The following is a 56,440-nucleotide window of genomic DNA, read 5'->3' as shown; positions in this document are numbered from 1 at the left end:
AAATCACCTTACGCGGCGAGGTTACGGCCATCGGCGGTTTGAAAGAAAAGCTGCTGGCTGCACATCGTGGCGGAATCAAGACGGTGATGATCCCCGAGGACAATGTCAAGGACCTGCAAGACATCCCCGAGAACGTCAAGAACCAGCTTGAGATCGTGCCGGTTCGTTGGATTGACCGCGTTTTGGAGGTGGCCTTGGAGTCCATGCCTGTGCCCTTGCCGGACGAAGATCCGGTGGTGGCAGCCAAGACAGAACCCGTCCCCGCGGCGCAGCCGGCCACGCATTGACTGAGTAGTTCGATTGCTTTGTGATTCAAATGTGCAAGCAAGGGGCTTGCAAAGCATCGGAAATTTGGTATAGAATTTGACTTTCGGCGCAAACGGCATGCACTGCGTAATGTTCAAAACTTCGGTTTTAGACTTTACGAGCCGGATGTGAGAAATATGCGGGAATAGCTCAGTTGGTAGAGCGCGACCTTGCCAAGGTCGAGGTCGAGAGTTCGAGCCTCTTTTCCCGCTCCAAATTGAAAGGGAAGCCCCCGGGCTTCCCTTTTCCGTCAATGCTGCGATTTGGGCGTTGGCGGGCGGAATACGGCGCGATAGCAAATCGGTTATGCCCCGGATTGCAAATCCGGTTAGCCCAGTTCGACTCTGGGTCGCGCCTCCAGCTTGGGTAGTTTGATTGGGCCAGTGCACACCGGCACGATCTGATTGCAGAAGACTGGTTTGTTTGAATATGCGTTCTTCGCAATAGCGAAAAATATTCGAAACATCTTGCATGTCAGAATAATTTCGGTATAGAATGACGCTCTTCGCTGAAAGGCAGGTCGCGATATCGGGTGGCACCGGTTAACAAGTGATCAGCTGATTTAACCTGCAAAGGTTAAAACGGTGGAAAAAAGGTAAGTGGATATGGCTTTTTCTTGGTAACAGGAATGTTGGCTGTTGAAACAGATACTGGTGGTTTGCCGGGTTGTTGCAGAAGTTTGCAGCAATCGTTAAAGCAGATCATTAGTATCGAAGACATATGCGGGAATAGCTCAGTTGGTAGAGCGCGACCTTGCCAAGGTCGAGGTCGAGAGTTCGAGCCTCTTTTCCCGCTCCAATATGTCAGGTATCTTTACAAAGCTTGGTTTGAATGAATAGTTCATTGCCAATGCAATGCGGGAATAGCTCAGTTGGTAGAGCGCGACCTTGCCAAGGTCGAGGTCGAGAGTTCGAGCCTCTTTTCCCGCTCCAAATTAAATAGAAGGGAAGCCAATCGGCTTCCCTTTCTTGTTTGTGATGTCGATGAGTCGACGTCATGAGCGGTAGATAATGCGCTCGCGATGAGTTGCCGCCCGGGTGGTGGAATTGGTAGACGCAGCGGACTTAAAATCCGCCGACTTAAACGTCGTACGGGTTCAAGTCCCGTCCTGGGCACCAACGGCAAATCAACATCGCCGCTCTATGTGAATGCGGCCAGCATGCGCTCCAGCACCACCATGAATGGGGTCTGCATCAGGGGTAGGGTCGCGACCATTCCGATCAGGCCAATGCTGATGGTGAGCGGGAAGCCCACCGAGAACACATTGATTTGCGATGCTACGCGCGAGATCACGCCCATCACCAGGTTGACGAACATCAGCATCGTGATCAGCGGTAAGGCAATCCACAAGCCCATTTTGAATATCTCCGCGCCCCAGCTTTGAGGCTTGGCGACGCGTAGAAAGTGGAAGGGTTCATCTCCGACGGGGAAGACATGGAAGCTCTGAATCAAGGCATTGATCAGCAGCAGATGGCCATTGATCGCAATGAACAAGAAAGCCACCATGCTGCCAAAGAATCTGGCCGTTGCGGTCCCTTGGCTGCCGGTTGCGGGATCAAAGAAACCGGCAAAATTCAAGCCCATCTGAAGCCCGATCAGCTCGCCGGCAAACTCCAGCGAGGCAAACACCAGACGCACGGCGAATCCCATCGACAGCCCGATCAATAGCTGTTGCGCGAGCAAAAGCAAGAGCATGGGCAGTGAGTCCAGCGGCGCCAAAGGCATTGCCGGCAAGCTGGCTTGGGCAGCCATCGAAATAAAGAACGCCAGGCCCACTCGCACGCGCATGGGTACATTGCGTTGGCTGAAGATGGGCATGCCGGCGAACAAAGCCAGCATGCGAATAAACGGCCACAGCAGCGGATTCAGCCAGGTCAGCAGTTGCGTTTCGGTGACCGCAAACATCTATCAACCCACGACTTGCGGGATGGCCATCAAGGTGCGGCGTATGTAGTCGACCAAGGTGCTCACCATCCATGGGCCGGTGATGGACAGCACCAACACCGCCGCAACGACCTTGGGCACAAAACTCAAGGTGGCCTCATTGATCTGGGTGGCGGCTTGAAACACGCTGACCAGCACGCCGACCACCAGCACGGTGATCAGCGTTGGTGCCGCCACCAGCATCAGGATGTAGAGGCCCTGCTGGCCGAAGGTGAAGACTTGTTGTGCGTCCATTCGATACGTCCTTAGGTCACAAAGCTCGCCGCCAGCGAACCCAACAAGAGGTTCCAGCCGTCGGCCAGCACGAACAGCATCAGCTTGAAGGGCAGTGCTACCAGCACAGGCGAAAGCATCATCATGCCTAAGCTCATCAGCACGCTGCTCACGATCATGTCGATGACCAAAAACGGGATGAAGATCAAGAAAGCAATTTGGAACGCACTTTTCAACTCGCTGGTCACAAAAGAGGGCACCAAGACCTTGAAAGGCACATCCTCAGGCTTGACGCTGGCATCCAACTTGGCCAAGCGAGAGAACAGGGCGACGTCTGCCTGCCGGGTTTGCTTCAGCATAAAGCTGCGCATCGGTGGTTCGGCGCGTTTCAGGGCTTCTTCGAAGGCGATTTGCCCGCTGCTGTACGGCATCCAGGCGTCGGCATAGACCTTGTCCAAAGTTGGACTCATCACGAAGAAGGTCAAAAACAGAGAGAGCCCCACAATAACCTGGTTGGGTGGGGCAGCCTGTGTGCCCAAGGCTTGGCGCATCAAGGACAGCACGATGACGATGCGCGTGAAGCCGGTCATCATCAAGAGAACCGCGGGCAGGAAACCCAGCGCGGTGAAGAACAACAGCGTCTGAATCGGCACCGAAAAGCTGTTGCCTGCCGGCCCTTGCCCAAGCAGCAACGGCAGGCTGGCGGGTGGGGCATTCTGAGCTAAAGCACTGGCAGAAAATGCCGAAACAAACGACAAGGCAAGAATCAGTTTTGCCTTGGGCTTGAGCTGCGAAAACAGGACCTTCAGGCCCACCAAGACGGTGCCGGCCGCAGCTTTGGCCGATAGGCATGCCACCCTGAACTCAGTTCGCACCGTGATCTCCGGTTTTGCTTTGCGGCGACGCGGACTCTACGCTTTTACCGCTCATCCGAGCGCTGAGCATTTGAGCAAAGGCCGGGGCGTTTTTGTGGGGCTGCGCTTCAGGCTGCGGCGGCATGACATGTAAGGTGGTGATTTGTTGCCCCGTGACGCCCAACACCAGCCAGCGCTTGTCGTCCCCTTGGCCGACCTCCACGGTCAAGATCCGTTGATTGGGTGCGAGGGCCATCTGCGCTACGAGCCGCATCACGCCGGATCCACTCGAGGCGCCCAGCGGCGTGCGCTTGATTAGCCACAGCACCAGCGGGATCAGGCAGAGGATGGCCAGAAACCAAAGCAGGGGCAAAAGTGACGATGTTGGGGCGGAACTGAGGGGCGTGTTCATGGATTGATTGTCGCCCGAGCCGAAGCCGGTGTCAGGTCTTGCTGCGCTGAGTTTTGGTGTCAGCCTTTAGAGAGGCGGCGCATGCGCTCCGACGGCGTGACGATGTCGGTGAGTCGTATACCGAACTTGTCATTCACCACGACCACTTCTCCCTGTGCGATCAGGTAGCCGTTGACCAGCACGTCCATCGGTTCACCTGCCAAAGCATCCAACTCCACCACCGAGCCCTGAGCCAACTGCAAGATGTTCTTGATCGGGATGCGGGTGCGACCTAATTCAACAGTCAGCTGGACGGGAATGTCCAGAATCATATTGATGTCGCCGCCCGGCATATTGTTGGGTGTGGGCGAGAAATTGGCGAAGCTGGCGGGCGCCACCTGCTCGGAGACTGTTTGTACTTCTTCGGCAACCGAGCTGGGTTGACTTTCGGCCAAGGCGGCGGCCCATTCGGCCGCCATTGCGTCTTGTTCGTCGGAGGAGGGGGTATCAGGTGACATTGCGGGCTCCCAGCCAACCCTGGTCGGGGCTGGTCAGCATTTGTTCAACTTTGATGGCGTATTTGCCATTGGAGGTGCCGTAGTGGCAGTCGTACACGGGCACGCCGTCGATCTTGGCCTTGATCATGGCTTCCAGGTCCAGTTCAATGAAGTCCCCCGGCTTGAAGGCCAGCAGTTGTTCGACTGTGGCCGGTGCGGTGCCCAATTCGGCCACCAGTTCGACCTTGGCGTCCTGGATCTGGTGTTTCAGCAAATTCACCCAACGCCTGTCCGGTTCGGTCGAATCGCCGACGGTGGTCGAATAGAGCACGTCACGAATCGGCTCCAAGGTGGCATAGGGGATGCAAAAGTAGACCGTGCCGCTGGTCTCGCCGATTTCCAGCGTGAATGAGGTCGAAACGACGATCTCGCTAGGTGTTGCAATATTGGCGAACTGCGGCTGCATCTCCGAGCGCTGAAACTCCAGCTCCAGCGGGTAGATGCCTTTCCAGGCCTTGTGGTACTCGGCCGTGATCACCTCGACCAGCCGAAGAATCACGCGCTGTTCGGTGGCTGAGAAATCTCGTCCTTCGATGCGGGCGTGGAACTTGCCGATGCCGCCGAACAAGGAATCAATCACCGCGAAAACCAGTGTCGGGTCACAGACGATCAGCCCCGACCCGCGCAGCGGTTTGACTGAAACGATGTTGAAGTTGGTAGGAACGACGATTTCACGCAAGAAAGCGCTGTACTTCTGCACCTTGATGCCGCCGATGGCGACTTCCGGGCTCTTGCGAATGAAGTTGAAGAGGCCAACACGAATGTTGCGGGCAAAACGTTCGTTGATGATTTCCATCGTGGGCATGCGCCCACGAACAATCCGTTCCTGGCTGGCCAGGTTGTAGTCGCGTATGCCGCCAACCTGTTCCTCTTCGGCATCGAGCTTCTGGCTTTCGCCGGTGATGCCTTGCAGAAGGGCGTCGACTTCGTCTTGCGAAAGGATTTGCTGATTCATGCTGACTTAACCGGCCGAGGCTGCGGGCTCACTGGACGATAAAGGTCGAAAACAAGACTTTGGTGACGGGGCTCTCCACATGCACCTTCTTTTTCTTTTTCTTCTTCTTCGGCGTGTCAGCGGGCGGCTCTTCTTCGTCCTCGTCATCAAGCTCGATACCCATGGGACGGACTGACTCGCGCTGCACTTCCCGTGCGAGTTTTTCTTTGCCCTCCCGTGTCAGCAACTCGCCCGAGGTTTTGTGCGACAACACCATCAGCACATTGCTGCGGATGGCCGGCAAATAGGCCTTGATCTGGTCGGCGGTGTGCGTATCCATCACCTCCAGGGTGATGCCGATTTGAGCAAAACGATCGACGTCCTTGTCGGACAGATTGACGGTGAATGGATCCAGAGGCACGAATACCGGGGGGGTGCCTGGTTTGGGTGGTTTATGCGCAGGCGCTGGCTCATGTGTAGCCTCTGCCCCGTCTTCCTCGCCGTCGACCGGAGCTTTCTTCTTCATCAGCATGAGGGCCGCGCCACCGCCGCCCAGGACCAAAACCAGGACAGCTGCAATGATGATGATGAGTTTCTTTTTGCCGCCGCCTTTTGGGGCTTCGGCCGCGGCAGCGGGTGCTGGTGCAGACATTTGAACTCCTGTATTACTCGGCTCGCGTCGACGCGGCGCTAGAGCGCCACAGCCGTCAACCCTGAAGAGCCAACCTGGGTTCGATTATTGACTCGGCACTCGCCGCTCAAGCCATGAAAAGCAGGGCAGGGGCTTGGCTATTCGAAGTTGAGGTCAGGCGTATAAATCCACCACGCCGCGGGCTTGCCTGATCTGTACCGGCACGGCTTGGCTGCTGGCGCTCAGGCTTAGGCTTTTCTCCAGACCTGAGCTTCGCTGGGCTTCTGCCTCGGGGCCTTGTTGCGCCTGGCGACTTTGCTCTCCGGGCTGCTGAAACACCCCGCCGCCACTCAAAGTCAGACCGGAGTCCCGTAAGGCTGCGGCCAAGTCCGGGAGGCTTTGCTCCAGCACGGCGCGAGTTTGTTCATGTTCGGCGTGAAAGGAAACTTGTGCCTGTTGGCCCTCGACAATGATCTGCACCGAGACCGGCCCCATTTCGGCCGGGTTGAGGTGCAGCCTGGCCTCTTGCACGCCGTCCGCAGCCAGCACGCTGAGTCGAGCCGCCATCTCTGGCGCAAAACTCGGTTCCGTCAAGGGTTGGCTGATGGTGAGTTGAGTTGCCGCCGCGTCTTCGCGGCGCGCTTCAAAAGAGGCGGGCGCCGCGATGCCGGCCGCGCTCATCATTCCCTCGAGCGCAAAGCCTTCGGACTTGGAGGTGCTCGTGCGGGCTGACAAGTTGCCCTGCGCGCTCTGCAGTTCCCGGCTGAAATTGCTGGCGACGCCTTGGTCCAACTCGGCCGCCGAGCCGCTGGCAGCTTGTTTGGTTTGCAGGGTCGCCGAAGTGAGGCCCTGTTGCGCATGAAGCATTGCCTTTGACGGGCCAGCGGGCGTTGCCGTGGCTCCTGCCTGAGCGCCGGTTCGATCTATGTCGGCTTCGCCCTCGGATGAAGCCTGCAGTGCGATGCTCTGAATGCCATTTTTGGCTGAGCCTTGAGCATTTTCAATACGACCTGCGGCAGCATCCGGAATGGTTGAAATGTCGGCAGCGACGAGTGCCGCGCCCGACAAAGCTTGCTGGGCCGCGGCTGCAGCGGCAGTGGTTTCCGCCGCGACCGACTGGTCATTCGAATCGCGGTTCTTGGTCTTGGCGTTGGCAGCCTGTTCGGCGCCCTCTGAATACGCCGTAGCCGAACCAGATCCGGCATTTGGCGCTTGACGCTTTTCGGTCTCATCCTGGGGTGCCTTGGGGGCCACGCCCTTTTGGGCTTGACCTGACGATGGCGGCCGCGGCCTGCTGTCGTTGCTTTGCGTGATTTTCTTCTGGGCGAGTTTTTCTTCTTGGCGCTGCAGCTCTGTTTTGCCTTCCGGGGCTTGACGCACCGGGCTTGGGGCCGACGGCTTTGCAACTGCGTCCGCTTGCGTGGCCGGCATGCTGGTCTGCGGCTTGGGCGGCGTGGCTTGAGCCCCGCCATAGCTCTTCATCAGCTGAGCAAATTGCTCATGGCCTGGCGCTCCAGGCTTGTTGGCACGCGCGAGGCCCGGTAGGGCGCCTTCAACGCGAGTTGTCTGCGCAAAGCTGCTGCTAAGGAGTGAATTGGAGGAGGGCGTACTCATGATGATTCTGGGCTGGACGGGCTGACGCAGCGCTTCAGGCCGACAAGCGCATCAAGGGGTTGAACGCGCTCAGCGAGGCGCGAGCGGCCTGCTCATCGGTGGCCTTTTGTTCTTGGCGCTGGCCGGCGCGGTTGATCTCCAAGCGGCGGCGCTCCATCAGCTTGGCAATCGAGGCCACGCGCATCTCCAACTCTTGCAGACGGGCCCGCGCTTGCTCCAGCCTTTGCTCCGCATAGTCGGCCACTTGGGTTTGGCTGGTGATGGCCTGATCAAGCCGCCCACCGAAGGTCTGGTAGCAAACCACGATGTCCATCGTGCCGCGCTCGGCAAACTGCTGGCCCCAGCGCTGCTGGTAATCATTGCGGTATTGCGCCAAGTCACCATATTGAGCGCGGGCTTGAGCGGCGCGCGCTTGGGCCTCTTGCATCTGCTTGCGGCCTTCATCGCGCTCGCTCTCGGCGCGCTCCAGCAGGATGCTCAGAACCTGTAAATTGTTAGCGTTCATACAGCGCACTCCGTCTCAGAATCTGAAGGGTCAGCGCAAATTCGGAGCGCTGACCTTGGGTGTATCGGCAGCTTTCAGGCGTCCTTGATGACGCTTGAGAGTTGTTTGAGGCTTTCTTCCAGCACAGCCGGGCTGTGCATGTCTTGTTGCAGCAAGCGGTTGATGTCCGGATGCAGACGCACGGCCAAGTCCAGTTCGGCGTCATGGCCCGGTGCATAGGCGCCAAGCTGGATCAAATCGCGTGCTTTGTTGTATTTAGCGAGCAGTTGGCGGCAGCGCCGCGCTGCGTCGATATGCGGCTGTTTGGCAACGTTGGTCATCACGCGGCTGATCGAACGCTCGATATCGATCGCGGGGTAATGGCCGGCCTCGGCCAGTTCGCGGCTGAGGACGATGTGACCGTCCAAAATGCCGCGCGCCGCATCGGCGATCGGGTCTTGCTGGTCATCGCCTTCGCTCAGCACGGTATAAAAAGCTGTGATGGAGCCTTCGCCCGGCAGGCCGTTGCCGCTGCGCTCTACCAATTGCGGCAGTTTGGCAAAGCAGCTCGGCGGATAGCCCTTGGTGGCCGGGGGTTCGCCGATCGCCAAGGCGATCTCGCGCTGCGCCATCGCATAGCGGGTCAGCGAGTCCATCAGCAGCAAGACATGTTGGCCGCGGTCGCGGAAATTCTCGGCAATCGCGGTCGCGTAATGCGCGCCTTGCATGCGCACCAGTGGTGGTGCATCGGCCGGGGCCGCCACGACGACCGAGCGCTGCAGGCCATCCTCGCCGAGGATGTCTTCGATGAATTCCTTGACTTCGCGGCCGCGCTCGCCGATCAGGCCAACCACGATCACATCGGCTTGGGTGTAGCGCGCCATCATGCCCAGCAGCACCGATTTGCCGACGCCGGTGCCGGCAAACAGGCCCAGGCGTTGGCCGCGTCCTACCGTCAGCATGGCGTTGATGGCTCTAACGCCGGTGTCCAGCGGCGTGCGAACCGGGTCACGGTCCATCGCGTTGATAGGGCGGCGCACCATCGGCTCCGCATTCGTCATTTGCAGCGGGCCACGGCGATCAAGCGGGTTGCCATGCGAATCGACGACTCGGCCCAACAAGCCGTCGCCCATGGGCAGGTGCAGCCCGCGGTCTTCGTCGCGGCGCCAGCGCTGCATCGCCTTGCCCAAGACTGGCGCCATCAAGGGCAGGGCACGTGGGATCACCATCGCGCCACTTGACAGCCCTTGAATCTCATCGGTCGGCATCAGGTAAGCGCGGTCGCCCGAGAAACCCACCACTTCGGCGTTGACGGGCCGCACGCCACGCTGAGGATTGGAGTTAGAGCTGGGCATGTGAATCTCACAGACCGAACCGACCGGTACCTTGACGCCGGTGGCTTCAAGCACCAGGCCGGCCACCCGCACCAGCTTGCCTTGCGATTCCAGCGGCACGGCCGCACTGGCAAAAGCTTGCAAGTCTTCTAGGTATTGCTGCCAACGGCCTTGCCGCGTGTTGGCGCGAGCCTCTTGCTCCATGGCGGAGGCGCCAATGTCCATCATGATTGCTCACCTTGGACCAGGGTCGATGCGCTTGCAGCGGCGTTGGCTTCGGCCGCATTGCTGCGACGGTCTTCCCACAAGGAGGCTTGGCCCATTGAGGCAACCGCTTGCTGCCAACGAGTGGCCAGGCTGGCGTCGACGCTGCTGATGTCGGAGTCGACCTTGCAGCCGCCGCGTGGCACCTCAGGGTCGGGCAAGACTTGCGCTTCACGTGCGCGCATTTCCTCGCCAGCACCTTCGATCACCAGCGGATAGTCACTGGGGTTGACGCGCACGCGCACATGGCGGGCCGATAGCTGCAAGGCCTCGACGGCGTCATGCGCGACCTTGGCAATATGTTCGGGCCGCTGCCGGATTTCGCTGCGCACCACTTGGCGTGCCAACTCCACCGCGCTGCGTGCCAGCGCTTGCGCCATTTCGTCTTCCAATGCACGGAACTCGGCGTCAAAACTACGCACCAGGGTGCCGATTTGTGCCGTCATTTGTTGTGCAAAGCTGTGCTTGAAGGCATCCAAGGCAGACAGGCCGTCGCGGTAGCCGTCTTGGTAACCGGCTTGGCGAGCCGCGTGAAGTTGCTCTTGCAAGCTTGGTTCGGGTTCGGGCGCGGGCGCCGGCGCGTTTTGCTTGGCTTGCGCAGCTGCGGCGGCCGCAGTGGCGGGCGAGGGCGCGCTGATCGGCGGCTGCCGCGCATTCATGGCGCCCTGCAGTGAGTCGGGGTTCCAGGCCGCAAAGCCTTGCAACTCCTCGCGGGGGATGAATCGTGCATAGCTGCCGCGACGCTCGTCGCCTTCGCGGCGTTCCGGCGCGGGCACTTGACGGGGGGGTTTTTGAACCATGTTCATTCAGCCTCAGACGAACTGGTCGTCGCCGCCGCCGGCCATCACGATGGTGCCTTCGTCGACCAGACGACGCACGATCTTGAGCATTTCCTTTTGCTCGCCCTCGACCTCGGAAAGCCGCACCGGGCCGCGTGATTCCAGGTCTTCGCGCAGCGTTTCGGCAGCGCGGGTGGACATATTGCGCAGGATCTTTTCGCGCAGCTCGGCGCTGGCACCCTTCAAGGCCACCACCAAAGACTCGGACTGGACTTCCTTGAGTACGGCCTGTATGCCCTTGTCGTCGATCTTGTCCAGATCGTCGAAGGTGAACATGTTGTCCATGATCTTCTGGGCCAGATCGGCGTCGGCTTCGCGGATGTAGTCCAAGACCGAGGCCTCGACGCTGGAGCCCAGCATATTGATGATTTCGGCCGCCGTCTTGACGCCGCCGAGGCTGCTCTTGCGCATGCGTTCGCCGCCGGCCAAGACCTGGCTCATCACTTCGTTGAGATCCTTCAAGGCCATAGGCTGAATGCCGTCCAGCGTGGCAATACGCACCAGTACTTCGTTGCGCTGACGCTCGGTGAAGACGCGCAGCACCGAGCTGGTCTGGTCAAAATCCAGATGAGCCAAGATGGCGGCAATGATTTGCGGGTGTTCGTTGCGCAGCAACTCGGCCACCGAGGCCGCGTCCATCCATTTCAGGCTTTCGATGCTGGAGACATCGCTGCCTTGCAAGATCCGGTCAAGCAAGAGGTTAGCCTTGTCTTCACCGAGCGCCTTGCGCAGCACCTGGCGTACATACTCGTCGGTGTCCGACACCAAGGTGCTTTGCGTTTCGGCGACGGCATCAAAGCGGGTCAATACCTGCTCGACCTTGTCGCGCCCGACCACCTTCAGCTTGGCGATCGTTTCGCCGAGTTTTTGCACTTCCTTGGGTGCCAGATGCTTGAAGACCTCGGACGCCTCTTCTTCGCCCAGGGACATCAGCAAGATGGCAGCGTCTTCAACACCTTTGTCGTCCATGATTTTTGTATCTCTTGTTGAGCTTGTTGGACTTGGGCGTCAGGCGACTTCGCCGGCGATCCAGCCACGCATGATGTTGGCGACCGCGATCGGGTTTTCGCGAGCCAAGAGCCGCGCACGTTCCAGCTTCTCGTTCACCAGCGGACCGGCCAGGGCGGGCAGGCCGCCGGGGCCAAGCACCAAGGGCAAGTCGTTCTCTTCATCGACGACGGCGTTCAGCTGTGATGCTGGCTCGGGCTCAGCCGGTGGCAGTGGGCGGGCGGCCAAGATGGCCGGGCGCACCATGCCAAACACGGCAATCAAGGCAATGGCGACCAAGGCCAAAGGCAGGGCGGCGGCGCGCACCATGTCAATCACCCAAGGCTGTTGCCACAGCGGCAGATCGACCGTGCTTTGCTTGTCCACCATAAAGGGTGCGCTGATGATCTTCAGCGAGTCGCCGCGCTCTTGGTTGAAGCCCATGGTCTCTTTGACCAGACCCGTCAATTTGTCCAATTCTTCTTGTGAGACCGGCAGCGACGATGTCTTGCCTTTGGCGTCGGTGCTGCTGCGGTGATTGATCACGACGGCTGCGTTCAAGCGACGGACGGCACCGGTGGCGTTGCGGGTGACGCGTACGGTTTTGTCCAGTTCGAAGTTGGTGACGGCCTCGCGACGGCTGCTGCTATTGGGTGTGCCACCTGCGGCTTGCAATGGTGCGGCTTGGCCGTTGATGGGCGCTGTCGCGGGGACAGGCGGCTGGTTGGTTGCGGCACCGGGGACGCCGGTGGCCGGAGCCGGCGTGCTGTTGATCGATTCGTTGGTCTGCGAGCTGCGCACCGAGGCGTTGGCGTTCTGGCCTTGGTTGGGCTTGAACTCTTCGGCGGTGCTTTCTACTTGCGAGAAGTCGACGTCCGCTGTCACCGTGGCGCGCAGGTTCTCGCGGCCAACCACCGGCTCCAGCAATTCGTAAATGCGTTTGTTGAAGTTGGCCTCGATCTGCTGCTTGTATTGCAGTTGCTGGCTGTCCAGTCCGCTGCCGCCGAGGCCGTCGTTGGACGAGTTGGACAACAGAGCGCCGGTTTGATCCAAGACGCTGACCGCTTTGGGTGACAACTCCGGTACGCTGGCGGAGACCAGGTGCACGATGCCGGCAATCTGCGCACGGTCCAGCGAGCGGCCGCCGCGCAGCGTCAGCATCACGGAGGCGCTGGGCTTTTGCTGCTCACGGAAAAAACCGTTTTGCTGTGGGATGGCGAGGTGAATGCGCGCATCGGCTACATCGGCCAGCGCGGTGATGGTGCGGGTCAGCTCGCCTTCCAGGCCGCGCTGAAAGCTCAGGCGCTCATTGAACTGGGTCTGGCCGATGGAGCTTTTGTCCATCAGCTCATAGCCGACCGTGCTGCCCTTGGGCAGGCCGGCCGAGGCCAGCTTCATACGCACATCGTAGACCTGGGCTGCCGGGACCAAGATGGTGCCGCCGGCTTCATGGCGGTAGGGCACGTTCAAGGTGGTCAATTGACTGATGACGGCGCCGCCGTCTTTGTCGGACAGCCCGGTGAATACAGGGCGGAAATCACCCTGGTTACTCCACAAGGTGATCGCCAACACGGTGCCGGCCAAGATGGCCAGTCCACCGCCCAGCATGAACTTGTTTCGCACGGGCATGGCGGCCAGACGGCTGCCAAAACCTGCGTTGGCGCTATTGACTGCGACCGGCAGGGTGGTGATGGCGGGGCTGATTGCGTTATCCATGGGAGAGAAGGCCAGGTAGGCTGTGAGCTAAATCACGGAAGCAGCAATGGATGCACCACAGGCCTTCCGATGCATTGAATTATTCTGTTTTGAGCCCTCAAGAAAGCGGTGAACAGGCCGAGTAAGGGGCCGCAGTTCCTGCCTTCACTTGGCGGGCCGCCGCCGTAGGATTCATCCCGTCGCAGCCCCATGCTGCGGTGATGGAGTTGTGATGGACCTGAGACTTAAACCGTTTGATTTCGCCCAGGCTGCGGCGCGTGCCGGTTTGGGTGTCAATGGTCAGCCGCTGGGCAAGACCCGCGCAGTGGAAGGCGCCAGCTTTGGCGACGCGATGGCGCAGGCGATGAAGGGTGTCAGCGCTTCTCAAATGGAGGCGAGTCGTCTGCAGCGCGAGGTGCAGCTCGACAACCCCAACGTCAGCCTCGAAGAGACCATGGTGGCGATGCAAAAAGCGCAAATCGGCTTTCAGGCTACCTTGCAGGTGCGCAATCGCTTGGTCTCGGCCTACTCAGAAATCATGAATATGCAGGTCTGAGCCGGGGCTTGATGCCTCGTTCGGCTCGATGCGCCTCAGACAGTCGGCCGTTTGCGCAGGCTGCGGCTCAGGATCTGGGTTTGATCGATATAGCGCTGCAAAAACAGCGTCGCCTCGGCATCAAGCTGGGTAAACGTCCAGCCCAGTTGAATACTGCCCTTGTCATCGATGGTCCGCGCGTTTTGCAGCCGCAAACTGGTCTTGAACCGCACGTCTCTTGCCAGAATCACCTGCACCGATGCCAACTCGCAGCCCAGCGGAAAGGCCTCGACCTCGGCCGGCAGGAGCAGGGCCACGCCGCCGAGGCTCAAATCCAGGATACGCAAACTCAGGGCCAAATCCGGTCGCAAGGGGTGGTTCATGCGAACCTGCGGTGTACTCAGATTAGACTGAACTCGAAAAGTCTGGCGGCGCTGAAACCGATACATGAGGCTCGGGATCTGGCAGCGCAGGCTGGCGTTGATCAAGACCGGGTCGATCAGCTCGAACTGCAGACGGATCTGATCCAAGTAGGCCACGGCGCTGACTTCATCCGCACTCATCAAGGCTTGGAGCTGCTCTTGGGCGCTGGCCAGGTCGAAACTCAGCGCGCCGCGCTCTGGGTCAACCATGTTGATGCTGCCACTCAAGCTGGCGCCATTGGGCGCACTCAGGCTGATGCGGGTGTTTTGCTGCTGCAGCGTGCGCAGCAAACTCAAAATCTCGCTGCTGGCCTGCACGCGAAAGTTGCCGGGCTCAATGGAATCTCTTTGCTCCATGGCGCTTGCTTGAGGCTCGGAGTTTGCTTGTGCGTTGCTGGGCATGGGGGGCAAGACGCTGGGGCAGGGTAATGGCGATGAGGCTTAACGTGGCACCGGCCGGTCGCTGCGTGCAGCGGCCGGCCGGTTGGTTTCAATGCAGAGTCTTACTCTTGCCGGTCAGCACCTGATCCAGGTCATCCAGCCAAGGCTCGGCCAAGTGGCGGATCTCGGCATCGTTGACCAAGATGCGTTGCATGATGCGGGTCTTCAGCTTGTTCTCATCCGGCGCCAGTTGCTCGTTGGACGCGGCATGCTTGAGTTGCGAGATCAGCAGCACACAAGCGCCCTCAAGCTTGACGACTTCGTCCCAGTTGCCCGTTCGGGCGGCGCACAACATGTCGGCGCTGGCTTGTTCAATGGCTTCGTAATAGCTCAGGAGATGGGTGTTCATAGCGAGTTCCGCCGGAGACTGATGGGTGGATGGGCTTTTAGTTGACTTGGGGCTGCTGCGTGGTTTCATGCCGCGCGCAAAACTTCGGGTGCTTGCGCGATGGCCGTCCAGGCTTCCCGCACGGGCGTCAGGATGCGCTGACATTCCTCGATGGCAGCGATGTCGCCGTGCAGATTGGCCTTGGTCAGGCGCATGCACAAATAGGCATAGAGGTCGTTCAAGTCGTTGGCCAGTGGGCCGGCTTGCAGATTCAAGCTGGCCTTCAGGCCTTCGTCCAAGATCCGCACGGCGCGGCTCAAGGAGCGATTCTTTAATTCGGTATTGCCGTTTTCAATCCCGGCACGAGCTTGGCTCATGGCATCGAAAACGCCATCAAACAACATCGTGACCAGCCGGTGAGGGGAGGCGCCTTGCACATCGGTCTCCAAGCCAACCTTGCGGTACATGGAGGCGCGCTGGGTTCGCGTGGCAAAAGGTGATGAGGCGTTGCCGTACATATGATTCTTTCCGAATGTGCCGTGTTGATTTGTTTTCGACCCTTGGACGGCTAACTTAAGTGCTCGCAGAAGGCGAGTAACCCTGGAAAGAAATTTAGACGCAGATCTAGGCTGCGGCCGTGAATTTGTTCCATCTGGCTGAATGAAAAATGGCGAACTCCTTGAAGTTCGCCATTTGTTGCTCGGCAGCTCATCCTTGCCGGCACAGCCGCGTTGAACCTATTGCCGCAACTATTTCACCAAATTATTCATTTGCTGGGTGACGTAAGTCGACAAGCTGCTGAGCTTACTCATCTGCGTATCCAGGGCGGTGTACCTTGCACGCAAGCGGGTTTCGGTCAGGCTGACTTTGGTCTCTAGTCGCTCGGTGCTCTTCGCGTCGTTGTCAATGGCTTTTTGCAGGCCGCTTTGCCGGTTGGTCACTCGGCCGTCGAAGCCCAGGGCCTTGTCGGCAAAACTCTGCAATTGCTTGGCCAAACCGACATTGCTCGAATTGTTGCTGTCCGTCCCCATGAACAGCGTCTTCAAGCTGGCCAAGTCTCCGAGTGCCGCGTCAAGCTTGCCGGCGTCGGTTTTGAACACACCGCCGGTACTGGGGTTCAGGCCAATTTCGGCGAACCGCGAGTATTTGCCGCCAACCGTGCTGGTGGCTCCGACTAGGCCGCGCATCTCGAACTGAAGCCCGACGACCGCAGAGTCGCCCTGCAAGGCGGCGCCTTTTTTGGTCGCAGCGTCATACTTGGTCTGCTCGCCCATCAAGGTTGCAACAGCGTTGTAGGCGGTGGCGAAGTCGTTGATGGCTTTCTTGATGGAATCCTTGTCCGGTCCTATCGTCAGATTGACCTCGGCAGTGCTCGCCTTGAGCAAATTGATCGTCATGCCTTCGATGGAATCCTTCAGCGTGTTCGATTCCGAATCGACCGAAAGGCCGTTGAGCAAGACACTGGCGTTGCCTGCCGCTTGGTTGCGCGTCATGGGGGTAAGCGATGTGCCGGGGTCATAGGACAGAGCCGACAAGCCTTCGCCGTCCGGCTGCCCATCTGAATTCGCGACCTTGATACGAAAGCCATTGGTGGCGCCGGTTTCACTGGAACGAATGACCAAGCGTGGGCCGCTGCTGTCGGTCACGATCGAGGCCACCACGCCAGCGTTACTCTTGTTGATCTCGTCGCGTACTTGGGCCAGTTGGTAAGGTCCCGCTGGCAAGTTGATGTTGATAGGGCTGCCACCTGCTTTGGGGTCGAAGGTCGGTGGCGGCACGGGATCGTTGGGGTCGGCAGGGGGCGGCGCTTCGGTCCATTTGCCCAGTTCGATTGTCATCGTGCCTTGTCCTACCGCTTGGCCGACGGGGATCACCTTGCTGGACACCGATTGCGCCGATGCCAGCCGATTGACCATCACAGCGACATTGCCAGTGGGTGCCGACGCACTCGGACTGACCGAGACTGCTGTCGCATCGCTGGAATTGCCCATGCTGGCCGCCCAGGTGTCGGGTTTGGTCAACTTTCCCGCTGCATCCCGCATTGCGGCGAGCGCGCTTTGGATCTTGCCGTAGGCCGACAACTGCGTCTTCAGACCATCGGTATGGGTCTTCAGTTGGTTGATCGGGGTTCGTTCAACGGCGACCAGCTTGCCGATCAGGGACTCAATGTCGAGCCCGCTGCCGATGCCGGCTGAGGTGATGCTGGGCATGATGATGCTCCACTAAGCGCCACGTGGTGGACGCTTAAAAAATGACGAATGGTCGATAGGCAAGTGCACTATCGACCATTTCGGGTTTTTCTTGAGGGTCAATGAGACCCTGATTGAGGCCTTAGTTCAAGCGTCAACCGCCGCGCAGCAGGCTCAAGACTTGCTGTGGCAGTTGATTCGCCTGTGCCACCATCGCATTGCCGGCCTGTTGAAGAATCTGCGTACGACTCAAATTCGAGGTTTCCGATGCATAGTCGGCATCCATGATGCGGCTGCGCGCCGCGCTCTGGTTCTCCACCGAGACCTGCAAATTGGAAATCACCGCCTCAAAACGGTTCTGCGACGCACCCAAGGTGGCGCGTTGGCTACTGACTGTGTTGAGGGCGATATCCAGGTTGTCGATGACGACCTTCAGGTCGGCCGTCGTCGAGGCATTGCCGATAACGGAGGTCGTCACCGCGAGGATGGTGGCGTCGGCCGTGAGATCCGAGGTCGCAACCGTGATGGTGTCTTCTGCGCCGGTGTTCGGGCCGACCTGGAACTCTTGCGGCAGCGTCGCGTCGACGCCGAGGATCTTTTTGCCGTTGAAGGTCGTACCGGCCAACACTCGGCTGATTTCCTGGGCCAACTCGCCGAATTCCGCGCCGATGGAGTCCAAGTCGGTGGTGGTGTTGGTCGCATTGCGCGACTGTACCGAGAGCTCTCGCATCCGTTGCAGCGTGTCGCCGACCTTGGACAACGCGCCTTCAGCCGTTTGCGCCAGCGAAATACCGTCGTTGGCGTTTCGAATCGCCACATTCATGCCGCGCACCTGGGCGTTCATTCGTTCGGCAATCGCCAGGCCGGCTGCGTCGTCCTTGGCGGAGTTGACACGCATACCCGAGGACAGACGCTGCATGGACACCGCCAGCGATCCCTGCGACATATTGAGATTGCGCTGCGCGTTGAGCGAGGCAATATTGGTGTTAATGGTCTGGGGCATTTGAGCACTCCTGCAAAATTCGCTAACTTCCGGTCAAGCCGGCGTCTTGTGGTGGCGGCGAACCCAAGGTTCCTCCGTCGCCATCTCCGCCCGGCCATTTCAAGCATTGCCTTCGCAAGGTCGCCGCTTGTTCCGAACGCCGGGTTTGCAAAAATTCCAAACCCGATGAGCGAATTTTCTAAGTGCTCGGCTGTTTCAAAGCTCCGAAAAAGGGGTGAAACATCGCCCATAAAAAAGCTCCCCGCCCGACGCTGGGTCGGGGAGGGGAGCGCTTGAGTTGGGCTACTTGATGAGTGCGGTGTCAGTAATTGCTTAGCCGCCGCGCAGCAGAGACAAGACTTGCTGCGGCATCTGGTTGGCCTGGGAGATCATTGCCGAACCAGCTTGCTGCAGGATCTGTGAGCGACTCAAGTTGGCGGTCTCAGAAGCGTAGTCGGCATCCATGATGCGGCTGCGTGCCGCACTCTGGTTCTCCACCGACACCATCAAGTTGGAGATCACGGCTTCGAAGCGATTTTGCGCGGCGCCTAAAGTGGCCCGGCTGGAACTGACGGTGTTGATGGCTGCATCGATTTGTTCGATCGTGGCCTTCAATGTGGTCGCGTCGGAGGTGTCGTCAATCTTGTCGTCGGTCACGGCCTTGATCTCGGCATTGGCCGTCATGTTCTCTGTCGTCACCGTGACAATATCGTTGGCGGTTGTGTTGGCTCCAATCTGGAAGATCTGGGCGCCAAAATCACCACCCAGAATAGCCTTGCCGTTGAATGTGGTGCCTGCCAGTACGCGTTGAATCTCACTGCCCAACTCGGTGAACTCCTTGCCGATGGAGGCAAGGTCGGTGGTCGTGTTTGTCGCGTTGCGGGCTTGAACGCCCAGTTCACGCATGCGCTGTAGCGAGTCGCCCACTTTAGACAAAGCACCTTCAGCCGTTTGCGCCAAAGAGATGCCGTCATTGGCGTTGCGAACGGCCACATTCATGCCGCGAACTTGGGAGCTCATGCGCTCCGCAATGGCGAGTCCTGCGGCGTCGTCCTTGGCTGAGTTGACGCGCATGCCGGACGACAGACGCTGCATCGACGTGGCCAGAGAAAGCTGTGTGCTTGACGCGTTACGTTGTGCGTTCAGCGAAGCAATATTGGTATTGATGATGGAGGGCATTTTCAATCCTTTCGGTGTCTATGACTTGCCGGAAAACCGGGCTCACGGTTCGATAACTAGGCTGCATGAGGAGGCAGCTTTGCCAGCAAAACACGCAGAAAACTCTGCCGCTTTGCACCGTCCGCTCCTGTCCTGTGGGCCCCAATTGCTTGGCGCTTCACAGGGCCGGTTGACCGGACCACGTAGTCCATTCACTTCCTCGGACCCGTTGATTTGTTATCGGTGACACCTTGGATTGACTTAAACAGTTTCTTTCAAAAAAACGCCACCCATTGCTGGGGTACTGCTCAAATTAGAAATTATGAGCGGCCGAATGGGTGACATTAAGGGGCTTGTGCTGGAGGGGTGAGGCTATCCGTTCCTGCGCCGACGGGTGTACTCAGGGCCAGCTGGGCTGGCCCGGGGTCATCGAAGCAATGACAGAACCTGTTGCGGCATCTGATTGGCTTGCGCAATCATCGCCGTACCGGCCTGCTGCAGGATCTGCGAGCGGCTCAAGTTTGCCGTTTCCGTCGCGTAGTCGGTGTCCAGAATCCGGCTTCGTGATGCAGTCTGGTTCTCCACCGACACCATCAGGTTGGAGATCACCGCATCAAAGCGATTCTGTGAAGCACCCAAGGCGGCGCGTTCGGAGCTGACCGTGCTGATGGCGGTGTCGATTTGATCGATCGTCGTCTTCAGGGTTGTTGCGTCCGATGCGTTGTCGATCTTGTCATCCGTGACCGCCTTGATGTCGGCGTCGGTGGCCATATTCTTGGTTGTGACGGTGACCGAGTCGTTGGCCGTGGTGTTCGCGCCAATTTGAAACAGTTGAGCGCCGGATCCGCCGCCCAGAATGGCTTTACCGTTGAAGGTAGTACCCGAGGCAACGCGTTGAATTTCCGCGCCCAACTCGGCGAATTCCTTGCCGATCGAGTCCAAGTCGGTGGTGGTGTTCGTGGCATTGCGAGCTTGCACTCCCAGCTCACGCATACGCTGCAGCGAGTCGCCGATTTTTCCCAAAGCGCCTTCAGCGGTTTGCGCCAGTGAGATGCCGTCGTTGGCATTTCGAACCGCCACATTCATACCGCGCACTTGAGCGGTCATGCGTTCGGCGATCGACAAGCCGGCGGCATCGTCTTTGGCGGAGTTGACTCGCAGTCCAGAGGACAAGCGCTGCATGGATACAGCCAGCGAGTTTTGTGAAGTCGCAACATTGCGTTGCGCATTCAGGGAAGGGACATTTGAATTGATGATTGCGGGCATGATGTGCTCCTGTTTCAGCTACGAAGATTCCCGGCTAAGCGCCGACGTGATTCGGAGAATCAAACGAAACTCCGAGATTCGGGCCATCGGCCTTGCGACCTTGACCCGCCTCGCCCGGCGCTAGGTAACCGTTGCTGCTTTGTGCCCCATCAAATGAAGTACTCAACTTGGCGGCTTTCCTACCGGACCACGCATCTGTTTCCAGACCCGTTGAATTGGTATCGGCCAGCGCAAAGACGAACTTAAGCGCTTTTGTCAAGAGGCTTGATCTGTTGATAAGCGCCGGGGTTCTTGCTCTGTTCTTGGATTCGCGGCCACCGTCCTGGTTTGGATGGGGCGCAAAGCTGCTGAAGTGGCAGGTCGGCGCTGGAGCATTGGGCTTTGCGGTTCTTCGGGTTCCTTGGAATCTTGCGTTAGGGAGTAGCTGAAACAGGGGCAGTGCTGGAGGAGCGTCCAGTATTGCGAGCCCTGATTTGTTTTCGACCGTAGCGGGAGTGGGGAGGGTTTGATAAGCGCCATCTAGCCCTGCCTATTCAATGAATTGAAGCTAAAGGGGCGAGGCATTCCCATCCCGGGCCGTCGATCGACGCGCGCAGCAAGCGGGGTATGAAGCCCTGGAGCGAGGGCTTGGGCAAAGAGGGAGCGATGCTTGTCGCTTTGGCCGGCTTGATCCGTGGTGATCAGGCATTGCTTGCTGGGGAAGCGAGCTCCCGGATGGGTGTGTAGGAGCCAAGCGTGCAGGCGGGCGCATGTGCCGAGGGCACAGTAGCGGTCTGAAATAGCCGCCTGAAAACGCCGTTATCTTCTTGCCATTCAATGGGTGAAGAAGCGAAAAGAGCCAGAAAAAAAAGGGGGCGGCGCCTTGGGCTGAGCTGAAGTGCATTCAGTCAAAAAGACGCCGCCCATCTGCGGGCTGCTGCTCAAGGGCAGCATGAGGGGCGGCGTCAAGGGGCTTGTGCTGGAGGGGTGAGGCTATCCGTTCCTTGTCCGACGGGTGTACTCAGGGCCAGCGAGGCTGGCCCGGGGTCATCGAAGCAAAGAAAGTACTTGCTGTGGCGCTTGATTGGCCTGCGCAATCATCGCCGTGCCTGCTTGTTGCAGGATCTGCGCTCGGCTCAGATTGGCCGTCTCCGTCGCATAGTCGGTATCCAGAATCCGGCTGCGCGATGCGGTTTGGTTTTCCACCGACACCATCAAGTTGGAAATCACCGCATCAAAGCGGTTTTGTGAAGCACCGAGTGACGCGCGCTCGGAACTGACCGTGCTGATGGCGGTGTCGATCTGGTCGATGGTGGTCTTCAGCGTTGCTGAAGTCGAGTTCAGGTCGATCTTGTCATCGGTCACGGCCTTGATATCGGTGTCGGTGGCCATGTTTTTGGTCGTCACCGTGACCGCATCATTGGCCGAAGTGTTGGCGCCAATTTGGAACAGTTGAGCGCCTGCGCCGCCGCCCAAAACAGCTTTGCCGTTGAAGGTGGTGCCTGAGGCAACCCGCTGAATTTCGGCGCCCAGTTCCGCGAATTCCTTGCCGATAGAGTCCAAGTCGGTGGTGGTGTTGGTCGCGTTACGCGCCTGCACACCTAGCTCACGCATTCGCTGCAGTGAGTCACCGATCTTGCCGAGTGCGCCCTCCGCCGTTTGCGCCAGCGAGATGCCGTCGTTGGCATTTCGAACCGCCACATTCATGCCGCGCACTTGAGCGGTCATGCGTTCGGCGATCGACAAGCCGGCGGCATCGTCTTTGGCAGAGTTGACACGTAAACCCGACGAGAGCCGCTGCATGGATATGGCCAGCGAGTTCTGCGAAGTTGCAACATTGCGTTGCGCATTCAGCGAGGGGACGTTTGAGTTGATGATTGCGGGCATTGTTGTGCTCCTGGTTCAGCTACGAAGATTCCCGGCCAAGCCGCCGACATGATTCGATAAGCTCCAAAGAACTTTCGAGAGTCGGGTCTTTGGTCTTGTGACCTTGACCCGACTCGTCCCGCGCTGTGAACGCATTGAAGCGTTGTGCTCAAGCAAAAGAAGAGCACGACTTCGCAGCAGACCAACCGGACCACGCATCAGTTTTACAACCGGTGTATTCCTTTCGGCCAGAGACAGGCGAACTTGAGCACTATTCTCAAGAAGCTTGATCTGTAGATAAGCGCCGGGTTTGTGCTGCTGTTCTTGAATTTGCTGCCGCTTTACCTGTGAGGTGCGGGGCGTGAAGCTGCAAGAGGAGCAAGTCGGCGCTGGCTGGAAGGGCTTTTCGGTTCTTGCGGGGTCCTTGGAATCTTGTGTGAGATGTAGCTGAAAAAGGGGCCTGACCGGAGGAGCGTCCTGTCTTGCATGCCCTGACTTGTTTTCGGCCGGGGCAGTTGCACCGAGGTTTTGATAAGCGCGCTCTAGCCGGCGCTTTTCTGCCGAATAGCCTTGCCGAGCGGCCCTAAAGTTCGCTCCATTGCCGTCGAGACGCGTGCGCAGGCGCGCATTTCTATCAGCAAGCTGTTTGACCCTAACGTGCTACTGCATGGACCGGGGTGAACTGATCGGATCGTGAATGGAACGCCGGGCTCTGCCCTTTCAATTTGGCAAACCGTTTGGTTTGTTGCTTGAATAGGCGAGCGGCGCAGGCGATGACTGGACTTAACCTCTCGGAGAATCACATGCATGCAATCACGCAAGCGATGACGAAAGCCCCCCAGCAGGCCATGGCGCTCAAGCCGGAAGCTCGGGAAATCAGTGAAGAAGCGGCTTGGCTCTTGGCGCAAGCCCGCAATGCGGCTTATGCCGAGGCTGCCCATGGGCGAGTCGGGCAAGGCCTGATGGTGCTGATGGATGCGCTGGAGCAAGAGCCGATGGCGCATGACTTGCTCAGCGATATGGCCGCTTTGCTGCTGAGCGCGGGCGAGTTGAAGCATGCCGAGTCCTATGCCAAACAGGCCTTGGCCATATCGGCCAACCATGGGGCGAGTCTTTATTCCTTGGCTTTTGCTCAGAGCGGTCAGGGCAACGCGCTGCAGGCCAGGCAAACGCTGCGACAGCTGCTGCAGGGTGAGGCCTTGCTGAGCTTGATGAGTGAGGCCCCCGATCTTTATCCGGTGGCGCAGACCGAATTGGCGCGGCTCGATAAGCTCTTGGGCTGATGCCACTTAGGCTCCCAGCGCTGACAGTCATGGCGCTGGGGCAGCTTGAATGTTGGCAGGCAAGCCTGTAGGAGTTTGCCTGACAAGGCTCTGGGAAGAAGCCAGACTCAAGGGCTGGATTTAGGCTGATGTTGCGACCCTGTTTGTGTCTTCACAATCCGTATCAAGTTGTTACGAGTTGTGTAGCCAAATAAACCGGAGTCCCAGCATGAACGCAGACCAAATCCTCGCCGAAATTCGTGAAGCCAATCTGNTCAAGTTGTTACGAGTTGTGTAGCCAAATAAACCGGAGTCCCAGCATGAACGCAGACCAAATCCTCGCCGAAATTCGTGAAGCCAATCTGTCCTACCTGATGTTGGCGCAGAACCTGATTCGCGCCGACCGCGAGCAGGCGCTCTACCGCTTGGGCGTGTCCGATGACACGGCGACGCTGATCGCTACGCTGAGCCCCGCTCAACTGATGAAGATCGCCTCCGGCAACACCTTGCTGTGCCGCTTCCGCATGGACGACGATCTGGTCTGGGGCTTGTTGACCAGCCATAGTAAGACCACCACCAACGACGGCGTCTCCCGCCTTCACGCCAGCATCCTGATGGCCGGCCGCCATCAAGAAGCCGCCTGATTCCATTAGCCCCAGTTCACAAGAAAACCGAGACTCCACCATGCGCGCCAAAAGCATCGTTACCGAAGCAATCCAGATCAACCGTGCCGTTACTTTGATCAATCTGGGCGCACGCCTGCAGGTGTTGGAGTCCGAAACCGATATGTCCTACGAGCGCTTGCTGCGCTTGTACAAGGAAGTCTCAGGCAAGAGCCCATCCAAAGGCCAACTGCCCTTTTCTACCGATTGGTTCATGACCTGGCAGCCCAATATCCATGCCTCCTTGTTCCTCAACGTGCATGAGTATCTGAATAAGGTGTCGGAACTGGATGAGATTGATGCGGTCATCAAGGCCTATCAGCTCTATCAGGAACAAACGCAGGCGCAGGGCCTGGAAGCGATGCTGTCGGTGACGCGTGCTTGGCGCTTGGTGAAGTTCATCGATAACGGCATGTTGACGATGACCAAATGCTCGGAATGCGGTGGCCATTTCGTCACCCATCCCCATGAGATCGCCCGCCACTATGTTTGCGGCATGTGCAAGCCACCGGCCCGTGCCGGCAAGGGCCGCTCGCAAGGCTCGATCCAGATGCACTGATTAAGCGAGGCTGAGATGGCCGGTGCAGCGGTGGCGATGCGAACTTGCTTGGTGGTGATTGCGCGCGACGAGGCCGCACGCATCGAGCGGCTGCTGAACTCGCTGCGGCCTTGGGTCGACGAGATGCTGGTGCTGGATACCGGCTCGGTCGATGCGACGCCGAGCTTGGCTGCGGCCTGTGGTGCACGCGTTGAAAGTTTTTCCTGGTGCGATGACTTTGCGGCAGCCCGCAATGCGGCGCTGAACGCGGCCGCGGCCGATTGGCATCTGCTGCTCGATGCCGACGAATGGCTGATCAGTGGCGGCGAGGCTCTGCTCGCCCTGCGTCAAACGCGGCCCGACTTTGTCGGCACGATCGCTTTGCAGGATCATTTTTTCGATGGCGAGTTGCGCCATGCGCACTCCAGGCTCTCACGGGTGTTGCCGGGTGCGGTGCGTTACACCGGCCGCATCCATGAGCAGCCGCAACATGCGCTGCCGGTCAAGCCTTTGAGCATTGTCGTGGGGCATGACGGCTATTTGCCGGAACGCCTGCAGGCCAAACGCGGCCGCAACCAAGGGCTTTTGCAGCAAGAATTGCAAGCTCATCCCGAACAAGCCTATCTTTGGTATCAGCTCGGCAAGGACTGTGCGGTTTATGACGAGCATGAGCGCGCCGAGCAGTGTTTCGAGAAAGCGGCTGCTCTGCCGCACCCGGAACAAGGCTGGTGGTTTGACTTGGTGACGCGCAGGCTCTTCGCGCTTAAACAGCTCAAGCGGCATGAGCAGGCCGTCCAGTTCGCGCAGACGCAGTTAGGGGTTTGTGCCGCGTCGCCGGACTTCTTCTTTGCGCTCGGTGATTTGCTGCTGGACTTTGCCGCCGATGCGCCTGATCAAGCGCCGCATCTGCTGCCCATGATTGAAGATGCTTGGCGGCGCTGTTTGGAGTTGGGCGAGCGGCCCGATCTGAGCGGTGCGGTGGCGGGAAGGGGCAGTTATTTGGCGGCCCACAACCTGGCCTTGGTGCTGGATGGCACCGGGCGTGCTCAGGAAGCCGCAGATTTGCGGCGTGCATTTGCTGGCTGAGTTCGCGCGCCGCCGCGTTAAGGCGTTACGCTCGCAGGCAATTCTTGGACTTGGGGTTGATGAAGATGGGTAAATTCAGTCCGGTCGCACAAGCGCCACGCTATTTACAACAGTTTCAATGCGTGGGTTCAGCCTGTGTGGAGAACTGCTGCACGGGCTGGCAGGTCAGCATCGACAAGCCGACCTACCAAAAGTACCAGGCGATCAAGATCGAGCCTTTGGCAAGTTTGCTGCGCCAGCATGTGCAAAAGAATTCCGGTCCGGTGTCGGTGAGCGGCAGCTATGCCTCGATTGCCCTGAAGACCGAGGAGGCTTGTCCGTTCTTGGATGAGGCAAGGCTTTGCCAAATCCATTCAGGCTTGGGCGCGCAGGCCTTGTCCAATACCTGTAGCGAATATCCTCGCATCTACACCTTGGAGGGTGTGCAGGCTGGGGTGGCGGCCAGTTTGAGTTGCCCAGAGGCGGCGCGCTTGGCTTTGGCCTCGGCTGATGCGGTCGAGTTGGACAGCTTCACCCTGCCTTTTGCCAACCTCAGTTTGGTGCCATTCAACCGCCGCGTTGGCCCGGTTGCGGAGGCCGAGCCCGATCTCGTGCGCCGGCACGCCCGACTGCTGCGTGAGGCCTTGATCATGGTCATCAAGCATCCCGACCTGACTGCGGCTCAAGCCTTGGTGGTGTGCGGTCTTTTGCTGCGCCAAGTTGCCAAGGTGGCCGCCGATGTGCAAGCGCAGGGTGGGGATGCGCTGGCCGCTGATCAGGGTATGTCAGACGCTTTCGAGCAGTATCTGAACCCGAACTTTTTAGAGCATGCGGCCGCCCATGTTGAGAGCCTGAACATTCCGAAAGAGTTGCAGGCATCGCTACTGATGGGGGCAACGCAGAAGTTCTTGGCTGACAACGGCGGGCGCCCTTCGTTTCGCGCCTTGATCGCGGAGGTCCAGGCCGGCCTGCAAGTCCAGAGCTCGCAAGGTGCTGAAAGGCTCAAAGAGTTTGGTGCGGCGCATCCGCATGTGCTGAAGAACTATCTTGTCAACAGCATGGTGGTCTCCTTGTTCCCGCGCAACGGCAGCGCTGAGCTGGAAGCTGACTTCATGGCCCTGGCGGTGCGCTTCGCCCTGATCAAGTTCTATTTGCAGGCCCTCGCGGCTCGCGCCGATCAGCCCTTTGGCATCGATGAGTGCGTGCGCGTGACCTATGTTGTGGTCCGCAATATCGAACACAACCGTCGCTTTATGCCCATGGTTTTGCAGTCATTGCGGGATAACGACGCCTTGCGCATGGAAGTGTTGGCCACCCTGGTTGGCTGACAGTTTTTGTCCTACACCGACAAGATCTTCATGGGGCGACCGGCAAAACATGCTGTCCCGTGTAAGAAGTTGCCTTACAGAGGTGAGGGAAGAAAAGGGACTCAAGCGCTGGAGATAGCCTGATGTTGCCGCCCAGTTCATGTCTTCACAATCCGTATCAAGTTGTTACGAATCACGAAGTCAAAACCCCGGAGCTCAACATGAACGCAGACCAAATCCTCGCCGAAATTCGTGAAGCCAATCTGTCCTACCTGATGTTGGCGCAGAACCTGATTCGCGCCGACCGGGAGCAAGCGCTGTACCGCTTGGGTGTCTCCGAAGACACGGCGACCTTGATCGCCACCTTGAGCCCCGCCCAGCTGATGAAGATCGCTTCCGGCAACACCTTGCTGTGCCGCTTCCGTATGGATGACGATTTGGTCTGGGGTCTGCTGACCAGCCACGGCAAGACGGCCGCCAACGACGGCGTCTCCCGCCTTCACGCCAGCATCCTGATGGCCGGCCGCCATCAAGAAGCCGCCTAGCTTGTTGACCCCGCTTGCGCGGGTACGCGCAAGCACCCCCGAGGGGTCTGACATGAAACGGGCCGTGCCCGCCTCATGTCAGTCCGGCGGGCCCGCTTGGGAGCGGCCCGGCGCTGGCCCCGCAAAGACTTAACAGATCCAAGAACCGAGGCTCCATCATGCGCAACAAAAGCATCCTCACCGAAGCCCTGCAGATCAGCCGTGCCGTCACCTTGATCAATCTGGGTGCGCGTTTGCAAGTGTTGGAGTCGGAGACCGATCTGTCTTACGAGCGCCTGCTGCGCCTGTACAAGGAAGTTTCGGGCAAGAGCCCGTCCAAGGGTCAACTGCCGTTCTCGACCGACTGGTTCATGACTTGGCAGCCCAATATCCACGCGTCCTTGTTCTTGAATGTGCACGAGTACCTGAACAAGGTCTCGGAGCTGGACGAAATTGACGCCGTCATCAAGGCCTATCAGCTCTACCAAGAGCAGACACAGGCGCAGGGACTGGAAGCGATGCTGTCCATCACCCGCGCATGGCGTTTGGTCAAGTTCATCGACAACGGCATGTTGACGATGACCAAATGCTCGGACTGCGGCGGCCACTTCGTCACCCATCCGCATGAAATCGCCCGCCACTATGTCTGCGGCATGTGCAACCCGCCGGCCCGCGCCGGCAAGGGCAGGGCGCAGGGCTCCATCCAGATGCATTGAGCTTGCCCGGCTTGCGAATCGACCGCGCGCTGTGCTGAGCTCTATGCACCTGCTGCGTTGGCCGCTGCCCGCTCTGCTGAGCTGGGCTGCAGCTTGGGCCAGCTTCACGGGCCTGATGGCGGCCGGCTTGACGATTGGCCCGGCCATGTCCGCCAGCGCGCTCCTAGGTGCTGGCCTGGCGCTGCTGCACCAAGCGAGATGGCGCCGCCTGATCGTGGCACTGGGCTTCCCGCTCTCGATGTTGGTGGTGCTGCGTTCTGCGGCCCTGCCTGCGTGGACCTGGCTCTTGCCGCTGGCTCTGCTGGCGCTGGCTTATCCGCGCCGTACCTGGAGCGATGCACCCTGGTTCCCTACACCGCAAGGCGCTTTGACGGCGCTGCGCAAACTGGCTCCGCTGCCTGCAAATTCAGCCATCCTCGACGCCGGTTGTGGCTTGGGCCATGGTTTGCGGGAGCTACACCGAGCCTACCCAGAAGCCCGCATCGAGGGCATCGAATGGAGTGGCTTGCTGGCGAGCTTGGCGGCGCTGCGCTGCCGCTGGGCCAAGATTCACCGGGGCGATATGTGGGCGCAGGACTGGGCGCCGTTTGCGCTGGTTTATGTCTTCCAGCGCCCAGAGACCATGGGCCGGGTTTGGAGTAAGGCCTGCCGTGAACTGCCGCCCACGGCCTATCTGGTCAGCCTCGACTTTGAAATCTCCGGGCAAGCTCCATTGGCGACGCTGGCTTTGGGTCGCGGACACAGCCTGTGGGTGTATCGGCCCGGGTCGCCGTCTTCCGAAAGTCCTTGAGCTTGCTTTGCCCATGGCAATAGGCTCGATTGCACCGTCAAAACCGCTTTGATGCGCGGACCGACCGCAAAAACTATTGCCACACTCAAGGCCTCAAAGATCCCGCCGATAAGGGCAGGAAACCCTCAAAAGAAAGCATTATGTTTGTCTTCATCGGTTGGGCCGTCGCGATGGTTTGCATCTTCGGCGTCTACATATTCCACGGCGGCAATATCATGGTGATCTTGCACGCTTTGCCGTTCGAGATGATCACCATTTTTGGTGCCGCCATCGGTGCCTTTCTGGCCAACAATCAGATGAAGGTGGTGAAGGCAACGATGGCCGGCTTGGGGCGTTGCTTCAAGGGCAGCAAGTTCAGCAAGGCCCGCTATTTGGAACTGCTGGCGCTGATGTACGACATCTTGCAAAAAGCGCGCAAAGAAGGTCTGATGTCGATCGAAAAAGACGTCGAAGATCCGCACAGCTCGGCGCTGTTTCAAAAGTATCCGACCGTGGGCAATGACCACCATGTCACCGAATTCATCACCGACTACCTGCGCATGATGGTGTCGGGCAACCTCAATGCGCATGAGATTGAATCTCTGATGGACAACGAGATTGATACCCATCATGCCGAAGAGCATGCCGCCGTCGCGGCGATCCAGCGTATCGCCGGTGGTCTGCCGGCTTTCGGTATCGTGGCGGCGGTGCTTGGTGTGGTCAACACCATGGGCTCGGTGGGCCAGCCGCCCGCAGTGCTGGGAGGCATGATCGGCTCGGCGCTGGTCGGTACCTTCCTCGGCATTTTGTTGGCCTATGCCTTTGCAGAACCTTTGGCGGGTTTGCTGGAACAAAAAGTTGAAGACGCTGGCAAAGAGCTGCAGTGCATCAAAACTACGCTCCTGGCCAGCATGCAGGGCTACGCCCCACAAGTCGCCATCGAGTTCGGCCGCAAGGTGCTTTTCTCTGGTGACCGCCCCACATTCGGCGAGCTTGAGGCTCATGTGAAGGGCAAGAAGTGATGCCTTTGCTCTTGCTTGAAACGCAGTCCCTGGGGGCTCCAGATGGCCGGTGACGCAAAAAAACTTCAGCCCATCATCATCAAGCGGGTCAAGAAGGGTGGCCACGCCAGCCATGGCGGCGCTTGGAAGATCGCTTATGCCGACTTCGTGACGGCGATGATGGCCTTCTTCTTGCTGATGTGGTTGCTCGGCTCCACCACCGAGGGCGACAAAAAGGGGATTGCAGATTTTTTCGGCTCGCCTCTCAAGGTGGCGATGCAAGGCGGCTCGGGCTCGGGTGACTCCTCGTCGGTGGTCAAGGGCGGCGGCAAAGACTTGACACGCGAAACCGGCCAGGTCAAATCCGGCGACGTGGAGGCGCAAAAACGTACCTTTAATCTGCGCGCGCTGAAAGAAGAGCAGCGCAAGGCCGAACGCGCTCGGCTTGAAGAATTGAAGGACAAGGTTGAAAAAGTGCTGGCCAACAATCCTCAGCTGAGTTCGCTGGGCGGCCAAATCAAGCTCGATATGACGTTGGAAGGTCTGCGAATCCAGATCGCCGACGAAGAAGGGCGGCCGATGTTTGACAGCGGCAGTGCCGTCGTCAAACCCTATATGAAGCAGTTGCTGCGCGAGTTGGGCAGCGTTTTGTCCGAGGTCCCCAATCGCTTGACATTGGAGGGGCACACCGATGCGCAGCCTTTCTCCGCTGGTGATCGGGGTTACTCCAACTGGGAACTGTCGGCCGACCGGGCCAACGCTTCACGGCGTGAATTAAGTCTTGGCGGACTGCCGGAAGCGCGTACGCTGCGGGTGCAGGGTTTGGCAGCGAGCAAGTTGCTGGACCCTAAACAGCCCGAGAGTCCAATCAATCGGCGTATCAGTATCATCGTGATGAACCGCGATGCTGAAGACGCGGTTTTAAAGAATTTGCCACCAGAAGACCCAGCGCCAGCGCCCGCTGACGCCAGCCCTGAAATAAGTCCCTCAAGTTCCGCCACCAAGCCCCGATAAATCTCTCTAGCCCTGCGAGGAAAGCCATGAGCACAGACATGAAATTTTTGGTTGTTGACGATTTCTCAACCATGCGGCGCATTGTGCGCGGCTTGTTGAAGGAGATCGGCTACAACAATTGCGACGAAGCGGAGGATGGTGTTGAGGCCCTCAGCATGCTTAAAGTGGCCAAGTACGACTTCGTCGTCAGCGATATCAATATGCCGAACATGACCGGTTTTGAATTGCTCAAGGCGATCAAGGAAGATCCTAATTTGAAGCATCTGCCGGTGCTGATGGTGACGGCCGAAGCGCGCAAGGAAGACATCGTTTTGGCCGCCCAGTCGGGTGCTGCAGGCTATATCGTCAAGCCTTTCACCAAGGCGACCCTGGAAGAAAAAGTGCAGAAAATCATGCAAAAACTGGCCGCTGCGGCCTGATTCTCAGGGAGACACAATATGTCAATCGAAGCACTGAGTAAATTGGACGCGGGTACCGATCCGCTGACGGTCTCGCCCGAAGTGTTCCAGCAAATCGGCACCATCACACGCGTTTTGCATGACACCATGCAGCAACTCGGTGTGATGCCCAAGTTGCAGGTGGCAACCGACGGTCTGCCAGATGCGCGCAGCCGCCTGAGCTATATCGCCACCAAGACGGCCGCGGCCGCGAACAAGGTGCTGAACTCGGTCGATGAGGCCAAGGTCGATCACGCCTACATCACCAATGCCACCAACGAGATTGCGGCGGCTTTGGTGGCCGACCCTGTCAAGGCAGTGGCCAGTGGCGCGGTGCTCAATTTTGTCAAGGAAGTCGAGGCTCGCACGGCGCGCATCGACGGGCACTTGACCGACATCATGATGGCGCAGGACTTCCACGATCTGACCGGCCAGGTGGTGGCCAAGGTGGTGACGCTGGCCAACGATCTGGAAGATAGCCTGGTCAAGCTGCTGGTCTCCATCGTGCCGCCCGAGCAGCGCGAAAAGGTCGATCCGAACATCTTGCAAGGCCCCGTCGTCAATCCCGAAGGCCGCACCGATATCGTGGCCGATCAGGGCGAAGTTGATGATTTGCTGGCGAGTCTGGGTTTCTAGTCCATTCCCGAGCAGCAAGCAAAGAACCCGCTACAGGCGGGTTTTTTTATGTCCGGCTATTTCTTAGGCCGGATGACGTCTGTTTTTACCGAGCTTATTCGCTTTAAGTTTTCGGCCGGCCCGCCAACAATGGCTGCACGAGATTGCACCTGCTCGTTCAACCTGATCCATCATGGCCGACCAAGACGCACAAGACAGAAATTTACCGGCCTCAGCCAAGAAGATTGAAAAATCTCGGGCCGAGGGCCAGCTGCCGCGTTCGAAGGATTTGCCTCATTTCGCGATGATGGTGGCAGCTGCCGCTGTGCTGATGGTGGGTGGGCCGGCGATCAGTGAAGCCTTGCAAAACATGCTGGGCTTTGCACTTCGTTTTGACGCGCGTATGTTGGCTCAGCCCAACTTCATGGCCGAGCGCTTGTGGGACTTGTCCCTGCGTTTTCTGATGGTGATGCTGCCCATCAGCGGCTTTTTGATGCTGGTTGCCATCGCCAGCAATATTGCCTCAGGCGGTTGGAACTGGACCATGAAACCGCTGGCGCCCAAGTTCTCCAACCTCAATCCCATCACCGGCCTGGGCCGGCTGGTGTCCGGCCAAGGCGTCGGTCAAGCGCTGAAAGCGGTTGCTTTGGCCTTGATTCTGGGCGTAATCGGGGCAATGGTTTTGAAGGACCGAATGACCACCTTCGTCGGCATCATGTCCGTGCCGCTGCCCGCCGCCTTGGTCTATGCCGGACAGCAGTTGATGGGGGGCATGACGCTGCTCGGGGTGGCGCTGGCCTTGTTCGCCGCCATCGATGTGCCCTTGCAGCAGCAGCTCTACAACCGCCGCATGCGCATGACGCGTGAAGAAGCCAAGCAGGAAATGAAAGAGGCCGAGGGTAACCAGGAGATCAAGGCCAAGATCCGCGCCAAGATGCGCGAGATTGGCCGCCGGCGCATGCTCGCCGCCGTGCCGACGGCCGACCTGATCGTGATGAATCCAACCCACTATGCGGTGGCCCTGAAGTATGACGATGCCAGCATGGCCGCGCCGCGCGTTGTGGCCAAAGGGGCGGATCTGTTGGCGATGAAGATTCGTGATCTGGCCACCGAATGCAAGGTGCCTGTTTTGCAGTCGCCGGTCTTGGCGCGGGCCCTCTATGCCCATGCCCAGATCGACCGTGAAATCCCGGTCGAATTGTTTTCGGCCGTGGCGCAGGTGCTGGCCTATGTGTATCAGTTGAAGGCCGCCATCAAGAATCGCAGCGCCAAACCTGCCATTCCCAATCCGCCGGTGCCGCCGGAACTGGATCCGCACAACAAACCGGTCCCGACGGACAGCGATCTGGAGGATGAGCCCGTATGAATGCCTTGATCGCACAACTGCAAGCCTTGCTGGGGCCGCGCGCCGGCGTACTGGGCGCCTTGGGAGCGCCGATGGCGGTCATCATGGTTTTGTCCATGATGGTGCTGCCATTGCCGCCCTTCATGCTCGACCTGATGTTCACCTTCAATATCGCGATGGCGGTGATGGTGATGATGGTGGCCGCGCACATGATCAGGCCGCTGGACTTTGCGGCCTTCCCGACCGTCTTGCTCTTGACCACCTTGCTGCGCCTGTCGCTCAACGTCGCCTCCACCCGCGTGGTGCTGCTGGAGGGGCATACCGGCACCGGAGCCGCAGGCAAGGTGATCGAGGCTTTCGGGCATTTCTTGATCGGCGGCAATTTCGCCGTCGGCTTGATCGTTTTTGCGATCCTGGTGGTGATCAACTTCATCGTGGTGACCAAGGGCGCGGAGCGCATCGCCGAGGTCGGCGCGCGATTCTCTTTGGATGCAATGCCTGGCAAGCAGATGGCGGTCGATGCCGACCTGAACGCGGGCCTGATCGACGAGAAAGAAGCCAAGCGCCGCCGCGCCGAGTTGGGCGACGAGGCCGATTTCTTCGGCTCCATGGACGGTGCCAGCAAGTTCGTGCGCGGTGACGCGGTGGCAGGCATGTTGATCCTGTTCATCAACATCATCGGCGGCTTCATCATCGGCATGGCTCAGCATGGCCTGAGTGCCAGCCAAGCGGCCGATTCCTACATCTTGCTGGCGGTCGGTGATGCCTTGGTCGCCCAAGTGCCTGCGCTGCTGATCTCGGTCGCGGCGGCCATGGTGGTGTCCCGCGTTGGCACCGACAAAGATATCGGCAGCCAGATCGGTCGTCAGGTCTTTGGTTCGGCCAAGTCCTTGGCGGTGACTTCCGGTGTGATCGGCCTCTTGGGCCTGATCCCGGGCATGCCGCACCTGGTGTTCTTGTTCATTGCCGGTGCCTTGGGCTATCTGGCTTGGTGGCTGCGGGTCAAGGATCAGCAGCAGGAGCGTGAGGCCAAAACCAATCAAGCCATCACGGCCCTGGCGCCGGCCGAGCCCAATACAGAGGCGACCTGGGACGATCTGATCCCGGTTGACACCCTGGGCCTGGAGGTCGGCTACCGGCTTATCAGCCTGGTCGACAAGACCCGCGAGGGCGACCTGCTCAGCCGCATCAAGGGCGTGCGGCGCAAGTTCGCGCAGGAGGTAGGCTTCTTGCCGCCGTCCGTGCATATCCGAGACAACCTGGAGCTGCGGCCCAGCCAGTACCGCCTGTCGCTGCGCGGTGCCGTGGTGGGCGAGGCTGAGGCCTTCCCCGGCATGTGGTTGGCCATCAACCCGGGCCAGGCGACGCAAAAACTGATAGGCACGCAGACCACCGACCCGGCCTTTGGCCTGCCGGCGGTGTGGATTGATGACAAGCAAAAGGAAATGGCGCAAATGGCCGGATTTACCGTGGTTGATTGCTCGACCGTGGTGGCCACACATCTTTCACACTTGATGCAGGTCCACGCAGCCAAGTTGCTGGGCCGCGTAGAGACCCAGGCGCTGGTCGAACACTTGACCAAACAAGCACCTCAACTGATTGAAGACGTGATACCCAAAATGATCGGCATCGCCACTTTGCAAAGAATTCTCCAGCTGTTGCTGGAAGAGGGCGTGCACATCCGTGACATGCGTTCCATCGTTGAGAGCCTGGCCGAAAATTCCACTGTGACCGACCCAGCCGAACTGGCCCGCCGCATCCGCACCCACATTTCACCTGCCATCGTGCAGCAGATCTACGGTCCGGTGAAAGAGCTGGACGTGATCGCGCTGGAGCCCGAACTGGAGCGCTTGGTCACGCAGGCCCTGAATTCGCCGCATGGCGCTGCGCTGGATCCGGGTGTGGCAGATACGCTGGCCCGCAGCGCTGCCGAGACCGCGCAGGCGCAAGAAGACCGCGGTGTGCCCGCTTGCTTGCTGGTGCCCGACCTGATCCGCGCGCCGATGGCCAGGTTGCTCAAACGCGCCGCGCCGCGCCTGAAAGTGCTGGGTCACAGCGAAATTCCTGAAACTCATTCCATCCGTATTGGTTCCATCATTGGAGGCACGGCATGAACGTCAAAAGCTTTACCGCTAAAACCTCCCGTGAGGCCATGGCCCTGGTGCGCCAGGCCTTCGGCAATGATGCCGTGGTCTTGTCCAACAAGCCTTGCGCCGGCGGCGTAGAAGTGTTGGCGATGGCGCCGGAAGGCATGTCGCAGATCGAACGCGTGGCGGCCACCGCCCCGCGTGTGGCTGCACCCAGCCGCCTGCAAGCCCGCCCCGCAGCCACCAGCGAGGCACCTGCCTCGCGCAGCTTTGCGGCCCGCACCGGCCAGCGCAGCGAGCCGAGCTTTGGCTACACCGACCCGGCTTCCGCGGTCGGCGATGACGTCCAAACTTTGGCGATGAGCACCTTGTCTTTTCAGGACTATGTGCGCGAGCGGGTGCTCAAGCGTCGCCAGGCCGAGTTGGACGGCGTGCCCGATCCACTTGCTCCGCCCATGATGATGGACCGCCCGCAAGACGCGCCCGGCGTCAGTTCCTTGAATGCGGCACGCCAACAGCGCGCCCAGAACGCCTTGCAAGCGATGCAACCCCGCCGTGCCGAGCCGGTAGCACCGCCGCCAGCCCCGGCCCAGCGCCGTGCGCCGCCGGTGTTGCGCGACGAAATCCGTGTGCCGGCGCAGCAACGTGAATTTGCCGATCTGTCTGGTTTGGGTAATGCAGGCGAGCTGAACGACTTGCCCGGCCGTGGCCGTCGCGATCAACAAGACATGATGAACGAGCTGCGTTCGATGAAGGGCATGATCGAAGAGCGTTTCGGCGCCCTGGCCTTTATGGAAAAACTGCAGCGTCAGCCCATCCAGGCCCGCTTGACGCAGAAGCTGTTGGAGATTGGCTTTTCGCCCGCCTTGGTGCGCAAGCTGGTCGAGGGCTGCCCGGCCGAGTTCAAGGGCGGCCCCGGCGAGGCTGCCGATGAAACGAGCTGGGCCGCCAACGTGCTGTCGCGCAATCTGCAGACCGACGAGCACAGCCCGGCGCTGGAAGAGCAGGGCGGCGTGTTCGCGCTGATCGGCTCCACCGGTGTGGGCAAGACCACCACGACCGCCAAGTTGGCAGCTGCATTCGCCACCCGTCATGGCGCAGCGCACCTGGGTCTGATTACGCTGGACGCGTACCGGGTCGGTGCCCATGAGCAGCTGCGCGCCTATGGCCGCATCCTCGGCGTGCCGGTACATACCGCGCATGACAAGGCCTCGCTGGAAGATCTGCTGGAACTGCTTTCGAGCAAGAAGATGGTGCTGATCGACACAGCAGGCATGGCTCAGCGCGACAGCCGAACTAATGAGTTACTGGACATGCTGGCACACCGCAGCGTGCGCAAGATCCTGGTCATCAATGCCGCTCAGCAAGGCGAGACGATCGAGGATGTGGTCAGCGCCTGGCGCGCCAGTGATTGCCACGGCGTTGTGCTGTCCAAGATCGACGAGGCCGTCAAGCTGGCCCCGGCGCTGGATACCTTGATCCGCCACAAGCTCAAGGTGCTGGGCGTCACCAACGGCCAGCGCGTGCCGGAAGACTGGCATCGTCTGACAAGCCAGGCCTTGGTGCAACGCGCCTTGCGTGCGGCCGCAGCCGGTGCTTGGCGCATGGACAGCGCCGATGTGAATTTGATCTTTGCCGGGGGGCCCGCGCTTGGCCTCAAGCATCCCGCTGCCATGGGTGCTTTCTAGTCCCCACTTCACAAGAGATACAGGACAACATCATGCGCGACGCTCACCGTACACATTCCCCGCAGGACCAGGCCGACGGCCTGCGCCGGCTTTTCGCCAGTTCAAGGGTGCGCTTCATCCCCGTCGTCAGCAACCCCCATGTGGTCGGTGGTGGCGTGCTGCTCGAAGGCCTGTGCGCGGCCTTTGCCGAGCTCGGCCTGCATACCTTGGTGGTTGACGCTGGCGAGAGCGCGCCTGTCCCATCGGAGCTGGCCTCGGTCGACTTGAGTGCCTGTGTTGAGCGTCTGTCCAAGGATGTGTCCTACTTGGCGGCTCGCGGCCTGCCGATGCGCTATATCAATGCCAATGGCTCGGCCGCCCAGTTTCTGGAAGTGGTCAGCGATGCGGCACCGTTTGCCGATGTCGTGCTGCTGCACGCCAGCGCCGCCGAATTGGCGCGCGTGGTGGCGCTGCGCGAAGTGCGGCCGGTCTTGTTGGCCGATACCGACAGCATGAGCGTGACGCATGCCTACGCTGGCATGAAATGGTTGGCCAGCCGCGCAGGTCTGATGGTCTACAGCCTGCTGCTCGCTTGCTCGCCGCAACTGCGTTTGTCCGATCGCATTGCCCAGCAGATCAGCAGCTGCGCCGATGGTTTCCTCGGCGCCGTGCTACGCGACTGGGCCTGTATGGATCCGAAGAGCCCGTCGAGTGCCCCGATTTCCGCCGAGATCCGCCATTTGGCGCGTGAGCTTTTGATGGCCGCCCCCCCCGGCGCCGCCTTGGAAGCCTCGGTCAATGCCAGTCCTCTGCGCCCGCCCGTGCGAGCCCAGATGCACCGTGCCGCTGTTGCCACTGTTTGATTGCCGCTGGAGCTGATGATGTATACCGCCAAAGGCCGCCTCGATAATTCCTCCTTGATTCGGCAATACAGCCCTTTGGTACGCCGCTTGGCGCATCAAATGATTGCCAAGCTGCCCGCCAATATCGAAATTGACGACCTGATCCAGGTCGGCCTTATCGGTTTGACGGATGCGCTGAGCCGCTTCGACATCGGTCAAGGCGTGCAGTTCGAGACCTTCGCGACGCAGCGCATTCGAGGCGCCATGCTGGACGAGTTGCGCGGCGGCGACTGGATGAGCCGCGGCTCGCGGCGCCAACAGCGTGAAATTGAAAGCGCTGTGCGCAAGCTGGAGCAAAAGCTCGGCCGCGCGCCGCTGGAGAGCGAAATCGCCATCGAGATGGGTGTGCCGCTGGAAGAGTACCAAGACCTATTGGGCAAGGTGCGCGGTACCCAGCTGGTCTATTTGGAGGACATGTCTGGCGACGAGGGCGATGAGGACTTCCTCGACCGTCATGTGGCCGACCATGCCAATAACCCCTTACTCAAGCTGCAAGACCACCGCATGCGCGAAGCGCTGGTGGCGGCGATCAAGAACCTGCCCGAGCGCGAGCAATACATGATGAGCATGTATTACGAGCACGATATGAACTTGAAAGAAATCGCGGTCGTGCTGAAGGTCACCGAGTCGCGTGTTTGTCAGTTGCACAGTCAGGCGATCGCTCGTTTGCGCGTTAAGCTGCGGGACTGGTAAAGGTATTGTCAGCGGCCGATGAAGGCCTGGAGCGGGAGAATCAATGTCATTGATGTGGTGGAAGCGCCGATCTGAAACTGCCCAGCCCGCTGTGCCTGCGGCATCAGGTGCGTTGGATGCCTTGGCCAAGTTGGAGGCCGAGCCTTTGATGGCGCTGATCCGCAAGGTGGCCCGTTCGGTTTCAAGTGTCGGCAAAGATGCCGCCGAAGTGCGCGGTGTTTTGGAAGATACCCAAAAAGTGGTCGTCGCTCAATGCGAGGCGATGGGAGCCTTGTCCAGCGATTTGGCCCTGGTGCGCGGCGCTCAGCAGGCCATCAGTCATTCGACCGAACAGTCACGCAGCGCGGTCAGCCGAGCGGCCCACGCCTTGGAAGGGGTGGGCAACGAGGTCGGCGGCATTGTGCAGACGCTTCGGCAAGTGTCGGACGCCGCGTCCGAAATCACCAAAATCGCGCTGCAAACCCGTTTAGTGGCTTTCAATGCCTCGGTCGAGGCGGGCCGCGCCGGTGAGGCGGGCAAAGGTTTTGGCGTCGTGGCCGATGCGGTCAAGGCCTTGGCCGGGCAGGTCGAGAACTCATCCAAGTCCATCATGGGCACGGTCGCAAATCTGGATGCCCGCATCGAGCTCTTCAGCCGCGAACTGCGCAACGATCCCAATCAAACCCAAAAGAGTCTGATCCATCAAGCCTTCGCGGATGTGCAGGCCGACGTGGGTCGGATTGCCGATTCGGCCAGCCAAAGTGCACTGACGATCGATTCCTTGTCCGGCCGTGCGGCCGAGCTGGAGCAGGAGGTTCAGCAGGCGATGATCAGCCTGGATACGGCTTTTGCGTGCAGCGACCGATTCCTGAAAATGTCCGAGCAGTTGATCGAGCAGATTGCCGGCTCTGGTGTCGAGGTCGATGACGCGCCCTATATTCGTGCCGCGCAGGGCGCGGCCTTGGAGATCTCGACGCTGTTAGAACAAGCCTTGAAGACGGGCGCCATCAAGCCTGCGCAATTGTTCGATGACAACTACCGGCCGCTTGCAGGCTCCAATCCTGCCCAGCATGTGACCGGCTTTGTTGATTTGGCCGATCGGCAGTTTCCGGCGGTGCAGGAAAAGCTGCTCAGCCTCAGCGACAAGGTGGTCTATTGCATTGCCGTGGACCGCAATGGTTATGTGGCGACGCACAACAAAAAATACTGCCAGCCGCAACGCGCCGGCGATGTGGTGTGGAACACCGCCAACAGCCGCTACCGGCGAATTTTTAATGACCGCACCGGCCTCGCTTCAGCGCGCAATCAGCGGCCATTTCTGCTGCAAACCTATCGCCGCGATATGGGCGGTGGCCGCTTCGTGCTGCTCAAAGAGGTCTCCGCGCCTATCGAGGTCAATGGCAAACACTGGGGCGGGCTGCGGCTGGCGTTTAACTTCTAGCGCTAGCCAAGGCAAGGCAAGACTTGCCCCGCAGTCAAGGCGCCACGCAAGCCCGGTTCTTGCCCGTGTGCTTGGCCTCGTACAAGGCCAGATCGGCCCGGTCGAGGGCGGCCTCTAATGTTTCACCCAGACGGTAATGGGTGACCCCGGCGGAGAAGGTGACAAACACGTCCTTGCCCTCATGCATGAACAAGCTGGCTGACAAGGCGCGTTGCAGGCGCTGCAATACCGCCTGTGCTTCGTCCAGCGGCGTGTTGGGCAGCATCAAGACAAACTCCTCGCCGCCGTAGCGGGCAACCAAGTCGCCGGGCCGCAGCTCGTTGGAGACGCGTTCGGCCAATGACTTCAAGGCGATGTCACCGGCGCCATGGCCCAGCGTGTCGTTCAGGCGTTTGAAGTTGTCAATGTCCAGCAGAGCGAGCGCGATTTTTGCGCTCTCGGCGGCCTCGGGATTGTCTTCGCCGCTGCCGCGCTCCAGCTTGGCCTGCTCGGTTGCAAAGGCCGCCAGCAGACCGCGGCGGTTGGCTATTTGCGTCAGCTGATCGGTCTGCACCTCGCTCGACATGCGGCGCAACTCGCCCTCCAGCTCGACCACCTTCTGGCTCAAATTACTGGCCCGCTCATGTTCCAGGCTCAAGCGGTCTTGCGTCTGACGCACCAGCGACTGCACGCTGCGGCTTTCTTCCACCATCTCGCGCACCACACCCGCCAGGCTTTCCAGCGAGTCGGCTTTTTCAATCACCTCGGCGTAGCGGCCGATGCTGTTCTGGAAACGGTCGGTGTGTTGCCCCAATTCGCCCAATTCGGCGAGCATTTGGTGGATCAGAGACTTCAGTGAATCGCGGGCCCGGCTGCGTTCATCGCGCAGCTGGCGCTGGCGCTCGCGCGTGCCGCCTAGCATTTCGGTCACGGAGCGCACACCGCGGCCGCTCAAACCCTGCTCCAGTGTGTCGTTCATGGCCTCGCATTGACCGCGCGCCCAGGAGTCGTCCTCGGCGAGGTCCACCAGGCTGGCACTGAGTTCGCGGCACAGTTGGCCCAACTCGCCAAACATATGTTGGCGGTGATCGAGCATGTGGCGGGCGCGCAGGCACAGCGCTTCAATATGCGCGGCGGCTTGTGGCGTGGCGCCATCGCTCAACAGTGCGCGATGCGCCAAATCTAATTCGGCCATCAAGGCGTCTGCATAACCTTCGGGGCTCTTCAGGGCATGTTGCACGGTGCCGTGCAGCGAAGTTTCGACCGCAGGCCATTGCTCGGTCATGCTGCCCAGGGCGGCGGGACCAGCGGCGTGCGTTGAAGTCAGATCCTGCGCAAGTCCCTGTCCATCGCTTGCGTCCAGTTCGCCGAGCCCAAAGTCATCGCCAGTGAAGAACTGGCTGGGCGTGCCTCCGCTGTCTTCGCCGTTGGTGTCAACGCTGGCGTCGGCGGTGTCCGAATCCCAGCTATTGACCAAGGCCCGCATGCGCTTGAGCAGGCGCTGTGTATCGCTGCGATTGCCTTCGAGCACCCGCTGCACGCCGTCCTTTTTCTTCGCCATCGTCCATTGGCGCCCGCCGCGCTCAAGGCCCCGGACCAAGCGCTCTATCACTTGCGCCCAGGCCTCGGCCTGGGCTGCCGGGCCTTCGCTTTGCTGCAGGCTTTCGACCTGGCGGATCGCATCGGCCCAACGCAGCTCGCGCATGCATACCTGCAAATCCAGGCGGGTCTGGCTGCTGCTCACGCCCAAGGCCAGCAGCTTGGCGACCAAGGTCAGGACGGGCTCGGGCAGGGCGGCAGGGGCCGCTTCGGTCCCGGACTCGACCGCATAGGCGCGGGCGTAATTCTCAGGCGTGGGCTCCAGCTGTGCTTGCGCCAGTCGAACCAAGGCAGCCTTGGCAATTTGCGCAGCCGGCGCGCCGGTTGGCACCCGTGCCGCAGGGGGGCGACGCTCATCCATCGGTTACTCCTATCGAATGCCGCCGGTGGGGCGCTGGGCGTCTGACGGGTTGAACTCCAGGCCTGCAATCGGGTCGGCACTGGCCCGGGCAATCCAGGGTGCTTTGCGCGGCAGCACCGTTTGCGCCAGCCAAAGCTCAACCTCCTCGGGCGGCAGCGGTTTGCTGAATAAAAAGCCCTGCATCAGGCTGCAACCTAGGCGGTGCAAGACATCCATTTGCCGCATGGTCTCAACACCTTCGGCAATCACACGCAGCCCCATGGCGCGGGCCAGCGCAATGATGGCGGTGACGACGGCCGAGCTTTGCGGCGTGATGCCCAGATCGCGCACAAAGGTGCGGTCGATCTTGACCTCGGAAATTGGCAGTGTGGTCAGGTAGGCCAGCGAGGAGTAGCCGGTGCCGAAGTCGTCAATGGAGATCTCCACCCCGACCTCGTTCAGCCGGTGCAGCGACGGGATGACGTTTTGCAAGTCCTTCATCAAATTGTTTTCGGTGATCTCCAACTGGATCGCCCGGTGCGGCACGCCGTAAGCGCTGACGCATTGATGAATATGCTCGACCAAGTCGGAGCGCTCGAACATGCGGCTGGGTAAATTGACGGCGATCGAGTCGGCAAAGCCGAAGTTCAGCTGCCAAACCTTCGCCTGCCGGGCGGCTTCTTTCAGCGCCCATTCGGACAGCGGCACGATCAAGCCGGTTTCTTCGGCCAGCGGAATGAAATCGCCCGGAGGAATCAGCTTGCCATCGCGCTTCCAGCGCATCAGCGCCTCGGCGCCGACCATGCGTGCGCCGCGCACATCGACTTTGGGCTGGTAATGCAGCACGATTTCACCGCGCTCCAAGGCCTTGTGAAGCGCGCTCTCCAGCTCCAGCTTTTTGCGCCCGCTGCCGTCCAACTGCGGCGTGTAGATGGCCGAGGCATTGCGGCCCTGCGCCTTCACCGCATACATGGCAACGTCGGAGTTGCGCAGCAACTCGGCCATGGTCTGACCATCTCTGGGGAATAGCGCGATGCCTATGCTGGCGGTCACAAAGCATTCCTGGCCGGACAAGAAGATCGGCTCCCGCAAGGCTTCCAGCACCCGGTCTGCGACACGCTCGGCGTCGCTCTCACCGGCCACCTCGGGCAACAGGGCCACGAACTCATCGCCGCCCAGTCTGCCCACCGCTTCCAGTGTGCGGTGGGAGCGCCCGCCAATGGTCTCCAGCATGCCCTCCATGACCTGGTCGGAATGCCTGACGCAGCCGCGCAAACGCCGGCCCACTTCGACCAGCAGCTCGTCGCCAGCCGCGTGGCCCAAGGTGTCGTTGATGATCTTGAAGCGGTCCAGGTCGATCAGCAGCAGGCCGACCTCATGGCCACCCTTGCGGGCTTGCTCGATCGCTCGCTCCACCCGCCAGATCAGCTGGCGCCGATTGGGCAGGCCTGTCAGCGCATCGAAATGGGCGAGCTGACGAATGCGGTCTTCGGCATGGCGGCGGTCGGTGACGTCTTGCATCACGCCGGTGTAGCCATTGGCATTGCCGAGTTCGTTGAACTCGGGCTCGGCTTCGATATGGACCACCCGTTGGCGGCCGTCCAGCAGCGTGACGGTGAGGTCGGTCACCAGCACCGAGTTGTGTGCCATCACATCGCGCAGCAAACGCAGGAACAAGGCACGTTCCTCATGCGGCACCATGCGCATCACGCCGATGAAATCCAGGCCTTCATGCGGCCCCCGGCTGAAGACGCGCAAGGCCTCGGCAGCGAGGTGGAAGCCGCCGCCCGCGTGCCACTCGAAGCTGCCCATGCGGGCCAGGTCTTGGGCGCGCGCCAGCCTCGCCTTGCTGCGCTCCAGCTCAATGCGGGTGCGCGAGGAGCGCAGCAAATAGCGCAGTCGTCCGGCCAGCAAGCTCCACTGCGTTGATTTGACAAAAAAATCGGTCGCGCCAACCTGGTAGGCCAAGCTGATCGACGCATCATCATCGAGACCGGTCAACATCAGCACCGGCGTTGACTCCAGGCCGGGTTTTTCGCGCAGCAGCTTGCAGGTCTCGAAGCCGTCGAGCTCGGGCATCATCGCGTCCAGCACGATCATGTCCGGCGACATGGCGGCCATCAGGGCCAGCGCCTCGCGTCCACTGCGTGCTTCGGTGATTTCGAAACCGCGTCCGCGCAGGGCGACGGCGGTCAGCAGCAAATTGACCTCGTCGTCATCGACGAGCAGCACTTTGGGCTGCTCCAGTAATTCGTCTTCTAGATGGGGCGGGGCGGCGTTCATGGAATATTGGGCAGCAGGCTCAGCAGAGCCTGCCTGACTTGGATCACTTGCGCGAGCATACCGTCTAGCAAGGGCTCCAATCCATCTGTTTGGCCAATCCTCGCCAATGTTTCGATCTCGGCGCAGCGCTCGGCCAAATCGAGGGCGCCCAAGCTGGCCGAGGACGACTTCAAGGTGTGGCAAACATGACGCACCACGTTCGGGTCTAACTTGTCGCCGCGCGCGCTCTCAAGCTCGGGCAGCAGGCGCTCAAGTGATTTCACATAGGCCGTAATCACGCGCTCCATCAGCTTGTTGGCGCCATTGGGGTCGAGTTCTTGCAGGCGCGCCAAGGCTTGCGCGTCGAGGCAAAAATTGGCCGCAGAGGCGGAATGTTGATCGGGGTTCGGTGTGGACGGCATGGGGCTTCCATTTTTGGCGGGCGGGTGCTGGCGTCAAAACTGTTTATCTCTACGGCATTGTCCTCGTTTGGCTTTGACTATGAATTGCTGTCCAGCATAAGCGCTGTGCTTGAATCTGAAGGCCTGTATCTGATAAGTTAGGGCGCTCATCGCACCGATCCAGGGCCAGCAATGCAAGTCGCGTGGCTGGGCTCGCCGCAAGCTTGGCAACTGCGGCCTGAATCCGGTATCGGCGCGGCCGCGTTTAACTTGAGGGCTCGGTCCTTGCTTGATCGTTGTTGGCAAGGCCCGCGTGCGCAAAAAAGGCAATTTGCATCCCTACAATGTTCCTTATGAACAGTCTCAGCGATGCCCGCATCAGTAGCCGCCGCTTGCCCGGCCGGGGTGTCGCGCTTTTGCTGGGGCTGAGCTTGGCGGCTGGGGTGCTTTGCCTATTGGCTTTGGTATTGGCATTGCGCCAAGGTGAGGGTCTGGGGCTGCTGGCGCTGTTGTTGACGGGGCTGTGCACAGCCTTGGTCTTGTTGGTCGTCGCGGCCTTGGCTTGGCATATCGGCGTGCGCTTGACGCGCCAGCAGCTTTCTGAAGCGCTGCGCGAGGCGCGCATGCAGGCCCAGATGTTGGCGCAGCTTCAACCTCATTGTCAGTGGGCGAGCGATGCCCAGCACCGTCTGGTGCGCTGGCAGGCGCCGCAAGCAGTGCTGAGTTCGCGTTGGGCGGGTGCTGCCGCACCGCAAGCGTTGTGGGAGCGCTTCGGTCTGCTTGACGGCGGTGCCCAACCCTTGCGTGAACTGCTTGAAACGCAGGCAGCGCATTTGGACCTGCAGATTGTGTGTGGCGACGGTAGCGGGGCGCGCTGGCGCTTACGCGCCATCGCCTGTTCGGACGAGCAAGGCCGCTTCAGCGGCTATTGCGGGACGGCCGAGGCGCTGCCGCAGGCTTCGCACGCCGACAGCGATAGGCGCTGGATGGAGGCCTTGCCCGGGCCGGCCTGGCTCTTGGCTGATGATGCGTCCGCTAAGGGTGATGGCAAGGTGCTGGCTCAGAACAGCCAGGCGGCGGCTTTGAGCGCTGGGGCAGGCGCGGTGGGCGCCAGCTGGGCCGACTGTTTGAGCCGTTTGCCCGAGCCAGTGGCGGCGGCCATGGCCGTGCAAGCTGCACAAAACCCAGGCCCGCCAAACAGCTTTGCGGACGAGGGTGGCAGCTACAAACTGCTGGCCCTGTGGCCGCAGTCGGCGCAAGCCGGCCCCTTGGCGCGGCCCGAGTCGGGCATGTCACCCCAGGCGCAGCAAATGGCGCATGAGCACGAGTCTTTCAGCTTTACCGTGTCGCATGATTTGCGCGCACCGCTGCGTGTGGTGGAGGGTTTTACCCGCATCTTGAAGGAAGACTACGGCCGCCTGTTGGACCGCATCGGCAACGACCATCTGGACCGGGTGATGGGGGCGGCGGCGCGCATGAACAGCATGATCGATTCGCTGCTCTCGCTGGCGCAGCTGTCGGCCCAGCCCTTGGCGCGCCAACCGGTCAATTTGTCACAGCTGGCCGGCTTTGTGGTCGAAGAGCTGGCCCGCAGCAGTCCCGAGCGCAAGGTCCATGTCCATATCCAGCCGCATATGCTGGTGCAGGGCGACCCTACCCTGTTGCGCATGGTGCTGGAGAACTTGCTGGGCAATGCCTGGAAGTACAGCGGCAAATGCATGCAGCCCATTATCCGTTTCGAGGCCCAACAAGAAGACGGTAAGTGGATCTACCGTGTCAGCGACAACGGCGCGGGTTTCGATATGCGATTTGCCGACCGCTTGTTCGGTGTCTTTCAGCGTCTACACAGTGCCAGTGAATTCCAAGGCACCGGCGTGGGTCTGGCTTCGGTGCGGCGCATCGTGCGCCGCCATGGCGGCGAGATCTGGGCTGAGGCCGTCGTCGGCGAAGGCGCGCAGTTCTACTTCACGCTGGCGGGCTGAGCCAGCATCTCGACTGCCTCGACCAGCAGCCGGGCTTGCAACTCAGTATCACGACCCTCGGCGGCGGCCAGCTTTTGCAGCCGCTCCAGCGCGTCCTGGCGCGACAAAGAATAGCGGTGCATCAACACGCCGACGGCGACCGGCAGCAGCTCTTGCAACACCGCTTGAGTCACCTGTGCCACCGGCGTTACCGGTGCGACAGCGGGCGGGCTTGCCGTTGCTGCCTGCTTGCGGTTGGCAAAGGCGGCTTCGACGGCCGGCACGATCTGATGAATGTCCAGCGGCTTGACCAGATAGGCCACCGCACCCAATTCCTTGACCTTGGCGACGGTTTCTTCGTCAGCAAAAGCGGACAGGAACATAAAGGGAATGTGCAGGTATTCGCGCAAGTATGCGGCGACATCGAAGCCGCTCAGGCCTTCCATGCGAATGTCCAGCAAGGCGAGTTCGGGTCGGTGCTCACGCGCCAGCAAAATGGCGTCGTCGCCATTGTCGGCATCAATGACCTCGAAGCCGGCTTGCGCCAGACCATAGGTCAGCGTCGCCAGTACCAGGCGGTCGTCGTCTACGACAAGAATCTTGCCCTTGTTGCTCACCGTTGGAGGTCCCCCGCTGTGCTGCGTCTTCTGTGTCTTGGTGGGCTGCTGGCCCACCTTGTTTGCCGCATTGTCGCCCAAACTGGGCTTCGGTGGTCGGCGAGCCCAGCTGGCGAGTTCTTGAGGTGTTCAGGGCTCGCTCAAAAGGCTGACGCTGGGCGCCAGCAACTCCATCCGGCAGACGACAAATTCCTCGCGCTGATCCAAGGTCAGCAAGGCGCTGCGGCGCGGCAAGAGCGCGCGCACCAAGCCCAGACCCGAGACCCCGCCGGGTACTTGTGCCAGACTGAAGTCGGTGGGCAGGCGGCCTGTATTGATGATTTCGACCGCCACGCTGTTGACGCCGCAAATCAAGGTGCAGGACACCACGCTGTCTTGGCTGTGTTTGATCGCATTGGTCAGCAACTCGTTGAGCGTCAGCGCGACCGGAATCGATTCGGCCTCGGGCAGCGCCCATTGATTGGCTTGGGCTGCGCTCACGCCTTCGATATGCGTGGCAATGCTGCGCCCGGACATGCGCTGCACCGAGCCGATGATGGCGTCCATCACGCGGCGAATCCTTAGCGGCCCGGAGCCGCCCACTTGCAGGCCATAGACCTGCGCGATCGCATGCACCTGCCCGACCGCTTCGTTGATGACGCTGGCCACCTCGGGGCGGCGCGCGGCAATCTGCTGCAGCAGGCCGGCCACGCCTTGCAGATTGTTCTTGATGCGGTGATGTACTTCGCGCACCAGCAACTCACGCTGCGAGATGGCGGCCTGCAAGCGCGCTTCTTCAGCGGCCCGGTGTTCGGTCACGTCGCTGGCCACCAGCAAGAGTTGCTCTGGCGCGCCGATTTCAGCCGATTCGGAGCCTTCGCTGGTGCCGGCCAGATGCAAGAAGCGCGCATCCCAGACGCGCATTTGCTCGCCACTGCCCAGCCGGTATTCGTGCTGCGTCACGGCACTGGCCTGCAAGGCTGCCAACATATCGCGGCGAATCAGCTCGCCCTGCTCGCGGCCGAATAAATCCTCAGGGCTGGCGCCCATCAACTCGGCCTCGCTACGCCCGGCCAGTGCGGCGGCCGCCTGGTTGATCTGCTCGACCCGCAGCGTTTTGGCGTCATGCAAGCTGATGGCCAGCGGCGCGGCCTCGATGATGCGACTCAAGCTGGCCTGGGCCTGCTGGGTCTGCGCCTCGGCTTGGCGGCGCCGGTCGATGTCGAGCAAGGCATAGGTCAGCTGCCGGCCGGTGGCGCGTGCGCCGGTCACGACGGCATTGCCGACGACCCAGAACTCGCGCCCGTCGCAGGCCTTCAGGCGACACTCAAACGCTTCGGTCTGGCCTTCGGTCAACTCGTCCAGGTAATGGCTTTGCCTGAAGGGGTGGTCGGACGCGGGCGTAGCGACGACGCTCATGGGCTGGCCGGCGAATTCGCTCAGGTCGCCGCCGAACATGCGTCGCGCCGAGCGGTTCATCCATTCGATGCCGCCGCGCCCCACCGTGACGATGCCGACCAGCACCGAGTCCAGCACCGCGCGTTCACGCTCGGTCTGCAACATCAGCGATTGCTGGGCGCGCCAACGGTCATCGACATTGACATAGGTGGCGATCAAACCTTCGTCCGGCGCGCCAGGGCGCATCACCCGCTTGCTGACCTGCATCCACAGCCCGGTGCCGTCTTGACGGCGCACGCGTCGCTCGCCGCGCCACAAGCCATAGGTGTTGAGCGCGCTTTCAACGGCGTCGTTCTGGTTGTCGAAATCCAAGGTGCTGTCAAACAGCTCCTGGTGATCCAGACCGCTCAACTCATGGATGCGGTAGCCGGTCAGCTGCGCCAGCGCATCGTTGGCGCGCGTGACCCGGCCATTTCGCAAAATGGCAATGCCCACGTCTGAGAGGCTGAACATCATTTCGCGGTCTTGCACCAAGGCTTCCAGTTCGGCCTGCTGCGCCTTCAGGCGGCTGATGTCGCTGATGACTGCAATGCTTTCCTTGACCTCATCCAACTCAGGGGCCTCGCCGGGGCGCGTGACGCGGCGCAAGCTCAAAGACAACCAGCGCGGCTGCTTCTCCTCGCTGCCGACTTGCAAGAACTCCGCCTCGAAGGTCTGCTGTTCAAGCAGATTGGGCAAGGCCGCCTGCACCTGCGTGGCCAATTCGGGCAGGGCCGCAAACAGTTGGCTGACGGCCGTGCCCACGGTTTGCGGGTCGTTCAGGCCCAGCATTTGCTCGAAGCCGCGGTTGCAGCGCAGCAGTTGATCGCCGCGCAAATAGGCTAGACCCAGGCTGGCGCTGTCCATGATGGTGGTCAACTCGTGCAGCAGTTGCTCGCTGCGGTCTTCGGCCTGCGCCTGCGCCGTCACGTCCAGCGTGACCACCGAAGTGGTGCGCTGGCCCGATTTGAGCTGACCCGGCTCAACCCTGGTGAGCAGCCAGCGCCGCCCCAGCTCCGGGTGCCGCACCGCGTATCTGACTTCGATTCGGTCGCCTTTTTTGAGCGCTTTTTGCAGGCGCTCAAACTCGGGCAGGGAAGCCGACTCCACAATGTCGCGACTGATGCCTTGCAAGCTCGCCATCGGGTTGCGGGCGGCGCCCGGGGCTCCCGCAGGCGTGCGTGAGGCGCGCGGGCGCAGCCAACCAGCATCCTGCGCAAAAGTGGCCAAGCCGACGCCGGCGGTGTCCATCAAGGCATCGAGTTGCTGGTGAGCCAAGTCGCGTTCTTGCTCCACCGATCGATCTTCCAGCACAGCCAGATAGCGTTGCGGCAAGCCGCCTTGGCCCCCGTTGAAGGCTTGCACGCGGCCCTGCAGCCAATGCGTGCGGCCATTGGGGCTGTGCAAATTCGCCTGGGTGTGCAGCGTGGCTTCGGGCTCTCGCAAGGCGAGCAGTTCATCGGCCAAGCGGCCGCTCTGCCAGGCCAGCAATTGCTGGATGGCCGGGTCGGCTTCATGCAGCGTGGCCGGCAAGCGCAGGCACAGGGCCGCAAAAGCCGCATTGTTTTTCAGTAGCAGGCCTTGGGCATCGAACAGCACCATGGGCAAGGGGCAGAGCTTGAACCACTGTGCCAGCTCGGCATGTTCTCGGCTGCTCACTTCATCGCTGCAGGCTTGTTGCAGCGCCTGAGTGGACGGCGAGACGGCAGGGCTGCTCTTGGTGCGCGGCTTGTCCTCAACGCGGGCGTGCAGCAGCCAGCGCGCCGGGTCGGTCTCGTCTTGCGGCGGCAGGGCCACCAAGCTGAGCGGTGCGCGTTGCCCATTGGGGAGCTTGATGCTGGGTGCGGGCGGGCCTCTGCGGCCCTCGCTGATGGCCCGGCTGGCCAGTCGCAACCAGTCGCCCAGGCGCCCGCCGTGGCTGGTCTGCAGACCGTGCAGACCCTTGCCCGAAGTTTGGCCGGGCGGCTGCTCCAACACCGCCAAAGCGCTGGCGTTGGCCTCCAACAGGTCCAGCGATTCGCTCAACAGCATCAGCGGGTCGCTGATCAAACCAAACAGGCCGCGCAAGGCGGCCAAGTCTCGGGGCAAGAGGGAGAGCTGTTCTGACATTGGGCCCGAGTTTACGGGCCAGCCGAGCTTGGGGCTGCTCACTCCAGTTGCGCGGCCTTGCTCAAGGCCCGCAGAACGCACATATTGACTTCCTCGGCGCCCAGCATCAGCTGTTCGGCGGCACTGCGGTAGTCGTAAACCGACGCATGCTCGACGGCGCGAACCAGTTCCAGATAGGGCTGATAGGGGCCGGTCTCATCGACCAGGGCCTGGCGCACGCGCTCGGGCATAGGGATCGACTGCAAGAGCTTGCTGAAGGGCTGCTTCAGCATATGGTCCAGCAAGGAGAACAGGCCGCAGATGAACATTTCATCGCGCAGTTCGGAATCGCTCATGCCTTTGGCCAGTTCCTCCATCAACAGACCGCGCCGCAAGGCCGCGAACATGATGGGGCGCATCGCATGGTCCTTGCTGGCCGTTGTCAGCAACAAGGCCAACCAACGCTTCATGCGCGCATAACCGAGCAACATGATGGCGTGGCGGAAGGAGGCCACTTCCACCGGCAAGCCGAAGGCGGCCGAATTCAGATAGCGCAGCAGCTTGAAGGCCAGACTCGGGTCGCGCTTGAGGGTCTGCTCCAGCCGCTCGACGTCCTCGCCTTGGTCGATGCGTGACATCAATTCGACAATGACCTGCAAGTCGGCCTGGACTTCGGACTTGCCGGGCACGGCCGGGGCCTCGTACGCACCTTGCATGGGCCACCCGATGACCCCGTGCACGCCACGGGCAAAGCTCGCGTCAATGTCGGCCGCGCTGCGCAGGCCCGACTGCAGCTTGGGCAGGCCGGTGCTGTCGGTCAGGCCGCGACTCTCATCGTCCAGATCCAGCACCACATGGGTGAAGCAAGGTTTGACTTCGGCCGCCAAGGCCGTGCTCGGCAAGCCTTTCAGCAGCAGCGGGGTGGCGTGTTTTTTCAGGGCCAGAAAAAGCTCACTGTGGGCGGCGTCGCTGGCCATAAAGGCCGGCACTTCTATCATCACATTGGCCGAAGGTTCGGTGCGCAGCAGGCTCTCGAGCAGGTCTTCGCTCAAGACATTGAGGATCACCTGAGTGCCCCCGGCGGGCCAGACCTCGGCCACGGCCGCGAGCAAGTCGCTGGCCTCCAGTTTGGCGTCGGGTCGCAAGGGAATCACGGTCAAGCGGGTGGCCGTGACCATGCGTTGGCGGTCGATCAAAGGGGTATAGCCCAGCGCAACAGCGCCCAGAATCTGATGGTTCATTGAATATGGCGGGTCGGTCGGATCGGTGGAGGTGATGCGCGCAAGGCTCAGCTGATGTATTGGAACAAGGACATTTTTTGCACCATCGCATAGGTCTTCAAGGCGGTGTCGTAGCCGTTTTGCTGATTCTGGAAGTCGGAAATGCCTTGCACCATATCGAGATCCTCGGCGGCCGAGCGTTCGGCTTGGTTGTATTGCTTCAGGGCGGCCATCCGGCTTTCGGTGCCGTCCAGATTGTTCAGCCGCTCACCCAGCTGGCTGCGCACATTTTGCAGGTTAACCATCACCGCATCAATGTCGCGCACGCGACCGGAATTGGACTGCGTGATCTCGGCGCCGGCACGCAAGGGCATGCGCAGCTCGGCCACGGTTCGGTCCAGCACGTCGAAGAGTTTGAGGGAGTTGGTGGATTGGGCGAGGTCAAACTGATCCCCGTCGGCCAAGTTGCCCGAGATCGTCACCGACATGCCGTCGAAGGTGATCGCTTTGCCAGTCTGATAGGCGCCGGACTGAACCGATGCGCCAGTGTCGACGTCCAGCACGTCATAGGTGGTGGCGGGGGCCGTGCCGCTGATATTGATTTGATAGCTGTGGCCGGTCAGTGCGGCCGGATCGGACACCCGACCGGCGTCGATCCAGCCTTTGGGCTGTGCGCCCGTGATCGTGTTGGGCTTGGGGATAGTCTCGAAATTGCCATTGCCGCTGCGCGCCTGCTCGAAAGCCATGCGCCCGTCCACGGTCAAGGGGAAATTGTCGATATTGCCGGTTTGAATGCTGCCGGACATGCCGTTGAAGCGCACGCCCCCGGCCTGGTCAAGGAACGGCGGGTCGCTGGAGCCTTGGCCCGAGAAGAGAAAGCCGCCGGCGCCGTCGCCGCGGTTGGCGATGGCCAGCAACTGGTCGCGCAGACCGGCAATCTTGTTGGCCAGGCCGATGCGCTCGGAGTCGCTGTAGCTGGCGTTGCCGGCGGAGACCATGGTTTCCCGCATTTGTTGCAGCAACTCATTGGCATCGCCCAAAGCGGCCTCGCTCAAGGTGGTGCCGTTGCGGCTGGCTTCCAGCGCGCGCTGATTGGCATCCACCCGGCTGATGGTCGCCATGGCCCGTTCGGCCCGCGCTGCACCGGTGGGGTCATCGCTGGCGTTGGCGATCTTCTTGCCCGAAGTCAGCTGGGTCTGCGAATTCTGCATCTGCTGCTGACGGCGCTGCAGCGTGGCGATGCTTGTGTCGAACATATTGGCGGTGGACAAGCGCATGATGGCTATCTCCTTGACTGATCTGATTTAGCGGGCTGCAATTCTCAGCAGCTCGTCAAAAATGGATTGGGCCGCTTGCAGCACCTTGGCGGCCGCTTGATAGCCTTGCTGATACTGCATCAGGCGAGAGGCTTCTTCGTCGATATTGACGCCGGCCTGGCCGGCGCGGCTGGCCTCGGCCTCGGCCGCGACGCTGACCGACACGCCGGACAAATAGGTCGCTCCCTGCACGCGTGAGCCGATCTCGCTCATCGAGGACGCATAGGCCTCATTGATGGTGGAGCCGACGGCCAGACTGCCGTCGGGCTGCAGGCGCTGACCAATGAACTTCTCGGTCTGGATGTTCAGGAAGGCCTTGGCGTTGCCGTTATTGGTCGCCGGATATTTGGTGACCTCGATGGAAATGGTGTCATCCTTGCGCGGTACCCCGTTCAGGCTCAGCTCAAAGCCGAGATCAATCGGCGGCACGGCATTGGGCTCATTGCCGATCCGTTGACCGGCCGCCCAAGTACCGTTCAGCACCGACCCATCGGCCAGCGTCAAGGTGTACTGGAGTTTGGCCTGGTCTAGCGGGTCGGGGTCGCCAAAGGTCAAGGTCATCGGCGCCTGGGTTTTGTCCAGTTTGTCGTTGACGGCGTACATCGAATTGACCGTGGTCGAACCCTTGTTGTCGATATTGGTCGCCGCGCTCAGCGGGGAGGCTGCAGCAATGCCCGAAGTTTGATCCAAGACCCGGCGCATTTCGAGCGCGGCTTGGCCTACCGGTTCAAGAATGTAGGTGTCGCCATTGCCGGGCGCGCCGGAGGTGAAGTCCATCTTGAAGCCGTCCACCGTGTCGCCGTCAACAATACTGGTCTGGACACCGTCGCTCAAGCGCGTGAGCAAATAGGTGCCGGGTGCGCCGCTGGAGTTGGCCTGCAGCTTGTAGGCGCTGGCCTGCAACTGGCTGGAATTGGTGATGGTGAGCTTCACATCGGTGAGAAAGCGGCCCGTGCCGTCGCGGCCGTTGGTGGCCGAGGGCAGGCTGCGCGGCGCGCCGACGGCGAACAGCGGCACACCTTTGCCAGGGGGGACCGACAAGTCCATGCCCAGCGCCTGTTGACCATTGACCCGACTCGACATGGCCGCAGCCATCTGTCCCAGCAGATTGCGGGCGTCTTGCAGGTCTTTGTTCTGAAACTTGAGCAGGGCAGTCAATGAGCCGCCGGTCAGCACCGATTCGTCAAGTTCACGGCTGCCGCTGGCATCGCCAATGCTCAGGGTGCCTCGCTTGACGTCGTAAGGGTCGACGCTGACGGACAGGCGCTGCGCCTGTGCACCCAGCACCAGACTTTGCCCGCCGCCGATGAAGACGCCGACAGAGCCGTCGCTGGCCGCCAGGGTAGAGACCTGGATGTACTCGCTCAGGTTCGAGATCAGGCGGTCACGCTTGTCGAGCAGGTCATTGGGCGTGTGGCCGGTGCCAATGGCGCCGGAGATCTCGCGGTTCGCAAATGCGATCTGCTCGGCCAATTGGTTAGCCACATCGACATTGGTGCGCATATCGCTGATGACGCCGGCTTGCAATTCCCCCAGTTGTTGGCCCGCACTGGAAAAGCGCGAGGCCAGCTCGGTGGCGCGGCCCATCACGACTTGCCGCGCAGAAGGGTCAGACGGACGGCTGGTCACATCGACCATGGCACTCAAAAACTGCCCGGCGGCCGCACCCAGGCCGGTTTCGCCCGGTGGGAAGACTTTTTCCAGCTGGGAAAGCTTGTCCATGCTGGTCGAATCCATATGGGCCAATGCTTTGGAGCTGATGGCCCGCGTGGTCAGGAACTCGTTGTGCGCCCGTTCAACCGTCTGCACATTGACGCCTCGACCAAAAAAGCCGCCCCCGGTGAATTGTCCGTTAGGGGTTGTCAGGATCACCGACTGGCGTGAGTAGCCCGGTGTATTGGCATTGGCGATGTTCTGACCGACCGACTGGATGGCGGCCTGATTGGCCATCATCGCGCGAATACCGATCGAAAGCAGGGAACCCATGCTCAGTGCTCCTCAGCGCGCGGGCTCAAGCCAAGGCGCGTTGCACACGCACCGTGGTGTTGATGACGCGGGCCAGTTTTTGAGCGTACTCGGGGTCGGTCGCGTAGCCGGCTTTTTGCAGGCCGCGCGCGAAGCCTTCGGCGCCGCCGCTCTGCGCCTGCGCCACGACCTTGCTATAGCGTTCGTTGGTGCCAATCATCTTGGCGTAGTCCTTGAAGCTCTCCTCGTAGCTGGCGTAGGCGCGGAACTTGGCCATGACTTTCTGAGGCTTGCCATCGATGAATTCGGTGGTTTGCACCTCGGCCACACGGCCGGTCCAACTGGAAGTCGCCTTGATGCCGAAGACATTGAAGGAGGGCGTGCCGCCGGCACCGGTGATCTCACGCTTGCCCCAGCCCGATTCGTGGGCCGCTTGCGCCAACATAAAGCTGGCCGGAATGCCGGTCTGCGCTTCGGCGGCCTTGGCGGCGCTGTCATGCTTTTGAATAAAACTCTGCACATGCGGCGCGATGCCTTTCTGGGCCAGTGCAGGCAAGGCTTGCACAGCGGACTTCTCGGCAGTTTTGTCACCGTCTTTGCCACTGATGCCCAGTTGGCGTTGCAGGTGGCGCTCGATCGCGCCCGACAAGCCGCCGGGCAGGCCGGTCATCTTGCCGGCGAACTGGGTGTCCAGCATCTCGGTGCCCAGCTTGGTGGCCGAGTTATCCATCATTTCGGTGGACATGGTGGCGGCGCGCATGCTCTTCATCACTTCTTGCATGAAGAGTGACTCAAATTGCTTGGCGGTTTCGCGGATGCTTGACTTGGGGTCGCGTACAGCCGACCCGCGCAAGGCGTCGAGCGAGCGGAAATCATTGCCGCCGGAGGGGAGGGACGTGGTTGATAGGGAGTTGGGGGACAGTGCCATTTCAAATTACCTCCAACTCGGCGTTCAAGGCGCCCGAGCTTTTCATCGCTTGCAAAATGGCCAAGAGGTCTTGCGGCGTGGCACCCAGGGAGTTGAGTGCTTTCACCACAT

At 60.6% G+C, this 56,440-nt stretch carries 52 protein-coding genes and 5 tRNA genes (2 of these 57 only partly in view); 26 read left to right on the top strand and 31 right to left on the bottom strand.

The annotated features are described in order from the left end of the window. From lon to LNV08_RS09805, 6 genes are all read left to right on the top strand, one after another. On the top strand, positions 1 to 287 hold the 3' portion of the coding sequence (lon, locus tag LNV08_RS09830) for an endopeptidase La (protein ID WP_263533506.1). Its footprint begins 2,122 nt before the window's first position; the window shows 287 of its 2,409 coding nt (coding positions 2,123-2,409); its start codon lies off the left edge, out of view; the stop codon is at positions 285 to 287. Between the two features lie 158 nt (positions 288 to 445). Further along, positions 446 to 521, top strand: a tRNA-Gly gene (locus tag LNV08_RS09825). Between the two features lie 71 nt (positions 522 to 592). Further along, a tRNA-Cys gene (locus tag LNV08_RS09820) sits at positions 593 to 666 on the top strand. A gap of 362 nt (positions 667 to 1,028) precedes the next feature. Further along, positions 1,029 to 1,104, top strand: a tRNA-Gly gene (locus LNV08_RS09815). Positions 1,105 to 1,162: 58 nt separating this feature from the next. Further along, positions 1,163 to 1,238: transfer RNA gene (locus LNV08_RS09810), tRNA-Gly, on the top strand. Positions 1,239 to 1,337: 99 nt separating this feature from the next. Next, positions 1,338 to 1,424: transfer RNA gene (locus LNV08_RS09805), tRNA-Leu, on the top strand. Between the two features lie 22 nt (positions 1,425 to 1,446). Here LNV08_RS09805 and fliR read toward each other — a convergent pair. The 13 genes from fliR to fliF form a co-directional block, all read right to left on the bottom strand. After that, a complete protein-coding gene (gene fliR, locus LNV08_RS09800) occupies positions 1,447 to 2,211 on the bottom strand; it encodes a flagellar biosynthetic protein FliR (protein ID WP_263533505.1) in 765 nt (254 codons plus the stop codon). A 3-nt stretch (positions 2,212 to 2,214) separates the two neighbouring features. Then, positions 2,215 to 2,484 carry a flagellar biosynthesis protein FliQ gene (gene fliQ / locus LNV08_RS09795; RefSeq protein ID WP_263533504.1) on the bottom strand — a complete coding sequence of 90 codons (270 nt, stop codon included), beginning with the start codon at positions 2,482 to 2,484 and terminating at the stop codon, positions 2,215 to 2,217. A gap of 11 nt (positions 2,485 to 2,495) precedes the next feature. After that, the gene (gene fliP / locus LNV08_RS09790) at positions 2,496 to 3,233 is read right to left on the bottom strand and encodes a flagellar type III secretion system pore protein FliP (protein WP_414858714.1); all 738 of its coding nucleotides are present in this window, start codon (positions 3,231 to 3,233) and stop codon (positions 2,496 to 2,498) included. A gap of 94 nt (positions 3,234 to 3,327) precedes the next feature. Beyond that, the gene (locus LNV08_RS09785) at positions 3,328 to 3,729 is read right to left on the bottom strand and encodes a FliO/MopB family protein (protein ID WP_263533503.1); all 402 of its coding nucleotides are present in this window, start codon (positions 3,727 to 3,729) and stop codon (positions 3,328 to 3,330) included. 59 nt (positions 3,730 to 3,788) lie between these two features. Further along, positions 3,789 to 4,226, bottom strand: coding sequence for a flagellar motor switch protein FliN (gene fliN, locus LNV08_RS09780; RefSeq protein WP_263533502.1), 438 nt, complete (start codon positions 4,224 to 4,226; stop codon positions 3,789 to 3,791). Continuing rightward, positions 4,216 to 5,220, bottom strand: a complete 1,005-nt coding sequence (gene fliM, locus LNV08_RS09775; RefSeq protein WP_263533501.1) for a flagellar motor switch protein FliM — start codon at positions 5,218 to 5,220, stop codon at positions 4,216 to 4,218. The genes fliN and fliM overlap by 11 nt, the downstream gene beginning before the upstream one ends. Positions 5,221 to 5,248: 28 nt before the next feature. Beyond that, positions 5,249 to 5,851 carry a flagellar basal body-associated protein FliL gene (gene fliL / locus LNV08_RS09770; RefSeq protein ID WP_263533500.1) on the bottom strand — a complete coding sequence of 201 codons (603 nt, stop codon included), beginning with the start codon at positions 5,849 to 5,851 and terminating at the stop codon, positions 5,249 to 5,251. Positions 5,852 to 6,004: 153 nt separating this feature from the next. Next, positions 6,005 to 7,444: a flagellar hook-length control protein FliK gene (locus tag LNV08_RS09765; RefSeq protein WP_263533499.1), complete on the bottom strand. Its 1,440-nt coding sequence runs from the start codon at positions 7,442 to 7,444 to the stop codon at positions 6,005 to 6,007. A gap of 34 nt (positions 7,445 to 7,478) precedes the next feature. Beyond that, on the bottom strand, positions 7,479 to 7,949 hold the full coding sequence (gene fliJ / locus LNV08_RS09760; RefSeq protein WP_263533498.1) for a flagellar export protein FliJ: 471 nt from the start codon (positions 7,947 to 7,949) through the stop codon (positions 7,479 to 7,481). A 74-nt stretch (positions 7,950 to 8,023) separates the two neighbouring features. Next, on the bottom strand, positions 8,024 to 9,487 hold the full coding sequence (fliI, locus tag LNV08_RS09755) for a flagellar protein export ATPase FliI (protein ID WP_263533557.1): 1,464 nt from the start codon (positions 9,485 to 9,487) through the stop codon (positions 8,024 to 8,026). After that, a complete protein-coding gene (locus LNV08_RS09750) occupies positions 9,487 to 10,326 on the bottom strand; it encodes a FliH/SctL family protein (RefSeq protein WP_263533497.1) in 840 nt (279 codons plus the stop codon). The genes fliI and LNV08_RS09750 overlap by 1 nt, the downstream gene beginning before the upstream one ends. Before the next feature lie 12 nt (positions 10,327 to 10,338). Further along, positions 10,339 to 11,334: a flagellar motor switch protein FliG gene (fliG, locus tag LNV08_RS09745; RefSeq protein WP_263533496.1), complete on the bottom strand. Its 996-nt coding sequence runs from the start codon at positions 11,332 to 11,334 to the stop codon at positions 10,339 to 10,341. Positions 11,335 to 11,373: 39 nt separating this feature from the next. After that, a complete protein-coding gene (gene fliF, locus LNV08_RS09740; RefSeq protein ID WP_263533495.1) occupies positions 11,374 to 13,068 on the bottom strand; it encodes a flagellar basal-body MS-ring/collar protein FliF in 1,695 nt (564 codons plus the stop codon). A 211-nt stretch (positions 13,069 to 13,279) separates the two neighbouring features. Here fliF and fliE point away from each other — a divergent pair, with 211 nt between their 5' ends. Then, positions 13,280 to 13,603, top strand: coding sequence for a flagellar hook-basal body complex protein FliE (fliE, locus tag LNV08_RS09735; RefSeq protein WP_263533494.1), 324 nt, complete (start codon positions 13,280 to 13,282; stop codon positions 13,601 to 13,603). Positions 13,604 to 13,638: 35 nt separating this feature from the next. On the opposite strand, the gene LNV08_RS09730 is transcribed toward fliE, so the two are convergent. The 8 genes from LNV08_RS09730 to LNV08_RS09695 all read right to left on the bottom strand — a co-directional run bounded on the left by LNV08_RS09730 (position 13,639) and on the right by LNV08_RS09695 (position 22,234). Then, complete coding sequence (locus LNV08_RS09730; protein WP_263533493.1) at positions 13,639 to 14,361, bottom strand: flagellar brake protein; 723 nt, start codon at positions 14,359 to 14,361, stop codon at positions 13,639 to 13,641. A 133-nt stretch (positions 14,362 to 14,494) separates the two neighbouring features. Then, entirely contained in the window at positions 14,495 to 14,794 is a 300-nt protein-coding gene (locus LNV08_RS09725; RefSeq protein WP_263533492.1) for a flagellar protein FliT, read from the bottom strand. A gap of 65 nt (positions 14,795 to 14,859) precedes the next feature. After that, entirely contained in the window at positions 14,860 to 15,291 is a 432-nt protein-coding gene (gene fliS, locus LNV08_RS09720; RefSeq protein WP_263533491.1) for a flagellar export chaperone FliS, read from the bottom strand. A gap of 231 nt (positions 15,292 to 15,522) precedes the next feature. Further along, the gene (gene fliD / locus LNV08_RS09715; RefSeq protein ID WP_263533490.1) at positions 15,523 to 16,983 is read right to left on the bottom strand and encodes a flagellar filament capping protein FliD; all 1,461 of its coding nucleotides are present in this window, start codon (positions 16,981 to 16,983) and stop codon (positions 15,523 to 15,525) included. Positions 16,984 to 17,116: 133 nt separating this feature from the next. Continuing rightward, positions 17,117 to 17,965, bottom strand: a complete 849-nt coding sequence (locus tag LNV08_RS09710; protein ID WP_263533489.1) for a flagellin — start codon at positions 17,963 to 17,965, stop codon at positions 17,117 to 17,119. Between the two features lie 312 nt (positions 17,966 to 18,277). Continuing rightward, positions 18,278 to 19,123, bottom strand: coding sequence for a flagellin (locus tag LNV08_RS09705; RefSeq protein ID WP_263533488.1), 846 nt, complete (start codon positions 19,121 to 19,123; stop codon positions 18,278 to 18,280). A 405-nt stretch (positions 19,124 to 19,528) separates the two neighbouring features. After that, entirely contained in the window at positions 19,529 to 20,368 is an 840-nt protein-coding gene (locus LNV08_RS09700) for a flagellin (RefSeq protein ID WP_263533487.1), read from the bottom strand. A 1,026-nt stretch (positions 20,369 to 21,394) separates the two neighbouring features. After that, positions 21,395 to 22,234: a flagellin gene (locus LNV08_RS09695; protein ID WP_263533486.1), complete on the bottom strand. Its 840-nt coding sequence runs from the start codon at positions 22,232 to 22,234 to the stop codon at positions 21,395 to 21,397. 782 nt (positions 22,235 to 23,016) lie between these two features. On the opposite strand from LNV08_RS09695, the gene LNV08_RS09690 reads away from it, so the two are divergent. The 18 genes from LNV08_RS09690 to LNV08_RS09605 all read left to right on the top strand — a co-directional run bounded on the left by LNV08_RS09690 (position 23,017) and on the right by LNV08_RS09605 (position 40,237). After that, on the top strand, positions 23,017 to 23,496 hold the full coding sequence (locus LNV08_RS09690; protein ID WP_263533485.1) for a hypothetical protein: 480 nt from the start codon (positions 23,017 to 23,019) through the stop codon (positions 23,494 to 23,496). 299 nt (positions 23,497 to 23,795) lie between these two features. Next, complete coding sequence (flhD, locus tag LNV08_RS09685; protein WP_263533484.1) at positions 23,796 to 24,119, top strand: flagellar transcriptional regulator FlhD; 324 nt, start codon at positions 23,796 to 23,798, stop codon at positions 24,117 to 24,119. Positions 24,120 to 24,159: 40 nt separating this feature from the next. Further along, positions 24,160 to 24,696, top strand: coding sequence for a flagellar transcriptional regulator FlhC (flhC, locus tag LNV08_RS09680; RefSeq protein ID WP_263533483.1), 537 nt, complete (start codon positions 24,160 to 24,162; stop codon positions 24,694 to 24,696). 15 nt (positions 24,697 to 24,711) lie between these two features. Further along, positions 24,712 to 25,761 carry a glycosyltransferase gene (locus LNV08_RS09675; RefSeq protein WP_263533482.1) on the top strand — a complete coding sequence of 350 codons (1,050 nt, stop codon included), beginning with the start codon at positions 24,712 to 24,714 and terminating at the stop codon, positions 25,759 to 25,761. A 59-nt stretch (positions 25,762 to 25,820) separates the two neighbouring features. After that, positions 25,821 to 27,068, top strand: a complete 1,248-nt coding sequence (gene fliB / locus LNV08_RS09670; protein WP_263533481.1) for a flagellin lysine-N-methylase — start codon at positions 25,821 to 25,823, stop codon at positions 27,066 to 27,068. Positions 27,069 to 27,268: 200 nt separating this feature from the next. Then, entirely contained in the window at positions 27,269 to 27,592 is a 324-nt protein-coding gene (gene flhD / locus LNV08_RS09665; protein WP_263533480.1) for a flagellar transcriptional regulator FlhD, read from the top strand. Positions 27,593 to 27,750: 158 nt separating this feature from the next. Next, complete coding sequence (flhC, locus tag LNV08_RS09660) at positions 27,751 to 28,287, top strand: flagellar transcriptional regulator FlhC (protein ID WP_263533479.1); 537 nt, start codon at positions 27,751 to 27,753, stop codon at positions 28,285 to 28,287. 43 nt (positions 28,288 to 28,330) lie between these two features. Beyond that, on the top strand, positions 28,331 to 29,077 hold the full coding sequence (locus LNV08_RS09655) for a class I SAM-dependent methyltransferase (protein WP_263533478.1): 747 nt from the start codon (positions 28,331 to 28,333) through the stop codon (positions 29,075 to 29,077). 140 nt (positions 29,078 to 29,217) lie between these two features. Further along, positions 29,218 to 30,078: a flagellar motor stator protein MotA gene (gene motA, locus LNV08_RS09650; RefSeq protein WP_263533477.1), complete on the top strand. Its 861-nt coding sequence runs from the start codon at positions 29,218 to 29,220 to the stop codon at positions 30,076 to 30,078. A gap of 42 nt (positions 30,079 to 30,120) precedes the next feature. Beyond that, positions 30,121 to 31,071: a flagellar motor protein MotB gene (gene motB, locus LNV08_RS09645; protein WP_263533476.1), complete on the top strand. Its 951-nt coding sequence runs from the start codon at positions 30,121 to 30,123 to the stop codon at positions 31,069 to 31,071. A gap of 26 nt (positions 31,072 to 31,097) precedes the next feature. Then, on the top strand, positions 31,098 to 31,490 hold the full coding sequence (gene cheY, locus LNV08_RS09640) for a chemotaxis response regulator CheY (RefSeq protein ID WP_263533475.1): 393 nt from the start codon (positions 31,098 to 31,100) through the stop codon (positions 31,488 to 31,490). A gap of 18 nt (positions 31,491 to 31,508) precedes the next feature. Next, a complete protein-coding gene (locus LNV08_RS09635; RefSeq protein WP_263533474.1) occupies positions 31,509 to 32,144 on the top strand; it encodes a protein phosphatase CheZ in 636 nt (211 codons plus the stop codon). A 172-nt stretch (positions 32,145 to 32,316) separates the two neighbouring features. Then, the gene (flhB, locus tag LNV08_RS09630) at positions 32,317 to 33,489 is read left to right on the top strand and encodes a flagellar biosynthesis protein FlhB (protein ID WP_263533473.1); all 1,173 of its coding nucleotides are present in this window, start codon (positions 32,317 to 32,319) and stop codon (positions 33,487 to 33,489) included. Further along, positions 33,486 to 35,582: a flagellar biosynthesis protein FlhA gene (flhA, locus tag LNV08_RS09625; protein WP_263533472.1), complete on the top strand. Its 2,097-nt coding sequence runs from the start codon at positions 33,486 to 33,488 to the stop codon at positions 35,580 to 35,582. Before flhB ends, flhA begins: the two co-directional genes overlap by 4 nt. Continuing rightward, positions 35,579 to 37,243, top strand: a complete 1,665-nt coding sequence (gene flhF / locus LNV08_RS09620) for a flagellar biosynthesis protein FlhF (RefSeq protein WP_263533471.1) — start codon at positions 35,579 to 35,581, stop codon at positions 37,241 to 37,243. Before flhA ends, flhF begins: the two co-directional genes overlap by 4 nt. Before the next feature lie 32 nt (positions 37,244 to 37,275). Next, on the top strand, positions 37,276 to 38,085 hold the full coding sequence (locus LNV08_RS09615) for a MinD/ParA family protein (protein ID WP_263533470.1): 810 nt from the start codon (positions 37,276 to 37,278) through the stop codon (positions 38,083 to 38,085). Positions 38,086 to 38,103: 18 nt separating this feature from the next. Next, positions 38,104 to 38,817, top strand: coding sequence for an RNA polymerase sigma factor FliA (locus tag LNV08_RS09610; RefSeq protein ID WP_263533469.1), 714 nt, complete (start codon positions 38,104 to 38,106; stop codon positions 38,815 to 38,817). Between the two features lie 43 nt (positions 38,818 to 38,860). After that, complete coding sequence (locus tag LNV08_RS09605) at positions 38,861 to 40,237, top strand: methyl-accepting chemotaxis protein (protein WP_263533468.1); 1,377 nt, start codon at positions 38,861 to 38,863, stop codon at positions 40,235 to 40,237. 34 nt (positions 40,238 to 40,271) lie between these two features. Here LNV08_RS09605 and LNV08_RS09600 read toward each other — a convergent pair whose 3' ends face one another. The 3 genes from LNV08_RS09600 to LNV08_RS09590 are packed head-to-tail and all read right to left on the bottom strand — an operon-like array spanning position 40,272 to position 44,839. After that, positions 40,272 to 42,176: a GGDEF domain-containing protein gene (locus LNV08_RS09600; RefSeq protein ID WP_263533467.1), complete on the bottom strand. Its 1,905-nt coding sequence runs from the start codon at positions 42,174 to 42,176 to the stop codon at positions 40,272 to 40,274. A gap of 9 nt (positions 42,177 to 42,185) precedes the next feature. Continuing rightward, complete coding sequence (locus LNV08_RS09595) at positions 42,186 to 44,438, bottom strand: putative bifunctional diguanylate cyclase/phosphodiesterase (RefSeq protein ID WP_263533466.1); 2,253 nt, start codon at positions 44,436 to 44,438, stop codon at positions 42,186 to 42,188. Next, positions 44,435 to 44,839 (bottom strand): Hpt domain-containing protein, encoded by a 405-nt coding sequence (locus LNV08_RS09590; RefSeq protein WP_263533465.1) that lies wholly within the window; start codon positions 44,837 to 44,839, stop codon positions 44,435 to 44,437. The genes LNV08_RS09595 and LNV08_RS09590 overlap by 4 nt, the downstream gene beginning before the upstream one ends. A gap of 332 nt (positions 44,840 to 45,171) precedes the next feature. Between LNV08_RS09590 and LNV08_RS09585 the strand changes: the two genes are divergently transcribed. Then, a complete protein-coding gene (locus LNV08_RS09585; RefSeq protein WP_263533464.1) occupies positions 45,172 to 46,800 on the top strand; it encodes a sensor histidine kinase in 1,629 nt (542 codons plus the stop codon). Here the strand turns inward: LNV08_RS09585 and LNV08_RS09580 are convergent. From LNV08_RS09580 to LNV08_RS09550, 7 genes are all read right to left on the bottom strand, one after another. After that, positions 46,779 to 47,396, bottom strand: a complete 618-nt coding sequence (locus tag LNV08_RS09580; RefSeq protein WP_263533463.1) for a response regulator — start codon at positions 47,394 to 47,396, stop codon at positions 46,779 to 46,781. The genes LNV08_RS09585 and LNV08_RS09580 overlap by 22 nt on opposite strands. Positions 47,397 to 47,525: 129 nt before the next feature. Next, on the bottom strand, positions 47,526 to 50,900 hold the full coding sequence (locus tag LNV08_RS09575) for a PAS domain S-box protein (protein WP_263533462.1): 3,375 nt from the start codon (positions 50,898 to 50,900) through the stop codon (positions 47,526 to 47,528). Positions 50,901 to 50,959: 59 nt separating this feature from the next. Further along, entirely contained in the window at positions 50,960 to 52,141 is a 1,182-nt protein-coding gene (locus LNV08_RS09570) for an EAL and HDOD domain-containing protein (RefSeq protein WP_263533461.1), read from the bottom strand. 47 nt (positions 52,142 to 52,188) lie between these two features. Further along, positions 52,189 to 53,397, bottom strand: coding sequence for a flagellar hook-associated protein FlgL (flgL, locus tag LNV08_RS09565; protein ID WP_263533460.1), 1,209 nt, complete (start codon positions 53,395 to 53,397; stop codon positions 52,189 to 52,191). A 27-nt stretch (positions 53,398 to 53,424) separates the two neighbouring features. Beyond that, on the bottom strand, positions 53,425 to 55,422 hold the full coding sequence (gene flgK, locus LNV08_RS09560; RefSeq protein WP_263533459.1) for a flagellar hook-associated protein FlgK: 1,998 nt from the start codon (positions 55,420 to 55,422) through the stop codon (positions 53,425 to 53,427). A 25-nt stretch (positions 55,423 to 55,447) separates the two neighbouring features. Next, positions 55,448 to 56,329, bottom strand: coding sequence for a flagellar assembly peptidoglycan hydrolase FlgJ (gene flgJ / locus LNV08_RS09555; protein WP_263533458.1), 882 nt, complete (start codon positions 56,327 to 56,329; stop codon positions 55,448 to 55,450). Between the two features lies 1 nt (position 56,330). Then, positions 56,331 to 56,440 carry the 3' portion of a flagellar basal body P-ring protein FlgI gene (locus LNV08_RS09550; RefSeq protein ID WP_263533457.1) on the bottom strand. It continues 1,030 nt past the right edge of the window, so 110 of the gene's 1,140 nt are visible here — the last part of the coding sequence; the start codon falls outside the window, past its right edge; the stop codon is at positions 56,331 to 56,333.

Origin of the sequence: Paucibacter sp. TC2R-5 (assembly GCF_025717605.1) — a bacterium.
GTDB classification, from domain to species: domain Bacteria; phylum Pseudomonadota; class Gammaproteobacteria; order Burkholderiales; family Burkholderiaceae_C; genus Paucibacter_A; species Paucibacter_A albus.
This window is presented reverse-complemented; position numbering and strand designations above follow the sequence as displayed.

Bases quoted from the DNA above. Each gene is read 5' to 3' on its own strand.
- flgJ (WP_263533458.1), bottom strand. From the start codon at position 56,329: ATGGCACTGTCCCCCAACTCCCTATCAACCACGTCCCTCCCCTCCGGC.
- LNV08_RS09610 (WP_263533469.1), top strand. From the start codon at position 38,104: ATGTATACCGCCAAAGGCCGCCTCGATAATTCCTCCTTGATTCGGCAA.
- flhF (WP_263533471.1), top strand. From the start codon at position 35,579: ATGAACGTCAAAAGCTTTACCGCTAAAACCTCCCGTGAGGCCATGGCC.
- LNV08_RS09655 (WP_263533478.1), top strand. From the start codon at position 28,331: ATGCACCTGCTGCGTTGGCCGCTGCCCGCTCTGCTGAGCTGGGCTGCA.
- flhD (WP_263533484.1), top strand. From the start codon at position 23,796: ATGAACGCAGACCAAATCCTCGCCGAAATTCGTGAAGCCAATCTGTCC.
- LNV08_RS09695 (WP_263533486.1), bottom strand. From the start codon at position 22,234: ATGCCCGCAATCATCAACTCAAACGTCCCCTCGCTGAATGCGCAACGC.
- fliQ (WP_263533504.1), bottom strand. From the start codon at position 2,484: ATGGACGCACAACAAGTCTTCACCTTCGGCCAGCAGGGCCTCTACATC.
- cheY (WP_263533475.1), top strand. From the start codon at position 31,098: ATGAGCACAGACATGAAATTTTTGGTTGTTGACGATTTCTCAACCATG.
- LNV08_RS09700 (WP_263533487.1), bottom strand. From the start codon at position 20,368: ATGCCCGCAATCATCAATTCAAATGTCCCTTCCCTGAATGCGCAACGC.
- flhC (WP_263533483.1), top strand. From the start codon at position 24,160: ATGCGCGCCAAAAGCATCGTTACCGAAGCAATCCAGATCAACCGTGCC.
- LNV08_RS09725 (WP_263533492.1), bottom strand. From the start codon at position 14,794: ATGAACACCCATCTCCTGAGCTATTACGAAGCCATTGAACAAGCCAGC.
- fliI (WP_263533557.1), bottom strand. From the start codon at position 9,487: ATGGACATTGGCGCCTCCGCCATGGAGCAAGAGGCTCGCGCCAACACG.
- LNV08_RS09605 (WP_263533468.1), top strand. From the start codon at position 38,861: ATGTCATTGATGTGGTGGAAGCGCCGATCTGAAACTGCCCAGCCCGCT.
- flgK (WP_263533459.1), bottom strand. From the start codon at position 55,422: ATGGGTTCCCTGCTTTCGATCGGTATTCGCGCGATGATGGCCAATCAG.
- flhC (WP_263533479.1), top strand. From the start codon at position 27,751: ATGCGCAACAAAAGCATCCTCACCGAAGCCCTGCAGATCAGCCGTGCC.
- LNV08_RS09570 (WP_263533461.1), bottom strand. From the start codon at position 52,141: ATGAACCATCAGATTCTGGGCGCTGTTGCGCTGGGCTATACCCCTTTG.
- fliL (WP_263533500.1), bottom strand. From the start codon at position 5,851: ATGTCTGCACCAGCACCCGCTGCCGCGGCCGAAGCCCCAAAAGGCGGC.
- fliM (WP_263533501.1), bottom strand. From the start codon at position 5,220: ATGAATCAGCAAATCCTTTCGCAAGACGAAGTCGACGCCCTTCTGCAA.
- fliJ (WP_263533498.1), bottom strand. From the start codon at position 7,949: ATGAACGCTAACAATTTACAGGTTCTGAGCATCCTGCTGGAGCGCGCC.
- fliD (WP_263533490.1), bottom strand. From the start codon at position 16,983: ATGCCCAGCATCACCTCAGCCGGCATCGGCAGCGGGCTCGACATTGAG.
- LNV08_RS09730 (WP_263533493.1), bottom strand. From the start codon at position 14,361: ATGGAGCAAAGAGATTCCATTGAGCCCGGCAACTTTCGCGTGCAGGCC.
- LNV08_RS09635 (WP_263533474.1), top strand. From the start codon at position 31,509: ATGTCAATCGAAGCACTGAGTAAATTGGACGCGGGTACCGATCCGCTG.
- motA (WP_263533477.1), top strand. From the start codon at position 29,218: ATGTTTGTCTTCATCGGTTGGGCCGTCGCGATGGTTTGCATCTTCGGC.
- LNV08_RS09785 (WP_263533503.1), bottom strand. From the start codon at position 3,729: ATGAACACGCCCCTCAGTTCCGCCCCAACATCGTCACTTTTGCCCCTG.
- LNV08_RS09590 (WP_263533465.1), bottom strand. From the start codon at position 44,839: ATGCCGTCCACACCGAACCCCGATCAACATTCCGCCTCTGCGGCCAAT.
- fliS (WP_263533491.1), bottom strand. From the start codon at position 15,291: ATGTACGGCAACGCCTCATCACCTTTTGCCACGCGAACCCAGCGCGCC.
- LNV08_RS09675 (WP_263533482.1), top strand. From the start codon at position 24,712: ATGGCCGGTGCAGCGGTGGCGATGCGAACTTGCTTGGTGGTGATTGCG.
- flhA (WP_263533472.1), top strand. From the start codon at position 33,486: ATGAATGCCTTGATCGCACAACTGCAAGCCTTGCTGGGGCCGCGCGCC.
- fliB (WP_263533481.1), top strand. From the start codon at position 25,821: ATGAAGATGGGTAAATTCAGTCCGGTCGCACAAGCGCCACGCTATTTA.
- LNV08_RS09750 (WP_263533497.1), bottom strand. From the start codon at position 10,326: ATGGTTCAAAAACCCCCCCGTCAAGTGCCCGCGCCGGAACGCCGCGAA.
- LNV08_RS09765 (WP_263533499.1), bottom strand. From the start codon at position 7,444: ATGAGTACGCCCTCCTCCAATTCACTCCTTAGCAGCAGCTTTGCGCAG.
- flhD (WP_263533480.1), top strand. From the start codon at position 27,269: ATGAACGCAGACCAAATCCTCGCCGAAATTCGTGAAGCCAATCTGTCC.
- LNV08_RS09690 (WP_263533485.1), top strand. From the start codon at position 23,017: ATGCATGCAATCACGCAAGCGATGACGAAAGCCCCCCAGCAGGCCATG.
- motB (WP_263533476.1), top strand. From the start codon at position 30,121: ATGGCCGGTGACGCAAAAAAACTTCAGCCCATCATCATCAAGCGGGTC.
- fliN (WP_263533502.1), bottom strand. From the start codon at position 4,226: ATGTCACCTGATACCCCCTCCTCCGACGAACAAGACGCAATGGCGGCC.
- fliE (WP_263533494.1), top strand. From the start codon at position 13,280: ATGGACCTGAGACTTAAACCGTTTGATTTCGCCCAGGCTGCGGCGCGT.
- fliG (WP_263533496.1), bottom strand. From the start codon at position 11,334: ATGGACGACAAAGGTGTTGAAGACGCTGCCATCTTGCTGATGTCCCTG.
- LNV08_RS09615 (WP_263533470.1), top strand. From the start codon at position 37,276: ATGCGCGACGCTCACCGTACACATTCCCCGCAGGACCAGGCCGACGGC.
- LNV08_RS09710 (WP_263533489.1), bottom strand. From the start codon at position 17,965: ATGCCCCAGACCATTAACACCAATATTGCCTCGCTCAACGCGCAGCGC.
- LNV08_RS09600 (WP_263533467.1), bottom strand. From the start codon at position 42,176: ATGGATGAGCGTCGCCCCCCTGCGGCACGGGTGCCAACCGGCGCGCCG.
- flhB (WP_263533473.1), top strand. From the start codon at position 32,317: ATGGCCGACCAAGACGCACAAGACAGAAATTTACCGGCCTCAGCCAAG.
- LNV08_RS09585 (WP_263533464.1), top strand. From the start codon at position 45,172: ATGAACAGTCTCAGCGATGCCCGCATCAGTAGCCGCCGCTTGCCCGGC.
- fliF (WP_263533495.1), bottom strand. From the start codon at position 13,068: ATGGATAACGCAATCAGCCCCGCCATCACCACCCTGCCGGTCGCAGTC.
- flgL (WP_263533460.1), bottom strand. From the start codon at position 53,397: ATGCGCTTGTCCACCGCCAATATGTTCGACACAAGCATCGCCACGCTG.
- fliR (WP_263533505.1), bottom strand. From the start codon at position 2,211: ATGTTTGCGGTCACCGAAACGCAACTGCTGACCTGGCTGAATCCGCTG.
- LNV08_RS09595 (WP_263533466.1), bottom strand. From the start codon at position 44,438: ATGAACGCCGCCCCGCCCCATCTAGAAGACGAATTACTGGAGCAGCCC.
- LNV08_RS09705 (WP_263533488.1), bottom strand. From the start codon at position 19,123: ATGCCCTCCATCATCAATACCAATATTGCTTCGCTGAACGCACAACGT.